At 70.1% G+C, this 52,912-nt stretch carries 40 protein-coding genes and 5 pseudogenes; 16 read left to right on the top strand and 29 right to left on the bottom strand.

All coding sequences use genetic code 11. The features are described 5' to 3' along the window. Both ACZ43N_RS39845 and ACZ43N_RS39850 read right to left on the bottom strand, forming a co-directional pair. Positions 1-242, bottom strand: a pseudogene (locus ACZ43N_RS39845) (ABC transporter ATP-binding protein); the annotation flags it as partial. A gap of 77 nt (positions 243-319) precedes the next feature. Continuing rightward, positions 320-535, bottom strand: a complete 216-nt coding sequence (locus ACZ43N_RS39850; RefSeq protein WP_468104369.1) for a hypothetical protein — start codon at positions 533-535, stop codon at positions 320-322. Positions 536-901: 366 nt separating this feature from the next. Between ACZ43N_RS39850 and ACZ43N_RS39855 the strand changes: the two genes are divergently transcribed. Further along, on the top strand, positions 902-1,138 hold the full coding sequence (locus ACZ43N_RS39855; protein ID WP_468104371.1) for a hypothetical protein: 237 nt from the start codon (positions 902-904) through the stop codon (positions 1,136-1,138). 474 nt (positions 1,139-1,612) lie between these two features. Here ACZ43N_RS39855 and ACZ43N_RS39860 read toward each other — a convergent pair whose 3' ends face one another. Beyond that, entirely contained in the window at positions 1,613-2,317 is a 705-nt protein-coding gene (locus ACZ43N_RS39860) for a response regulator (protein ID WP_468104373.1), read from the bottom strand. Beyond that, complete coding sequence (locus ACZ43N_RS39865; RefSeq protein WP_468104428.1) at positions 2,314-3,597, bottom strand: sensor histidine kinase; 1,284 nt, start codon at positions 3,595-3,597, stop codon at positions 2,314-2,316. The genes ACZ43N_RS39860 and ACZ43N_RS39865 overlap by 4 nt, the downstream gene beginning before the upstream one ends. 228 nt (positions 3,598-3,825) lie before the next feature. Between ACZ43N_RS39865 and ACZ43N_RS39870 the strand changes: the two genes are divergently transcribed. Continuing rightward, positions 3,826-5,112: an alpha/beta hydrolase family protein gene (locus tag ACZ43N_RS39870; RefSeq protein ID WP_468104375.1), complete on the top strand. Its 1,287-nt coding sequence runs from the start codon at positions 3,826-3,828 to the stop codon at positions 5,110-5,112. Between the two features lie 139 nt (positions 5,113-5,251). Here the strand turns inward: ACZ43N_RS39870 and ACZ43N_RS39875 are convergent, their stop codons facing one another. The 9 genes from ACZ43N_RS39875 to ACZ43N_RS39915 all read right to left on the bottom strand — a co-directional run bounded on the left by ACZ43N_RS39875 (position 5,252) and on the right by ACZ43N_RS39915 (position 17,991). Next, positions 5,252-8,209 (bottom strand): aminotransferase, encoded by a 2,958-nt coding sequence (locus ACZ43N_RS39875; protein WP_468104377.1) that lies wholly within the window; start codon positions 8,207-8,209, stop codon positions 5,252-5,254. 78 nt (positions 8,210-8,287) lie between these two features. Next, positions 8,288-8,728: an Lrp/AsnC family transcriptional regulator gene (locus tag ACZ43N_RS39880; RefSeq protein ID WP_468104379.1), complete on the bottom strand. Its 441-nt coding sequence runs from the start codon at positions 8,726-8,728 to the stop codon at positions 8,288-8,290. A gap of 193 nt (positions 8,729-8,921) precedes the next feature. Continuing rightward, positions 8,922-9,746 carry an ABC transporter ATP-binding protein gene (locus tag ACZ43N_RS39885; RefSeq protein ID WP_468104381.1) on the bottom strand — a complete coding sequence of 275 codons (825 nt, stop codon included), beginning with the start codon at positions 9,744-9,746 and terminating at the stop codon, positions 8,922-8,924. After that, positions 9,746-11,647, bottom strand: coding sequence for a dipeptide/oligopeptide/nickel ABC transporter permease/ATP-binding protein (locus ACZ43N_RS39890; protein ID WP_468104382.1), 1,902 nt, complete (start codon positions 11,645-11,647; stop codon positions 9,746-9,748). The genes ACZ43N_RS39885 and ACZ43N_RS39890 overlap by 1 nt, the downstream gene beginning before the upstream one ends. After that, on the bottom strand, positions 11,637-12,668 hold the full coding sequence (locus tag ACZ43N_RS39895; protein WP_468104384.1) for an ABC transporter permease: 1,032 nt from the start codon (positions 12,666-12,668) through the stop codon (positions 11,637-11,639). The genes ACZ43N_RS39890 and ACZ43N_RS39895 overlap by 11 nt, the downstream gene beginning before the upstream one ends. After that, the gene (locus tag ACZ43N_RS39900; RefSeq protein ID WP_468104386.1) at positions 12,665-14,092 is read right to left on the bottom strand and encodes an amidase; all 1,428 of its coding nucleotides are present in this window, start codon (positions 14,090-14,092) and stop codon (positions 12,665-12,667) included. The genes ACZ43N_RS39895 and ACZ43N_RS39900 overlap by 4 nt, the downstream gene beginning before the upstream one ends. A 52-nt stretch (positions 14,093-14,144) precedes the next feature. Next, positions 14,145-15,725: an ABC transporter substrate-binding protein gene (locus ACZ43N_RS39905; RefSeq protein WP_468104388.1), complete on the bottom strand. Its 1,581-nt coding sequence runs from the start codon at positions 15,723-15,725 to the stop codon at positions 14,145-14,147. A gap of 252 nt (positions 15,726-15,977) precedes the next feature. Beyond that, entirely contained in the window at positions 15,978-16,595 is a 618-nt protein-coding gene (locus ACZ43N_RS39910; protein WP_468104390.1) for a TetR/AcrR family transcriptional regulator, read from the bottom strand. 661 nt (positions 16,596-17,256) lie between these two features. Continuing rightward, positions 17,257-17,991, bottom strand: a complete 735-nt coding sequence (locus ACZ43N_RS39915; RefSeq protein WP_468104392.1) for a hypothetical protein — start codon at positions 17,989-17,991, stop codon at positions 17,257-17,259. A gap of 275 nt (positions 17,992-18,266) precedes the next feature. On the opposite strand from ACZ43N_RS39915, the gene ACZ43N_RS39920 reads away from it, so the two are divergent. From ACZ43N_RS39920 to ACZ43N_RS39940, 5 genes are all read left to right on the top strand, one after another. After that, positions 18,267-19,580, top strand: a complete 1,314-nt coding sequence (locus ACZ43N_RS39920; RefSeq protein WP_468104393.1) for an ABC transporter substrate-binding protein — start codon at positions 18,267-18,269, stop codon at positions 19,578-19,580. Between the two features lie 121 nt (positions 19,581-19,701). Continuing rightward, on the top strand, positions 19,702-21,729 hold the full coding sequence (locus tag ACZ43N_RS39925; RefSeq protein WP_468104395.1) for a branched-chain amino acid ABC transporter permease: 2,028 nt from the start codon (positions 19,702-19,704) through the stop codon (positions 21,727-21,729). Then, a complete protein-coding gene (locus ACZ43N_RS39930) occupies positions 21,726-22,541 on the top strand; it encodes an ABC transporter ATP-binding protein (RefSeq protein WP_468104397.1) in 816 nt (271 codons plus the stop codon). The genes ACZ43N_RS39925 and ACZ43N_RS39930 overlap by 4 nt, the downstream gene beginning before the upstream one ends. After that, entirely contained in the window at positions 22,538-23,251 is a 714-nt protein-coding gene (locus ACZ43N_RS39935) for an ABC transporter ATP-binding protein (protein WP_468104399.1), read from the top strand. Before ACZ43N_RS39930 ends, ACZ43N_RS39935 begins: the two co-directional genes overlap by 4 nt. A 124-nt stretch (positions 23,252-23,375) precedes the next feature. Next, positions 23,376-24,230, top strand: coding sequence for an alpha/beta hydrolase (locus tag ACZ43N_RS39940; RefSeq protein ID WP_468104400.1), 855 nt, complete (start codon positions 23,376-23,378; stop codon positions 24,228-24,230). A 571-nt stretch (positions 24,231-24,801) separates the two neighbouring features. Here the strand turns inward: ACZ43N_RS39940 and ACZ43N_RS39945 are convergent. From ACZ43N_RS39945 to ACZ43N_RS39975, 7 genes are all read right to left on the bottom strand, one after another. Next, complete coding sequence (locus tag ACZ43N_RS39945) at positions 24,802-26,229, bottom strand: aspartate ammonia-lyase (protein ID WP_468104402.1); 1,428 nt, start codon at positions 26,227-26,229, stop codon at positions 24,802-24,804. A 165-nt stretch (positions 26,230-26,394) separates the two neighbouring features. Next, entirely contained in the window at positions 26,395-27,285 is an 891-nt protein-coding gene (locus ACZ43N_RS39950) for an amino acid ABC transporter permease (RefSeq protein WP_468104403.1), read from the bottom strand. Beyond that, the gene (locus ACZ43N_RS39955) at positions 27,282-27,950 is read right to left on the bottom strand and encodes an amino acid ABC transporter permease (RefSeq protein WP_468104405.1); all 669 of its coding nucleotides are present in this window, start codon (positions 27,948-27,950) and stop codon (positions 27,282-27,284) included. Before ACZ43N_RS39955 ends, ACZ43N_RS39950 begins: the two co-directional genes overlap by 4 nt. 76 nt (positions 27,951-28,026) lie before the next feature. After that, positions 28,027-28,857, bottom strand: a complete 831-nt coding sequence (locus ACZ43N_RS39960) for a glutamate ABC transporter substrate-binding protein (RefSeq protein ID WP_468104406.1) — start codon at positions 28,855-28,857, stop codon at positions 28,027-28,029. Between the two features lie 82 nt (positions 28,858-28,939). Further along, on the bottom strand, positions 28,940-29,719 hold the full coding sequence (locus ACZ43N_RS39965) for an amino acid ABC transporter ATP-binding protein (RefSeq protein ID WP_468104407.1): 780 nt from the start codon (positions 29,717-29,719) through the stop codon (positions 28,940-28,942). Positions 29,720-29,830: 111 nt separating this feature from the next. Then, entirely contained in the window at positions 29,831-30,706 is an 876-nt protein-coding gene (locus ACZ43N_RS39970; protein WP_468104408.1) for a glutamate ABC transporter substrate-binding protein, read from the bottom strand. Further along, positions 30,703-31,362: a response regulator gene (locus ACZ43N_RS39975; protein WP_468104409.1), complete on the bottom strand. Its 660-nt coding sequence runs from the start codon at positions 31,360-31,362 to the stop codon at positions 30,703-30,705. The genes ACZ43N_RS39970 and ACZ43N_RS39975 overlap by 4 nt, the downstream gene beginning before the upstream one ends. A gap of 219 nt (positions 31,363-31,581) precedes the next feature. Between ACZ43N_RS39975 and ACZ43N_RS39980 the strand changes: the two genes are divergently transcribed. After that, positions 31,582-34,644, top strand: coding sequence for a hybrid sensor histidine kinase/response regulator (locus ACZ43N_RS39980; RefSeq protein ID WP_468104410.1), 3,063 nt, complete (start codon positions 31,582-31,584; stop codon positions 34,642-34,644). A gap of 441 nt (positions 34,645-35,085) precedes the next feature. Here the strand turns inward: ACZ43N_RS39980 and ACZ43N_RS39985 are convergent, their stop codons facing one another. Both ACZ43N_RS39985 and ACZ43N_RS39990 read right to left on the bottom strand, forming a co-directional pair. Then, a complete protein-coding gene (locus ACZ43N_RS39985) occupies positions 35,086-37,353 on the bottom strand; it encodes a family 43 glycosylhydrolase (protein ID WP_468104411.1) in 2,268 nt (755 codons plus the stop codon). Positions 37,354-37,596: 243 nt separating this feature from the next. Beyond that, positions 37,597-39,147 (bottom strand): sigma-70 family RNA polymerase sigma factor, encoded by a 1,551-nt coding sequence (locus ACZ43N_RS39990; protein ID WP_468104412.1) that lies wholly within the window; start codon positions 39,145-39,147, stop codon positions 37,597-37,599. A gap of 750 nt (positions 39,148-39,897) precedes the next feature. Between ACZ43N_RS39990 and ACZ43N_RS39995 the strand changes: the two genes are divergently transcribed. Further along, complete coding sequence (locus ACZ43N_RS39995; RefSeq protein ID WP_468104413.1) at positions 39,898-41,331, top strand: glycoside hydrolase family 43 protein; 1,434 nt, start codon at positions 39,898-39,900, stop codon at positions 41,329-41,331. A gap of 484 nt (positions 41,332-41,815) precedes the next feature. Here ACZ43N_RS39995 and ACZ43N_RS40000 read toward each other — a convergent pair. The 3 genes and pseudogenes from ACZ43N_RS40000 to ACZ43N_RS40010 form a co-directional block, all read right to left on the bottom strand. Continuing rightward, positions 41,816-42,658 (bottom strand): annotated as a pseudogene (locus ACZ43N_RS40000) (aldehyde dehydrogenase family protein); the annotation flags it as partial. Continuing rightward, positions 42,622-42,762 carry a hypothetical protein gene (locus ACZ43N_RS40005; protein ID WP_468104431.1) on the bottom strand — a complete coding sequence of 47 codons (141 nt, stop codon included), beginning with the start codon at positions 42,760-42,762 and terminating at the stop codon, positions 42,622-42,624. The gene ACZ43N_RS40005 and the pseudogene ACZ43N_RS40000, both read right to left, overlap by 37 nt. Next, positions 42,759-43,025 carry an ABC transporter permease subunit gene (locus ACZ43N_RS40010; RefSeq protein ID WP_468104429.1) on the bottom strand — a complete coding sequence of 89 codons (267 nt, stop codon included), beginning with the start codon at positions 43,023-43,025 and terminating at the stop codon, positions 42,759-42,761. Before ACZ43N_RS40010 ends, ACZ43N_RS40005 begins: the two co-directional genes overlap by 4 nt. Positions 43,026-43,027: 2 nt before the next feature. Here ACZ43N_RS40010 and ACZ43N_RS40015 point away from each other — a divergent pair, with 2 nt between their 5' ends. From ACZ43N_RS40015 to ACZ43N_RS40030, 4 genes and pseudogenes are all read left to right on the top strand, one after another. Further along, on the top strand, positions 43,028-43,933 hold the full coding sequence (locus ACZ43N_RS40015) for a branched-chain amino acid ABC transporter permease (RefSeq protein ID WP_468104414.1): 906 nt from the start codon (positions 43,028-43,030) through the stop codon (positions 43,931-43,933). A 271-nt stretch (positions 43,934-44,204) separates the two neighbouring features. Beyond that, positions 44,205-44,423: pseudogene (locus ACZ43N_RS40020) on the top strand (DUF2625 family protein); the annotation flags it as partial. A 62-nt stretch (positions 44,424-44,485) separates the two neighbouring features. After that, a pseudogene (locus ACZ43N_RS40025) lies at positions 44,486-44,731 on the top strand (hypothetical protein); the annotation flags it as partial. A gap of 456 nt (positions 44,732-45,187) precedes the next feature. Next, positions 45,188-46,075: an SCO6745 family protein gene (locus ACZ43N_RS40030; RefSeq protein ID WP_468104416.1), complete on the top strand. Its 888-nt coding sequence runs from the start codon at positions 45,188-45,190 to the stop codon at positions 46,073-46,075. Between the two features lie 333 nt (positions 46,076-46,408). Here the strand turns inward: ACZ43N_RS40030 and ACZ43N_RS40035 are convergent. After that, a pseudogene (locus ACZ43N_RS40035) lies at positions 46,409-46,570 on the bottom strand (hypothetical protein); the annotation flags it as partial. A 312-nt stretch (positions 46,571-46,882) separates the two neighbouring features. Here ACZ43N_RS40035 and ACZ43N_RS40040 point away from each other — a divergent pair. Together ACZ43N_RS40040 and ACZ43N_RS40045 are read left to right on the top strand one after the other, a co-directional pair. Further along, positions 46,883-47,188: a hypothetical protein gene (locus tag ACZ43N_RS40040; RefSeq protein ID WP_468104417.1), complete on the top strand. Its 306-nt coding sequence runs from the start codon at positions 46,883-46,885 to the stop codon at positions 47,186-47,188. A gap of 20 nt (positions 47,189-47,208) precedes the next feature. Next, positions 47,209-47,475, top strand: a complete 267-nt coding sequence (locus tag ACZ43N_RS40045) for a hypothetical protein (protein ID WP_468104419.1) — start codon at positions 47,209-47,211, stop codon at positions 47,473-47,475. 29 nt (positions 47,476-47,504) lie between these two features. Here the strand turns inward: ACZ43N_RS40045 and ACZ43N_RS40050 are convergent, their stop codons facing one another. From ACZ43N_RS40050 to ACZ43N_RS40060, 3 genes are all read right to left on the bottom strand, one after another. Then, on the bottom strand, positions 47,505-48,788 hold the full coding sequence (locus tag ACZ43N_RS40050) for an NAD(P)/FAD-dependent oxidoreductase (RefSeq protein WP_468104420.1): 1,284 nt from the start codon (positions 48,786-48,788) through the stop codon (positions 47,505-47,507). Between the two features lie 56 nt (positions 48,789-48,844). Further along, complete coding sequence (locus ACZ43N_RS40055) at positions 48,845-49,528, bottom strand: haloacid dehalogenase type II (protein ID WP_468104422.1); 684 nt, start codon at positions 49,526-49,528, stop codon at positions 48,845-48,847. A 594-nt stretch (positions 49,529-50,122) separates the two neighbouring features. Further along, a complete protein-coding gene (locus ACZ43N_RS40060) occupies positions 50,123-51,340 on the bottom strand; it encodes a PucR family transcriptional regulator (RefSeq protein ID WP_468104424.1) in 1,218 nt (405 codons plus the stop codon). A 930-nt stretch (positions 51,341-52,270) separates the two neighbouring features. Here ACZ43N_RS40060 and ACZ43N_RS40065 point away from each other — a divergent pair. After that, positions 52,271-52,912 (top strand): phosphotransferase (locus ACZ43N_RS40065; protein WP_468104426.1); only part of this gene is annotated, 642 nt, incomplete at its 3' end.

The raw sequence follows: 52,912 nt of genomic DNA on the forward strand, positions 1-52,912 counted from the left end.
AGCACGGTGAGCCCGATCAGGATCCCGGTGATCGTCCCACCGGACGCCATCCGGTCCACCAGCGCCTTCGTGGCCAACGGCTGCAACAACGCCCCGGCGGCCCCGACCAGGGCACACAACAGACCAAGGGCAACGGCCCAACGGTGCGGCCGGACATACCCGTACAGCGCCCTGACCGTCTCCCGGGCGGACCGGGACGTCTCATGGGACTCATCCCTCGTCGGGGCGGATGCGGTGGTCACGAAAGTCCTTTCGTCTGCGGCCTGCCCGGCACCGTGTGCGGCGGTGCCGGGCAGGCCGGGCGGAAACACGTACCGGCTCAGCGGACGAGACCCGCAGTGCTCGTGGCGAGGGCGTGCACCAGCGCTCCGGGGACCTCGGGGCGGACGGCGAGCAGGAGGAGGACGCCCGCCCCCAGCACCAGGCCGAGGAGCTCCAGGACGTCGCCCCGGCGAGGGACGACGTCAAGGACAGGCCCGTCGGCCGACGTCCCGGGGGAAGCGTCGGGCTGCACGCGCCGCGCATGGTCTGTCATGCCTCCAGCCTGGGAGCCCGCCCTCCCCAGGCCCACCCGGCAACCGTCGGGTCCACCCCCGCCGAGTGGCCGAAGGAGATCGTCGCCCGGTCGCACAGGACGGTTCACCGTCGGCCCGGGCAGCGGACGGCTCACCGGAAACCGCCACCACGCGCCGCTGGACCCATGGGCCCGTCCGGGCACCCACGACATGCCCTGCCCGGCCGCGAACGTCCCCGGCGCACCCGTCGGGCCCCGCCTCGTCGGCGATGAAGCTGCACCGGGATCGAGGACCGGTCGTAGTGCGTGACGAGCGGGGCCGCTCCATGTGCGCGTCATTCGGGTGAGGCGCAGACTGGCCGCAGGGGTCGACGATCTGGAGGCGCCATGCGGCTGAACAAGGAGATCGACTGCACGGTCAGGCTGGGTCTGCACGACGTCAGTGACGACGACGTGGCGAGCCTCGTACGCGACGTCCGGCGACGGGAGCACGAGGTCGCCATGCTCTGGGAGCCAGGGGACGACTGCGCCCTGACCGTGGATTTCGGCGATGACCTGGAGGGCGCCCAGGCACTCGTCGAAGCGGCAAACGGGCTCGAGAAGGGTTCTGGCGACGGGGACTGAACCCCCTCCACGATCGCCTGCCCTGGGGGCGTCAGCGGCCGAGGCGGGGCGGACCGTGTCGCCGCACCCCCTTCTTCCTCGGTCCGTTCAGATGTGGCGCGCTGCCTGCCCGGCCGCATCCGTTCTCGTCGTCGCGTCGCCCACGTCGCACGAAGCGGATCAATCACGCGAGCGAACCGGGCACAGCAATCGGCTCACCTGCTCCACCACGACCGCGCCTGCGAACCCATCGCCCGGACAACAAGGCCACCGTCCGCGCCATCGACCTCAGAAGCAGGGCCCGCGCGCCCGTACGGACCGGCACCCGGTTTCTGGCCGAGCCGTCACCCCAGAACCTGGTGCGGACCGCCACCAGCCTGCCGGGTCAGAGCGGGAACTCCAGCAGCGCATTCGTCAGGGGCCGCGGAACCTCTTCGGCCTGATACAAGCGGATGACCTATCCCCTCCCCATCGCTCGCCCGTACCAGGAGGAGCTCAGGGCAGTGCGTCGGCGGCCGGCGGTGCGGTGTCGTCCCCGGTGGGGCTGACCAGTCCGGTCTGGTAGGCGACGATGACGGCTTGGACGCGGTCGCGGAGTCCGAGTTTGGCGAGGACACGGGCGACGTGGGTTTTGACGGTGGCCTCCGACAGGTGGAGGTGGTCGGCGAGCTCGGCGTTGTTCAGGCCTCGGGCCAGCAGTTGCAGCACCTCGCGTTCGCGTGGGGTCAGCGCGGCCAGGTCGCGGTGGATCACGGTGGTGTGGGACTCGTGCCGGGCGAATCGTTCGACGAGACGGCGGGTGATGGCCGGGGCCAGCAGCGCGTCGCCGGAGCGGACCGTGCGGACGGCGGCGACGAGGTGTTCGGGGGTGGTGTCCTTGAGCAGGAACCCGGCGGCCCCCGCGGACAGGGCCGTGTAGACGTAGCGGTCCAGGTCGAACGTGGTCAGGATGATCACACGTGGTGGTTCGTGGTCCGTACCGGTCAGAATGTGGCGGGTGGCTTCCAGACCGTCCAGCTCCGGCATGCGGATGTCCATGAGGACCACGTCGGGCCGGGTGCGCCGGACCGCGTCGACGGCTTCCGTGCCGTTGGTCGCCTCGGCGACCACGTCGATGCCGTCGGCCGTGAGGATCATCCGGAAGCCGGTGCGGACCAGTGCCTGGTCATCGGCGATCACCACGCGCGGCGGGCAGGTCACGGAGCCTCCAAGGGAATCAGTGCGGTGACGCGGTAGCCGTCCTCGCGGTGTGGCCCGGCGCGCAGGGTTCCCCCGTAGACGGCGAGGCGCTCACGCAGGCCGATCAGCCCGCGTCCGGTTCCGGTGGCGCCGGCGGGACGCCTGGACGTACCCGGTGTGCCGCCGGTGTCGGTGACCTCCACTCGCAGGTGGGTGGCCGCGTGGTCGACGGTGACCGCCGCGCTCGCGCCCGCCGCGTGCTTGACCGTGTTGGTCAGTGCCTCCTGCACCACCCGGTAGGCGGCCAGTTCGATCCCGGACGGCAGCGGACGCCTCTGCCCGGTCACCGTCAGCGCGACCGGCATCCCTGTCTGGCGCACCCGTGCCACCAGCGTCTCCAGTTGGTCCAGCCCCGGCTGCGGCGCCAGATCCACCGGGCCGTCCGGGTCGGCGCCACCCGGATCGGCCGGGGTGTCCGTGGTGAGCAGCCCCATCACGTGGCGCAGTTCGGTCATCGCCGCCCGGCCGCCGGCCTCGACCGCGAGGAGCGCCTCGCGGGCCTGGTCGGGATGGGCGTCCATGACCTTGCGGGCGGCGCCGGCCTGGATGACCATCACGCTGACGTTGTGCGTCACCACGTCGTGCAGTTCGCGGGCGATCCTGGCGCGTTCGTGTTCCACCGCGCGGCGCAGCGCCTCGGCTTGCTCACGTTCCATCGCGGACAGGCGTCTGCGGCCCTCGTCCGTTCTGAGCTTCCAGGTGCGCAGGCCGTTGGCCGCCACGACGATCGGGACCAGGATCAGGTACGGGGCGTACTTGTCGGGGACCGTGGGCAACGCCGAGTCCGTGCTGACCAGGAGCACCGCCACACCCAGGCTTGCCAGGGCGGGAATCCGGTGGGGGCTGTAGGCGGCGGCGCTGTAGGCGGCGACGACGCAGGCGTAGAAGGTCAGCCGCGGTGCGTCGTCCGGCGTCACCATGACCGCGGCCAGCACGATCCACAGCACGGCGAGCGGGTACCGGCGGCGCAGCGTCAGAGGTGCCGAGGCGCTGATCGCCACGATCACCGGGCCGATCCACTCGCCCGGCACGGGCGCGGGCCGGTCTCCTCGGTCGACGATGCCGGTCATGTTGTCGAGTACGTAGGAGACGGAGCCGACGCCGACGGCCAGCGCCATCGCCGCGTCGAAGGCCCGGCCGCGCCGGGTGGGCCGCGGCGGCGGACCGGTCGGACGCGTCAGGAGTGCGAGCCACTCTCCCAGCCGGGCCGGTTCGACCCGCTTCCTCAGTCGGTCCGCCATAGGCACGGTCGTCACCGGCTCATTCTCGCGGACGACCCCGGCGGCGACATCCGTCCATGTGATCACCGTGATCATCCGGGATACATCGATCGACTACATCGTGAGGATGACGCCGTACGGCCTCCTCTCTGCGAGGTACCGGAAACGGCCCCGGCGGCCGACGTGCCGGGACCTGACCCTCTCCTAGCGTCCCTGGAAACGGAGTTGGCGACCGAGGGAGAGACGACCATGACCACGCCATTGACCGAACCGCCCGCCGTGAGCCGCGACGACGGGACCAGGACCCCGGACAGCCCGCCGCGGGCCCCCCGGAACCGGATCCTGCGCCGCGGCCTGGCCGCACTGGCCGGGCTCCTCGTCATAGGGACGTGTGTGCCCGCCTCCGCCGCGGCCGCGTCCACCGCGGCTGATCGTGCCGAATCGCCGGCCGTGTCGAGCGGCACGCTGCGGCTGCCGGGGCCCACCGGCCCGCACCCGGTCGGCAGGACCTTTCTGCACCTGAAGGATGCCTCCCGCCCCGACCCGTGGGTCCCCGGCGTGAACGCGAGGGAACTCATGGTCTCCGTGTGGTACCCGGCGCACCCCTCGGCCGGGCGACGGGCCCCGTACATGACGCCGACGGAGGCGAGGCTCCTCCTCGAGGACGGCGGCATCACCGATGTGCCGCCGGAGGTGTTGAGCACGACACGAACCCACGCCATCAGCGACGCCGCACCGGCGGGACGCCGACACGGTCTGCCCCTGATCGTGCTCTCCCCCGGCTTCACCAAACCCCGCGCCACGCTCACCTCACTGGCCGAGGACCTGGCCAGCCGGGGTTACGTAGTGGCAGGAATCGATCACACGTACGAGAATGTCGCAACCACCTTCCCGGACGGGCGAGTTGCCACCTGCGCCGCCTGCGAGGTCGGTCATGACCAGACGTTCTGGGAAAAGCTGGTGACAGGCCGAGCAGCCGACGTCTCCTTCCTGCTCGACGAACTGACCGGACCACGGCCGAAGTGGCGGGGCGCGAGGCTGATCGACCGGCACCGGATCGCGATGGCGGGCCACTCCGTCGGAGGCGCGAGCACCAGCGCCGCCATGCTCGCCGACCCCCGGATACGCGCCGGGGTCGACATCGACGGCACCACCCAGGTCCCGATCCCGGGCAGCGGCCTGGCGCGCCCGTTCCTGTTCCTGGGCAGGCAGTCCACGTACACCCCGGGAGGTGGAGGCCCAGCCGTCACGTGGGAGCGCGACTGGGAGCACCTGACCGGATGGAAGCGATGGCTCGTGGTCGCCGGCGCCGAGCACGCCTCCTTCACCGACGTCGGCCTCCTCGCGGAACAACTCGGCCTCGACATCGGAGCCACCCTGCCCGCGGCCCGCACCTCACAGATCACCCGCCGCTACGCACGGGCGTTCTTCGACCTGCACCTCCACAACACACCACAATCCCTGCTGGATCAGCAGTCACCCCAGTACCCCGAAGTCGGGTTCTGCTCGGTGGAAGCGCTGAGCTGCGGCAACTGATCCGCTTCCTCGAAAGCGAGGTCCCGCCCCCGTAGTGGTACCGCCGCCGGCCCTCGAAGCGGGCCGACGGCCCGGGCGTCCAGCGGCCCGGACGGATGCCGTGCGCGCCGCCGGACGCCCGGCCTTCGCAGGTGCGGCGTCAGCGGGAGTGGCCGAGTTGGGTGAGGGCCAGGTCGAGCATGTCGGCGAAGAAGTCGGCCGCGGTGGTGTCGATGCACAGCGGTGGCTTGATCTTGAGGATGTTGAGATGGTCACCGGTGGGCTGGACGATCACGCCGAGGTCGAGCATGCGGTCGCAGAGTTCGGCGGTCTCCTCCGTGGCGGGCTCCAGGCCGGCGCGGTCCCGGACGAGTTCCAGGCCGAGGTAGAGGCCCGAGCCGTGGACGGCGCCGATGATGCCGTAGCGGTCGGCCAGTGCCTCCAGCCGGCTCTTCAGATGGCCGCCGACGCGCGCCGCGTTGCCCTGGAGGTCTTCGTCGCGCAGGGTGTCCAGGACGGTGAGGCCCACGATGCTGGAGACGGGGCTGCCGCCGGTGGAGGAGAAGAAGTAGCCCTGGTCGCGGTACCGGTCCGCGACCGCCTTGGACGTGATGACGGCGCCGAGGGGGTGTCCGTTGCCCATGGCCTTGGCGACACAGACGATGTCGGGGACGACCTGCTGCTGCTCGAAGCCCCAGAACCAGTGTCCCAGGCGGCCGTATCCGACCTGGACCTCGTCGGCGACGGCCAGGCCGCCGTGACGCCGTACCGCCGCGTACACCTGGGCGAGATAGCCGTCGGGCAGGGCGACTCCTCCGGCGTTGCCGTAGAAGGTCTCGCCGATGAACGCTCCCGCCGGGCGGCCGGCCGCGGCCAGTTCGTCGATCACCGCGACGGCCTCGGGTCCGTAGCGCACGGCATCGGGCCCGCGGTGCCGGCCGCGGTAGGAGTTGGGCGAGTCCACGGTGTGCACCCAGCTCGGGCGGGTGGCCAGGGCGTTGGGGTTGTCCTGGAGCGAGGTGGAGACCGCGTCGGAGGCGTACGTCCAGCCGTGGTACGCCTCGCGCAGCGCGACGACGTCGTGCCGGCCGGTTGCTCCGATGGCCAGCCGAAGCCCCAGATCCACCGCTTCCGAACCGGAGTTGACGAGGAACACCGTGTCCAGAGGGTCGGGGAGGAGGGAGGCGAGGCGCTCGGTGAACTCCACCACGGAGGCGTAGTGGAAGCGCGAGTTGGTGTTGAGCCGCCGCAACTGCCTGGCGACCGCGTGCTCGACGCGGGGGTGGGCGTGGCCCAACGGGGTGACGTTGTTGACGATGTCGAGGTACGACCGGCCGTCGGTGGACAGCAGATGGTGACGCCAACCCCGTTCGATCCGGGGAGGGTCGCCGTAGTAGTGCTCCTGCACGGTGGCGAACACGGCGTCACGCCGGCCGAGCAGGTCCCTCTCGCGCATACGGTCGGAGTCGGCCGGAAGGCCGAGGAGCGGGGCGGGGTCGGCGGTGAGCGCGAGCCAGCCGGCGGCGTACTCGGGACGGACCAGGCGCGGGACGGCGGGGCTGTCGGCGTCGCGCAGCGCGACGTGGACCGAGGCACCGGAGCCGAGGTGGGCGATGTCCTCGCCCGCCCGCACCGTCGCGCCGGTGGTGACGACGGGCCGGTCCGCGTGCGGGAAGGACAGCGACAGCACCTGTGTGCCGTAGGTGAGTTCGACGTGGCCCGGCACCGCGGTGCGGACCGTCCCCTCGGCGGGCGCCTGCACGACGGCGTCCCGGCCGAGCCGGAGGTCCATGCCCGTGGGCACCGTGGCCGGGGACAGCGCCGACAGAGCCGGTGTCCGGGTGAGGCGCGGACGGGCGTACGGGATGGCGACGGCGGCCGCTCCGTCCGCGAGGGCGGCGGTCGTCAGCCGGTCCTCGGTGCCGGCGTCCGTCCAGGCCCCGTGGTCCATGGAATCGGCGTCGGTGGACAGGTCGAGGAGGGTGATGTCGGCGGCGGCGAGGTCGCGCAGGAGGGGGCGTACGGGGGCGTCGGTGCGCGCGGGTGTGCCGGCGAGGCCAGCCGCGTCCCTGACGAGGCGGCTCATCACCGGCAGGGGCAGGCTGGTGGCCTGTTCGAAGATGCGCCATTCATGGTCGAGCGCGTCCTTGGCGTAGGCGTTGTCCTCGTCGACGGCGGCCTGGTGCCGTCCGCTGACCACGAGGGCGGCGGCGCGCAGCACCACGATCGGCCACACCGCGTCGGCCTCCTCGGCGGAGAGCGGCCGGACGGCGTGGAAGGCGCGGACGGCCGGCAGCACATGGTGAGGCTCGATGCCGTCGTGGTGGAGCATCGAGGACAGGGGTATGGCGAGTTCGCCGACCGCCCAGCTCGTGGTCACGTCACCGAAGTCGATGATCCCGTCGGGCAGGGGCGGACGGCTGTCGGGACGGCGGACCAGGTTGTCGTCGGTGAGGTCCATGTGCACGGCCTGCGAGGGCAGCGCGTCGGCGAGCCCGTGGACCTGGGCCCAGGCCTCTTCGGTCGCGGCCAGGACGGCGGCGCGCCGGTCGGGTTCGGCGATGTGCCCGGCGAGCCTGGCGACAACGCGATCGGCGTGCCGCGGGTCCCACTGCAGCACGCGGTCGAGGCCGGGGTGCCGGAAGTCCCGCAGGGCGGTGCTGACCTTCCCGGCGAGCGCGCCCATGCCCGCGACGGTGCCGGGAGACAGGTGCCGGGGTCCCGAGAGCGTGCCTCCGGGCACGTGGCGCAGCAGGCGCGCGACGGCCGGACCGCTGTCCGTGTCCACCGTCGCGCGGCGCGGAGAGCCGTCGGGGCGGCGCAGGACCGTGGCGATCCGCAGGTCCGGGCAGGCCGAGGCGATCAGGTCGGCGGCCGCGTCGGCGGCGTCGATCTCCACCGCGCCGAACGCGGGGTTGGCGATCTTCAGGATCGCCAGGGGTGTCCCGTCGCCGGTACGCATCAGGAAGTTGGCGTCCTGCTGGCTGCCCAGCGCCTGCGCGCGGGCCGTGACGCCGAGGTGCGCGGCGATGTGCTCGGCCTCGTCCGGCGCCAGGCGGGGCACGGGGAGGGCGTCCTCGGCGAAGAAGTCGATCGTGCGGTGCTCGTCGGGCAGCATGCGGGGTCCTCGGCTGGTGCGGGCGGGGCAGGTCTCGGACGCTCGGGTGCCTGTTGCGGTACCAGGTCGGCGGAGCCGTCAGTCGACGTGCCACAGGAAGCGGTGGGTGTGGATCGCGAAGTAGGGGAAGTTCTCCACGGCCGCGACACCCTCGACGGGCCGTACGACGTCGTTGATGAAGTCCAGGAGATCCCGCGGCTGGGGGCACACCACCTCGGCGAACAGGTCGAAGCCGCCGGACGTCAGGACCGTGTACACGACCTCGTCGTGCCGGGACAGTTCGTCGGCGACCGCGCGGGGGTCACCGTCGACGCGCAGGCCCAGCAGTGCCATCGCCTGCTGGCCCATGGTCATCGGGTCGGTCACCCCGACGACCTGGACCGCCTTGGCGTCGATGAGCCGCTGGAGCCGCAGCCTCGCGGCCGAGGGCGACAGCCCCACCTTGGGGCCCAGATCGGCGTACGGGATCCGGCCGTCGACCTGCAACTCCCGCAGGATGGCCCGGTCGATGTCGTCCATGCGGACCTCTCCCCTGTACGAATCCGGCAAGCGTGATGCTTGTTTCAAGCACCATGCCGCATTCTCGCGCGCGATTCAAGCGTGAGTACGACAGAATCGAGCGCAGACGACGACAGGATCGAGTGACCCAAGAGATCCGGCCCGCCGACGGGGAGGAGTCGGCGGGCCGGGGGCGGGACCACGTCCGGTCGGTTCAGACCGTGGCGGGCTCGTCGTCGAGGCGGAACCTCGGGTCGCCCGGGACGGACGCGAGGAGTTGAGCGGTGTACGGATGGTCCGGCTCGGCGAAGGTGGCCCCGGTCGGGCCGAACTCGACGAGGTCCCCGTGCAGCAGGACCGCGACCGTGTCGCTCACATGCCGGACGACGGCCAGGTCGTGCGAGATGAACAGCATCGTCAGCGAGAGCCGGCGGCGCAGATCGGCGAGCAGGTTGAGGATCTCGGCCTGGGTCGTCAGGTCGAGAGCCGAGGTGATCTCGTCGGCGATGACGAACCGGGGACCCGGTGCGAGCGCCCGTGCGATGGCCAGCCGCTGCCGTTGGCCGCCGGAGAACTCGTGCGGGTAGCGGTCCATGCTGTCCGGGTCGAGGCTCACCTGGCCGAGCAGTTCGGCGATCCGCGCCCGTACCGGTTTGACCCTGGCCCGGATCGGATCGAGTGCCTCGGCGAGCGACTGCGCGACGGTGCGCCGCGGGTCGAACGACGAGTACGGGTCCTGCGGAATCATCTGGACCGTCGCGGCACCCGCCCGTCCGCGTGAGGTGCGCAGCGGGGCGCCGTCCACGAGGATCCGGCCCCCCGACGGCCTGTGGACGCCGACGAGTGTCCGCGCGAGCGTCGTCTTGCCCGACCCGGACTCGCCGACGAGAGCGAGGGTGCTGCCCCGGGGGATGTCGAACGAGACCCCCTTGAGCACCCTGCGGGCCGCGGCGCCGTGGCCGAGGTCGACGGTGAGGTCCTCGACGCGCAGCAGCGGGTCGGCCGTCCCCGCGTCCGGTGCGGTGGCTGTGACGGACATCAGCGGCTCCCTTCGGCGGCCGGCGGGCGGTCCGCGGCTGTGTCGGAAAGGTCGTCCGGCGGCGTCCCGTGCGGCGGTATCCCGTCCAGCGGCACCTTGTCCGGCTGCGTCGCGTCCGGCTGAGCCGGAGCCGTGTCGGCCGTCCACCGGACCGCGCTGAGGCTCGCGCCGGCCTCGACCGCGGCGGGCGTCGCCGCGAGCAACGCGCGGGTGTACGGGTGGGTGACCGTCCCCCGGCGCAGGTCGCGGCCCGTCGTACGGTCGACGACCCGGCCGCCGTGGAGCACCAGGACGGTGTCGCAGAGCACGCCGACCACGCCGATGTCGTGCGAGATGAACAGCATCGCCGTGCCGTGCTCGCGGTTGATGCGGCGGAACTGCCGGAGCACCTCCGCCTGGACGGTGACATCGAGTGCCGTCGTCGGCTCGTCGGCGATGAGGAGCCGCGGGTTCGTCGTCATCGCGGAGGCGATCGAGGCGCGCTGGAGCATGCCGCCGCTCAGCTCGTGCGGGTGCTGGCGCAGCCGCCGCTCGGGCTCGGTGACATGGATGTCGGCGAGGGCGCGGACCATGTCCCGCGCGGCCTGACGCCGGGGCGTCCCCAGATGCACCCTGGCCACCTCGGTGAGCTGGGTACCGAGCCTCAGCGCGGGGTTGAACGTGCCGATCGGGTCCTGGTAGACGATGCCGATCTCGGTGGCGAGGCGCCGCTCCGGCGGTGTTCCCAGCAGGTCGAGGTCGCCGAGGGTGAGGCGCGACGCGTTCGCCCGCACGCCCTCCGGGAGCAGACCCGCGACCGCCATGGCGATGGTGGACTTGCCCGAGCCCGACTCCCCGACGAGGCCGACGATCTGCCCGGCCCCGATGGTGAACGACACGTCGTCGACGAGTGTCCGGTCACCGGCCCGCACGGTCAGCCCGGCGACGTTCAGCAGACCGTCCTGCTCCGCTTCGGCTGCCGCCCCCACGGCCCCCACACCGCCCGACGCCTGACGAGTCTGAGGCACCTGTGCCGGGGTGGCCTTGGCCGGTCCCGTCGCGTCCGCCGTCCCGGTCGGCGCGGGCGCCGTTGCGCGGGTGCGCGGGTCGACGAGTGAGGCCACGCCGTCTCCGAGGAGCATGGCGCCCACACCGGTGACGATGAGCATGATCGACGGAGCGAGGACGACCGACGGCTGGGCGAAGATCGACGGCAGCGCCTCGTTGAGCAGCCGGCCCCAGTCGTACTGCGGGTTCTGCACCCCGAGGCCGACGAAGGACAGACTGCTGATGTCGAGCAGGGACAGGGTGAAGCTCGAGCTGAGGAGCACCAGCAGCGGCCCGCTGATGTTCGGCAGAACGTGCCGGGCCAGGATGCGCGGGCCGGGAACGCCGAGCAGGCGCGCGGTGAGCACGTAGTCCTTGTCCGCGACGGTCGCGGCGAGATTCGCCGTCAGCCGGGCGAATCCCGGGACCCCGGCGACGGCGATCGCGACGATCGCGGACCCCGTGCCCGGTCCGAGCACCGCCGCGATGACGAGGGCGAGGACGAGCGAGGGGAAGGCCACCGCCGAGTCGATGAGCCGCAGACAGGTCTCGCGCAGCCATCCGGGGGCCAGGTGGACCAGCGCGCCGATCGCGACACCGACGGCGAACGAGGCGGCGGTGGCGGCGGCGGCCATGAGCAGGGTGAGCCGGGTCGCGACGAGCGCCCGGGCGAGGACGTCACGGCCGAAGGCGTCGGTGCCGAGGAGATGCTCGGCACCGGGTCCCAGCCGGGCGTCGTCGGTGAGCGTCTCGGCGGAACCGCTCAGCAGCGGCGGGGCCACGAGGGCCACGACGACGAGCAGTCCGAGGATCACGGCGCCGGCCATCAGCGACGGGTTGCGGCGCCACCGGCGCACGGTCGTGTCAGTGGCCACGCCGGCCTCCGTGGAGAGTGCGGGGGTCGACGATCCCGAGGACGACGTCGACGAGGAGGTTGACGAGCAGGGCGAGCATGCCGACGACGAGGATGATGCCCTGGATCACCGGATAGTCCTTGTAGATGATCGCCTGGACGACCTCGGTGCCGAGCCCCGGGTAGGTGAAGACGTTCTCCAGGATGATCGTGCCGCCGAGCAGGGAGGTGAGGACGAGTCCGCTCAGGGTGAGGACGCTCGTCACCAGGTTGGGCAGCGCGTGGCGGAGGTGGAGACGCACCGATCCCAGGCGGTGGCCGCGGGCGGTCCTCATGTAGTCCTGGGCGAGGACGGAGGCCGTCTCCTGCCGGACGACCCGGGCGATGGCGAAGGCCGGGCCGATGCAGAGCGCGGCGATCGGCAGGACGAGCGCGCTCGGTGTGGTGGCGCCGCCGGACGGCAGCAGGCCGAGGCTGATCGAGAACAGGACGATGAGGAGGGTCGCGACGACGTAGACCGGCGCCGACGCGAGGAGTCCGGCGACCGTGCCGAAGGCGACGCCGAGCCGGCGGCGGCGTCCGTCGCGGGTGAGGACGCCGACGGCCATGCCCAGCGGGACGGCGACGAGCAGGGACAGCAGGACGGCCGGGATGACGAGCTGGACGGTGTACGGCAGCCGGGTCGAGACGATGTCCGCGACCGGGGTGTCGAACCGGAACGAGGTGCCGAGGCGCCCGGACGCGATGTCGCCGAGGTAGTGCACGAACCGCGTCGTCATCGGCTCGTCGAGGCCCAGTCGTTCGCGTATCGCCGCGAGCGTGGCCGGGGAGGAGTTGGTGCCGGCGATGGCGCGGGCCGGGTCCCCGGGCAGCAGGGGCACGATGAGGAACGTCACGACGACCAGCAGCAGCATGGACATCAGCAGGCCGCCCGCCCGGCGGACTGCGAACCCGGCCCAGCCACCGCCCAGCCGCAGCCGGGGAACCGGCCGGACGGCCGCGGCGGGCAGCGGCCCCGTCGGGACCGCGGGCCCGGCGCTCACGACGCCCCCGCGAGCGCCGCGTCGTCCGGGCGCCGCTCGTGCCAGCGGAACCGCGGTTCGAGCTGGGCGGACAGCCGCAGCAGCGTCGCCTCGTCGTAGGGCGCGCCGATGAGCTGGGCACCGACCGGCAGGCCGTCCGCGGTCGTGTGGACGGGCAGCGAGATCGCGGGCAGTCCGGCGATGTTGACGAACGCGGTGAACGACACCATCCGGGTCTCGGTGGCCCGCGGACCGTCCGGGTCGGAGTTCGCCTCGTCGTACACGGGGCCGACCGGCGGCGCCACGACCGCGGTGGTCGGGGTGAGGAGAACGTCGAAGTCCCGGCCCCACTGGGCGACGACCTCGCGTGACTCGGCCTGCAGGCGCGCCGCCGTCCGGGCGTAGTCGCCGGCGGTGACCTCCAGGGCGGTTTCCCGGCGGCGCCGGATGTAGGGGTCCACCGCGTCGGGGTCGTCGACGTCGATGGCGTAGGTGGAGGCGCTGATGATCGTCCAGGTGAAGCCCATGATCGCCTCGTAGGAGAACATCTTCGGGCGGGCCTCGACGACGTCGTGCCCGAGGTCGCGCAGGGCCTGCGCGGCGGTCAGCGCCGCCGTACGGCACTCCTCGTCGACGGGCAGCCCGGTCGGCGCGTCGAGGAGCAGGCCGATCCGCAGCCGCCCGGGGTCGGCACCGACCTCGTCGAGGTAGGGGCGCACCGGTTCGGGCGCGCTGTACCAGGAGAGCCGGTCGGAGCGGCCCATGACGTCGAGCAGGAGGGCCGTGTCGCCGACGGTGCGGGTGATGGCGCCCTCGGTCGTCGAGTGTTCCCAGGCCCGGACGAGCGCGGGCACGCGGCCCCGGCTGGGCTTGAGGCCGATGAGGCCGGTGACGGACGCCGGGACCCGGATCGATCCGCCGCCGTCGCCGGCGTGCGCCACCGGGGCGAGCCCCGCCGCGACGGCCGCCGACGCGCCGCCGCTCGAACCGCCGGAGGTGTGCGCCGGGTTCCACGGGTTGCGGGTCTTGCCGTGCCGGGCGTTCTCGGAGACGGTCAGGGCGCCGAACTCCGGCGAGTTGGTCCGGCCGAGGGGGATCGCGCCGGCGTCGAGGAGGAGCTGGACGTCGGGGTCCGTGACCGTCTGCGGGGTGTCCCGGATGGCCAGCGAGGACATGGTGTTGGGCTGTCCGGCGACGGAGCTGAGGTCCTTGATGGGGACGGGGACGCCGTGCAGCGGGCCGAGCGGATCGCCGCGCAGCACCGCCCGCTCGGCCCGGACGGCCGCCGCGCGCACGGCGTCGGTGTCGAGCCAGACGACGGCGTTGACGGCGGGGTTGATCCGCTCGATGCGGTCGAGATAGGTCTCGGCCACCTCCACCGGGCTGACCTCTTTGGTGCGGATGAGGTCGGCGATCTGCTGGGCGGTGCTGTAAGGGTCGATCACCAGGGGGCTCCTGTGTCGGAAACGGTGCGAGGGGGTGCGGAGGGCCGGCGGGTCAGCCGGTGATGCGCAGGATCGGGTCGTCGAGCGAGCCGCCGAGCATGTGTGCGCTGAAGCCCTCGCGCAGCGCGTAGATGAACGGGTCGTTGACCAGCGGCACCGCGTCCACGTTCGAGATCAGGGCCTTGGCTGCCTTCTGGTAGGCGGCGCAGCGGGCGCCTTCGTTGGTCGCCGCGGCGGCCTGGGCGAAGGCCTTGTTCAGGGTGGGGTTCTTCACCGCGCCGAGGTTGCCGCCGCCCTCGGGCACGGTCGGGCCGACGAAGTGGCCGAGCGGGTTGGCGAGGGTACCGAGGAAGTTGAGGTCGGCGAAGACCGTGAGGTCCCAGGCGTCGGGCTTGCCGAACACGGTCCCGACCCAGGCACCGACGTCGACGTTGGCGAGGGTGACGTCCGCGCCCGCGGCACGCAGCGCCTCCTGGACGTACTGGTTTCCGGCGCCGGCGGGCCCGACGACCTGGGGGCCGACGAGGCGGATCTTCTTGCCCTTGAGCACGCCGGCCGCCGCGGCCTTGTCCTTCGGTACGAGGGGCGAGGAGTCGGGGTCGTTGCAGGGGATGTTCTTCTGCACGAACATCGTCGACGGCTCACCCGTGTCCTTGGAGACGACCTTGGTGAAGGCGGCGCGGTCGACGGCCTGGGCGACCGCCCGGCGGGTGGCGACGTCCTCGAAGACGGTGCCGGGGCGTTCGTTGAACAGCAGGTAGAAGTCGGAGAACCGGCTGATGCTGACGCTGTGGCCGTTCACGCCGTCGAAGCGCGGGATGCCCGAGGCGTCGATCTTGCCGATGTCGAGCTGACCACTCGTCACGAGGTTGCCGGTCGCGGTCGGGTCGGGCGAGACCAGGTACTCCATGGTCGTGGCGACCTTGCCGGGGATCTTCGTGCGCCAGGCCGGCCATGCCTTGTACTCCGGGCGGAGCGTGTAGGAGTACGAGACGCCGGACTGGGACTTCTCAAGGAGGTAGGGGCCGGACTGCGAGCCCTTGGCCTTTCCGGCGGCGAGGGCCTTGAGGTCCTTGAGTCCCGCCGGGCAGACGATGCCCGTGCTCGCGATCGACAGGCCGGTGACCATGTCGCCCCATGGCCTGGTCAGCGCGATCTCCACCTTGTTCGCCGCGTCGTCGGCGGTCACCTTCACCTTGTTGCCGGGGCCGAAGACCGTGGGGAGGTCGGGCGCCGCCGTCTTGGGGTCGGCGAAACGGTCGAGGGACGCCTTGACGATCTTCGGCGTGATCGGTGTCCCGTCGGCGCACGTGGCGTCGGTGCGCAGGGTGAAGGTCGCCGAGGTCGGCGTGGCTTTCCAGTCGGTGGCCAGACCGCCGACGAGCCCGCCGTCGTCCTTGCGCACGAGGGTGTCGTAACTGTTCCGGGCCAGCACGTAGTCGGGCAGGGACAGCGCCTTGACCGGGTCGAAGCCGGCCGGCACGTCGATCGTCGTCCGGATCTTCGTCGCGCCGGCGGCGTCGCCGCCGGCCGGGTCTGAGGACGTCGCTCCTGTGGTGGTGCAGCCGGCGAGGACGGCCGTCATGGCTACGGCGGCGGTCACGGGGACCGCGCGGGAACGGGTGTGGCGCATGGGTGCTCCTGGAGAGGGGTGTCGCGCTCTGCGCGGGTCGCACGGGATGGGCGGGACGAGCGCGAGCAGGTTCGGGGCGGAGGCGGTGCGCGTGGCGCTCGGCGGACGCTGCGGGGGAGCGGTCCGTGGAGCTCTCGGTGGGGAGAGAATGCCGCTTAGTTAACGGCGTAGTCAATAGCGTTAACTATCTTTGGCCGGGGAGTGGCGGACCCCCGCCGGTCGGCGGGGGTGAAGTCCTGCGGGTGGCGCGTGTCAGTCGCGCGGGAGCGTCGCCGCCTCCGCCTGGAGGGCGGTGAGAAGGATGTCCATCTGCCGGTGGAAGACGTCCGTCATGTCGAGGCTGCGCAGGTGTTCCTTGGCCGCCTCGGCGTAGGGGTATGCGGCGGGGTCGGCCGGCTGGTACTCCTGCACCCAGCTGACCTCGGCGCCGAACCGCTGGTTGACGAGCCGCCAGGCGTTGTTGCTCGCCATGGAGAGGGCGAAGTTCGAGAACGCCTGGTAGTGCAGGACGGCCGCCCGGCCGCGCCAGCCGCCGCGGTGGAACGCCTCCAGGACGGCGTCGACGGCACGCAACTCATGAAGGCCGCGGGTGACCCGCCCCATGCAGAGCGCGGCGGCCGCCGGGTGCTCCATGGCGACGTTCCAGGCACGGATCGCCAGGTCCCGCAGCGACTCGGTCCACGACTCGTGGGGCTGGTACCCCTCCAGGCAGAGCCTGTCGATCTCCTCCGCCACGGCGACCATGATGTGGTCGCGACTCGCGAAGTGCCGGTAGACCGCGGTCGCGGAGGAGGACAGTTCCTTGCCCAGCCGCTGGAAGGTCAGCGCGTCCGGCCCGTCCTCGTCGAGGATGCGCAGCGCGGTTGCCACGATGAGCCCCTGGGAGAGAGTTCCCCGTTGGAGCCGCTTCGTCGACCGGCTCCCAGCCGCTGCCACTCGAACGCCTCCCTAGGACGGACGGCGACCGCATACTGCCGCGGCCTGCGCCTCTTCACCGGCGACAATGGGACCAGCCTATGCGACTGGTTTCGAGCGGGTCATCCTGGGCCCGGTCGCCGGGAGGGCCGTCCCCGCGACCATCCCTCCGGTCATGGCCCCTCGCAGGGGTGTGCCACGAGGCAGGCGAGCGGACGACAGCCCGACCCGGAACTGAACGCAAACCAGAGCAGGGCCGGATGGAACGACGGATCGGCGCCGGCCTCCTCGCGTTCCGCGACCTCACCCAGCTGGAAGGCCCGACGGGGCGCCGGCCCAGTGTCGATCACCCTCATGTCCGTCAGCCGGGGCGGGCGACGTGGGCCCCCACGGATCCGCCGGGCGGTGTCCGGGCACGGCCGGGGCCGTACGGCCGGGACGTCAGCGGGCGGCGTGGTCCGCGGTGAGCCGGTCGAGGAAAAGGAGGGTGGTGTCGAGACGGTCAGGGGTGACAGCAACCGTGCCGGTGTTGCCATCGCGCCCCAGCAGGACCCCGGCGTTCCGCGCGGAGTTGCCCTGGTTGCCATGCCATCCGGTGTGCGTACCGGGCGTGAACCTACGCCGGTTCGGTGAACTGGTCGAACACCGTCACGGCGGCGCGGGTGGCGAGGGACCAGCGGTCGTCTCCTTCCGGGTCCTCCAGGTTGGGGTGTCCGGCGATCCAGCGCATATGGAAGCCGTCGAGCAGGGCGGCGATGGTGGTGGCGAGGTGTTCGACCGTGTAGGGCGCGCGCATGCGTAGCCCGTAGGCGTCCAGCAGCGCCTGGTACGCCTCGCAGGCGACCTCGGTGAACGACTCGCCGTAGTGCCCCAGGGCGTCACGGACGCGCGGGTTGGCGGCACTGGCGTAGAAACCGAGCAGCACGCGGTAGACCGGGTCCACACGGTGGTTCTCGTGGTTGTCCGTCAGGACGTCGTTGAGAGCCTCCTGCCAGGTGATGCCGCTGTCGACCGCCTCCTTGAAACGGCGGATGCTCTCCGGCAGCCCCGGGACCAGTTCGGCCTGTCGGCTGGTGAGGTGGAAGAGGAGATCCGCCTGGAAGTCGGCCTGGGCGGGCCAGATCTGGTAGATGGATCCGGTCGTGATCGCCGGTGCCGTGTCGTCGCCCAGCCTCTCCCGCATGATGCGGGTGGCTTCCTCGGTGACCCGCTTGACGCGGATGTGGGCAAGGGCCGCGGAGACAGCCTCCTCGCTCGTGTCGGAGGCGCCGGCGCAGACGAGCTGGGTGGCCGCTTCCAGCATGAGGGCCCGGGTCTCTTCGGGTGAGCGCCGAGGGAGCCTGCGTCTCACGGCGTGCTCCGTCATGTCCTTCCCTCCCATTGCATGATCGTTAACTCCGTGTGAACCGGGGCGTTGACAGGGCGCCAGCGTACACCTAGATTCCCGATCCGTAAGAAAGTTACGAAACTCGAAAGCGCCGATCACCTGGCCTTTCGAAGGTCCTCGGGCTGGTCCGAGGCACCGGTCATCCCGGTGCGCCCTCCTGCCCTCCTCTGCCTTCCACGCTCTCCCCGCATGCCGTGCCGGGCACCGCCCTGCCGTTTTCCGATCCTGGAGGATCCCGCATGCCCGCAATCTCACGCCCCCTCAGACTCGGCCTCGTCTCCGCCGCCATGGCGCCCCTGCTGGGCGTCGCCTCATGCAGCGGATCGGGCACCAACGCACCCTCGTCGTCCGGCGCCTCCGGGGGCGGCTCCTCCACGGCTGCGGACTCCCGCTCGGCGAGTGACGTCGTGACCGACTACCTCGGCTACGTCGGCGGAAAGGCGGGCAAGGCCGACGCCGGCCTCGACCCGGTCACCCTGGGCTGGGTGAACGTCGAGGGCGGCCCCGGCGGCAACCCCGAAGCCACCCTGGGTGCCCGTGCCGCGGTGAAGTACGTCAACGACAGGCTGGGCGGCATCGGCGGGCACCCGCTGAAGCTGAACGTCTGCACGGTGGTGTCCGCCGAGGAGGAGGGACAGAAGTGCGGCCAGCAACTGCTCGGCGACGAAGAGGTCTCCGCCATCGGCGTGGGCAACCTCTACCTCGGAGATGCCTCCTTCAACTCCGTGATCGCGGGGAAGAAGCCCGTGCTGGTCGGGGTGGCGACGGGCCCGACCATGCCCACCGCGAAGAACACCTTCAGCACGTTCGGCGACCTGCCGCACATCTTCGGCACCTGGGGGACGTACGCCCGTGACGTGCTGAAGGCGAAGACCGCGGCGGTGATCCACACGAGCACACCCGGCGACAAGATCGCCTCCGGGGCAGCGGTGAAGGGCCTGAAAGCCGCCGGTCTGAAGGTGAAGTCCGTCGGATTCGACGCGCAGTCGACCGACCTGATCGGCCCGGTCACCGCGGCCGGGGCGAACACCGCGGATGTCGTGGTCCCCATCTCCGTCGGCGGCGGATGCGTCGGGATCGCCAAGGCACTGAAGCAGCTCAATGTCACCAAGCCGGTGGTCTCCACGCCGCTGTGCATGTCCCCCGATGTCGCCCAGGGGCTCGGAGGGGACCTGCCCACCTGGACGTACGGCGTCGCCCAGACGCTGCCGACGGACTCCTCGGCCGCCGACTCCAAGGCGTTCCTGAAGGCCTCGGCGCAGGCGGGGCTGGGCAAGGGCGACCAGTCCAAGGTCTTCGCGCCGCTGGGCTGGAGCACGATCCTGACGTACGCGAAGGTGCTCAACGCCATCGGCCCGGACAAGATCACCCCCGGGTCGGTGGCCGAGCAGCTCAAGAAGTTCCCCGGGCCGGTCATCATGGGCGCCGCCGAGGTCAAGTGCGGCAAGTACCCGGACGCCCCCGCCGTCTGCAACGACCAGGCCAGGTTCTACCAGTACGAAGGCAAGGGCCGGTTCAAGCCCCTGACCGACTGGATCCGCCCGCCCCAGTGAACCCCCGCTCGCCCCAGTGAGCCCCCGCCCGACGCGCCGCCGCTGAGGTTGCGGCCCTCGCAGGACGCAGCCTCAGCAGCGCGGACTCGCGGATGTGCGGACTCATGACAGGAGTCATGCATTGGAACAGATCCTGCTCTTCGCCGTGCTCGGCCTCGGCCAGGGGGCACTGATCGCCGGCATCGCGCTCGGCGTGGTGGTCACCTACCGGGGCTCGGGCATCATCAACCTGTCCACCGGCGCGGTCGCCATGGCCTCGGCCTACGCCTTCTGGGCCCTGACCACCGGTTTCTTCGGGCTCACGCTGCCCGTGGGACCCGCTCTCGCCGGAGCCCTCGCCGTCGCGCTCGCCGTCGGAGTCCTGACAGAGGTGGCGGTCTTCAAGCCGCTGCGCACCGTCTCACCCCTGGCCAAACTCGCGGCCTCCCTCGGCATCCTGCTCACCCTGCAGGCCACCGTCCTTTTGGTCTTCGGGGTCCAGCCGCAGCAGGCACCGAGCATCCTTCCGGCCGGCACCGTCACCATGCTGGGCGTCACCACACCCTCCGACCGCTTCGTCCTGGCCGGACTGGTCGTCGTGATCGCCCTGGTCCTCGGGGCCCTGTACCGGTGGAGCCGCTTCGGCCTGGCCACCCGCGCGGCCTCGGAGAACGAACAGGCCGCTCTGCTGGCAGGCCTGTCGCCCAACAGCGTCTCGATGGCCAACACACTCCTGGCCGCCCTGGTCGCCGGGCTCCTCGGTGTCCTGGCCGCGCCCATCGTCCAGGTCGACTCCATGACGCTCCCCCTGCAGGTGGTCCCGGCCCTGGCCGCCGCACTCTTCGCCGGGTTCACCTCGCTGTGGATCGCCTGCACCGCGGGCATCCTCATCGGAGTGCTCCAGTCGATCGTGTACTACCTGTCCACGCAGAGCTGGTTCCCGACCGACAACGGCAACGCCATGCCCGGCCTCCAGCAGCTCCTCGTGTTCGCCCTGATGGTCGTCGCCCTGTACGTGCGGGGCGCCGGTCTGCCGCGCCGCGGTGAACTCGTCGAACAGCGGCTGCCTGCCGTACCCCTGCCCGAGCGGCTGCTCCGTCCCGCCCTGATGGCCACCGCGGTCGCCGCCGCCGCACTGATCGTGCTCCCGTTCGACTTCCGCCAGGCGCTCACGAACTCGTTGATCGGCATGATCATCGTGCTGTCCTACGTCGTCATCACCGGCTACGTCGGACAGATCTCCGTGATGCAGCTCGCGCTCTCCGGAACCGCGGGCTTCGTCCTCTCCCATCTCTCGGTCCGGCTGGGGATCCCGTTCCCGTTCTCCGCCCTCGGCGCGATGGTGCTGGCCACCCTGCTGGGAGTGGCCGCGGGCGTCTCCGCCCTGCGGGTGCGGGGCGTGAGCCTGGCCGTCGTCACCCTGGCCGCGGCCCTGGCCATGGAACAGGCGCTGTTCAACAACACCTCGTTCGGCGGAACGGCCGGAGTGTCCGTACCCCCGCCGAGCCTGTTCGGGATCGACCTCGGACCGAAAGCGGACTTCCGCGGCCTGGACGGCAACGAACCCAGCCCCATGTTCGGCTTCCTCGTCCTGGCCGTCACCGTCGCCCTCGGACTGTACGTCGCCCATCTCAGGCGCACCGGACTCGGCCGGCGAATGCTCGCCGTCCGCTCCAACGAGCGCGCCGCCGCGGCAGCCGGTGTCGACGTGCGGTCCGTGAAGATCGCCGCGTTCACGATCAGTTCCTTCATCGCCAGCGCCGCCGGCACCCTCTACGGCTACAACTTCGGCTCGGTCAGCGCCGCCCGGTTCACCGCGCTGGCCGCCCTCGGCCTGATCGGTTTCGCCTACATCGGCGGCATCACCATGGTGTCCGGAGCCGTGATCGCGGGGCTGATGTCCACCGAGGCGCTGCTGCCCCACGCACTGGACAAGTGGTTCGGGATCAAGGGGACTTGGGCCCTGCTCTTCGGCGGCGTCTCCCTGATCGTGACGCTGATCGCCAACCCCGACGGCATCGCGGGCGCCGCCCACCGCCGGAGGACGGCGAAGAGGGCGAGACGCGCGGCGGCCACGACGGGACCACCGGCCGACAACGCATCCGCCGCCGGCTCCCCGCAGATCCACCTCGGCCGCACCACTGCCGACGCCAAGGAGGTCGCACCGTGAACGTGCTCTCTGTCCAGCAGTTGGGCGTCAGCTACGGCGGCGTCCACGCGCTCAGCGATGTCTCCCTGGAGGTCGGCGAGGGCCAACTCGTGGGGCTCATCGGCCCGAACGGGGCCGGCAAGACCACCTTCGTGGACGCGGTCACCGGTCTCGTCGCCGCCCGGGGAAGGGTGGAACTTGACGGCAAGGACCTGACCGGACGGCCGCCCCATGTGCGGGCCCGCCGAGGGCTCGCCCGCACCTTCCAGAGCAGCGAACTCTTCGAGGACCTCACGGTCGCGGAGAACCTCCAGGTCACGGCGGACCCTTCGACGTGGTGGACCACGCTCGGCGAGACCTTCGGCCGCCGCCCGTCCCCGAACCCGGCTGTCCCTCAGGCCCTCGCGGCCCTGGGACTCGAGGACCTGGCCGACGCCTCGGCACACGAACTGTCCCAGGGCAGACGCAAACTCGTCGGTGTGGCACGGGCCCTGGCAGCCCGCCCCCGCATCATCTGTCTCGACGAACCCGCGGCCGGCCTGGACACGACGGAGAGCGCCGAACTCGGACGCAGACTGCGCGCGGTCGCTGAGGCCGGCACCGCGCTGCTCCTCATCGACCACGACATGAGCCTCGTGATGGGCATCTGCGACCACGTCGTCGTCCTGGAGTTCGGCAAGGTGATCGCCTCCGGGACACCCGCACAGGTCCGAACCGACCCCGCCGTCGTGACCGCCTACCTCGGGGCATCCGCCGTCCAGCCCGCCACCGCGTCCGGCGCTTCGGCCGGTGGCTCCGCCAAGGCCCTCACCAGCACACCGGAGACACCATGAGCACCCCAGTCCTGAAGGTGGCCGGACTCACCGCCGGATACGACGGAGCCGCTGTCATCCGCGGGATCGACCTCGAAGTGGGCGCGGGAGAGGTCGTCGCCCTCCTCGGGGCCAACGGAGCGGGGAAGACCACCACCCTCAAGGCCGTCTCCGCGCTGCTGCGCCCCCTTGCCGGCACGATCACTTTCAACGGAACGGACCTCGGCAGGATCCCGGCGGCGACCCGCGCCCGCCGCGGCATCGCCCACGTCCCGGAAGGACGAGGCATCTTCTCCGGCCTCACGGTGGCGGAACACCTGCGCCTCGGTCACCGGGGCGAGCGCCTCGACCAGGCGGCCGCCCAGCGTTACTTCCCCGCCCTGTCCCGCCTCCAGGACCGCAGGGCAGGACTGCTCTCCGGCGGCGAGCAGCAGATGCTCGCCATGGGACGAGCCCTGGCCCGCAGCCCCAAGCTGCTCCTGCTCGACGAGCTCAGCCTCGGCCTGGCACCCATCATCGTCGAGGAGTTGCTGCCCATAGTCAGGCGCTATGCCGACGACACCGGCTGCGGGGTGCTGCTCGTCGAACAGCACGTCGGCCTCGCCCTCGACATCGCCGACCGCGGCTACGTCCTCTCCCACGGCGAGATCACCGCGCACGCCACCGCCCGGGAACTCCGGGCCGACCAGTCCCGGATCATCGCCGGCTACCTCGGCGCGCAGCACACCTGACCCGGCCGGGCGGCGGCAGCCGCCGTACACACAACCACCGTGAGCCTGACCGCTCGGGCCGGCCCACCCCGTACACCTCGGCCGGACCCTCAGGGCTGCCCGCGTACCCAAGACAAGGAACCCGATGTTCACCTTCGACAGCGAAGACGGCGTCCAGATCCACGTGCACGAATGGAAGCCGGACACGCCCCCGCGAGCCGTCGTCCAGATCGCCCACGGCATGGGAGAGCACGCCGGCCGTTACGCCCCACTCGCGGCAGCACTGACCGCTCAGGGCTACGCCGTCTATGCCAACGATCACCGCGGACACGGGCTGAGCAGGCACGCCGAGCCCGGTCATCTCGGGGACGACGGCTGGAACCGACTCGTCGGTGACATGGTCACCCTCACGGAGACCATCCGCGAGCAGCACCCCGGCCTGCCATTGGTGCTGCTCGGACACAGCCTCGGTTCCTTCGCCTCGCAGCAGTACGTCCTGGACCACGCCCACCTGATCGACGCACTCGCCCTCGCCGGTACCACTGCGGTCGACGTCATGCTCGCGGCACAGGCGCAGGAGGCCGCGGAGGGAGGCGACCCGTTCCTCGCGCTCAACGAGGCGTTCCAGCCCAGCCGCACGCCGTTCGACTGGCTCAGCCGGGACGAACCGGCCGTCGACGCCTACCTCGCCGACCCCATGTGCGGCTTCAGCCTCGACGCCCGGGGCATGGCCGACATCACCATCGCCTCGGCGTCACTTGCCCAGCCCAAGGGCATCCCGGCGGATCTGCCCCTGTGCGTCCTGGTCGGGGATCACGACCCGCTGAACGCCGATCTCTCACGCAGCAACCTGCTTGTCGAACGCTACGGCGAGGCCGGCCTCATCGACGTGACCTATCTCGTCTATCCCGAAGCCCGGCACGAGCTGTTCCACGAGACCAACAAACAGGAGATCGTCAGCGACCTGCTGGCCTGGCTGAACCGCGTCCTCGCCCCCTGACCCCGGCGGTGGAGACAGCGTCCCCAGGACCGCGAACGGTGATGGGGCGGGCGGCTGCCAGGCAGCAGACCGCCTCAGGCAGGTTGACCGCCCGGGGCCGCGGCGCTCGCGGCGATGGGAACGAGGTGGCATCGGTGGTGATCAGCTCGGGCGCGGACCGCGGCAGCCGGTGGGTGTCAGGAACCCACCGGCGCCCGGTACCCGACGCGGTGGCGGTCATGGCAGGCGTGGTTGCCTGATCAGCCGGCGTGCGTGGGAGTGGGCGGGTGCGGCCGAGGTTGCCGAGCCAGGCGGCGGACGGCTTGGGGTGTGCGCTCGAAGGTGAGCGGATCGACCGCGATGAGGCCGGAAGTGGGCTTGGAGGAGCCCCACTTCCCCACTCGAACCCACGCCTCGCTTGACGAAAGACATGGAGGCACCCCCCGCCGGGTGGCCAGACAGTAGAGCCTGCGCGTCGCACGGACGGGCACCAGGTCACCCGCCGACCGCGACGTCGAGGCTGCGCACCGTCGAACCCTCGGCCGGCGACGTTCACGGTGCGCGGCGGGCCGCGTCCGTGGAGGGTGGCAGGTCAGTCCGACGTGCGTGCGTGCGACTCCCGGTCATTGCTTCTGGCGAGCGTCTCGGGACGCAGAGCGCGCCGGAGTTCGTCGGCGGTGAGCAGTTCCCGTGCCAGGACCACGTCGGCCACGGGCAGGCTTCTGGCCAGTGCCTCCTGTGCGGCGGCACTGGCCTGCGCGTAGCCGATGACGGGGGTGAGGGCGGTGACGATCCCGATGGTGTTGTGCACGACCGCGCGCAGGTGCTCCCGGTTGGCGGTGATGCCGTTCACGCAGCGGTCGGCCAGCGTCAGGCATCCGGCCTCCAGCTGACCGAGGCTTTCGAACAGGCAGTGGGCGATGACCGGTTCGAAGGCGTTGAGCTGGAGCTGGCCCGCTTCGGCGGCCATGGTGATGGTGATGTCGTTGCCGATGGCCTTGAAGGCGATCTGGTTGACGACCTCGGGGATCACCGGGTTCACCTTGCCGGGCATGATGCTGGAGCCGGCCTGTACGGCGGGGAGGTTGATCTCGCCGAGACCTGCGCGCGGCCCGGAGGACAGCAGACGCAGGTCGTTGCAGGTCTTGGAGAGCTTGACGGCGATGCGCTTGAGCACCCCGGAGAGCTGGACGAACGCTCCGGCGTCCTGGGTGGCCTCCACCAGGTCGGCGGCGGTGGACAGGGGCACACCGGTGATGGTGCTGAGGTGTGCGCAGGCCAGAGCCGCGTAGCGGGGGTGGGAGTTGAGGCCGGTACCGATGGCCGTACCGCCGAGGTTGATCTCCCGGATCAGGGTGGTCGCCTCGGCCAGGCGCTGTTCGTCCTCGGCCAGCATCACCGCGTACGCGCCGAACTCCTGGCCGAGGGTCATGGGTACCGCGTCCTGGAGTTGCGTGCGGCCGGTCTTGACGACGTCGGCGAACTCGTCGGCCTTGGCCCGGAAGGCTTGCCGCAGGGTGGCCATGGCCTGTTGGAGACGGTGAGTGCCTGCCTGCAGGGCCACCTTGACCGCCGTCGGGTATGCGTCGTTGGTGCTCTGCCCGGCGTTCACGTCGTCGAGGGGGTGCAGGTGGTGGTAGTCGCCGCGGTGGTGACCGAGAAGTTCCAGGGCCCTGTTGGCTATGACCTCGTTCGCGTTCATGTTGGTGGAGGTGCCCGCGCCGCCCTGGATGACGTCCACGACGAACTGGTCGTGGAGCTCGCCGGAGCGGATCTCCTCGCAGGCGGCGACGATGGCCTCCGCCTTGTCGGCGTCCAGGAGCCCCAGGTCGCGGTTGGCCAGCGCCGCGGCCTGCTTGACGGCAGCCAACCCGTTGACCAGGTCGCCGTGGGTGGAGATACGGGTGCCGGTGATGGGGAAGTTGTTCATCGCCCGGAGGGTGTGGATGCCGAAGTAGGCGTACCGGGGCACCGGAAGGTCGCCGAGGAGGTCGTGTTCGTACCGGAACTGCTCGTCCATGAAGGGTTGTACTCCTGATCTGGGCGGATCGCCGCTGGTCCTGCCGCCGGCTGCGGGACAGGCCGGCTCAGGGACATGCCTGCGGCGTGGCGGCTGAGTCGGGATCCCCGTCCCCGTGGTCCGATGGGCTGCGGTGGGTCCCGGGGTTCCGCGCCCGCGCCGGTGTCAGAACTGTTTGGCGAGCGCGCTGTCCTCGGCGGCGGACGGCGGTGCGGGCGTGCCCTTGCCGGGCTCGCGCGTCACCTTTCTGCCCTTGCTGACCCGCCGCTGCAGCCAGTGCGCGAACGCGTCGAGCGCCGTGTTGATCGCGATGAATATCGTCGCGACGAGCAGGGCAGCCGGGATCACGTTGGAGAAGTTGGCGGCGATGCCGTTCAGGCCACGGTCGACGAGTTCGTCGTAGCCGACGATGAATCCCAGGGCGGAGTCCTTCAGCAGGACGACGAACTGGCTGACGATGGCCGGCATCATGGCCACGATCGCCTGGGGCATCAGGACGAGCACCATCGTCTGCCCCTTGCGCATGCCAAGCGCCCGTGCGGCCTCCGCCTGGCCCTTGGGAAGGCTGTTCACTCCGGCCCGGAGCGTCTCCGCGATGACCGAACCGTTGTAGAGAGTGAGGCCGAGGACCACGGCGGCGAACGGGGAGACGGTCGTTCCGGTGATCGCGAAGGAGCCGAAGAACGCGCAGAAGATGAGCAGCAGGAGGGGAACGGCCCGGAAGAACTCGACGACAGCTGCGGCGGGCACACGGATCCAAGCGTGTTCGGACATCCGAGCCGTCGCGAAGACCACCCCGAAAGCGCCCGCGAGCACGATCCCCAGCCCTGCGGCCCTGAGAGTGCCTTCCAGGCCCGGCAGGATGAACGTCGCCCAGACGTCGGCGCGCAGCAGGGGCTGCCATTTCTCCGCCGCCCACTGGTCACGCTCGTCGAACAGCGCGTACACCACGTATCCGAGCCAGCCGAAGAAGACGGTGATCACCACCGCCAGCACCCGGTTGCGGATGATTCCCCGGCGGCCGGGGACCTCGTACAGATTCGAGTAGCCGCTCATCGGGCCACCGCCAGGCGACGCGAGAGCCGGCCGAACAGCAGGCCGGTCGGCAGGCACAGCACCACGAAGCCCGCCGCGAAGCCGAGGAAGATCTGGATCACTTGGTCGCCGTAGATCTCGATCATCTCCCGCATCCGGACGGAGGCTTCCGCCACCCCTGCCACGAGGGCGACGGTGGTGTTCTTGGTCAGCGCGATCAGAATGCTTCCGAGCGGCGGGATCACCGCCCGGAACGCCTGGGGCAGAACGACGGAGCCCAGGATCTGACCGAATCCGAGCCCCACCGCCCGGGCCGCCTCCGCCTGCCCGACGGGGACGGTGTTGATGCCCGACCGCAGGGCCTCGCACACGAACGCCGACGTGTACGCGGTCAGGCCGAGGACGGCGAGCCAGTAGTTGTTGACGCTGATCTGTGCGGAGAACTCCACACCGAGATTGGCGCCCACGCCCAGGCTGGTGAACAGCAGGACCAGGGTGAGCGGGGTGTTGCGGGCCACCGTCACGTAGACCTGCGAGGCGGTGCGCAGCACCGGGAGAGGCGAGACGCGCATCCCCGTCAGTACGGTGCCCAGTACGAGTGAGCCGAGCGCGCTGACGGCGGTGAGCCGCAGGGTCATCCAGAACGCGGCGAGGATCGTTGCTCGCTCGGTGAACAGTGCGTCCATCAGTACCTTCAATCGGGGCGGGGCCGGGCGGTGCGGGTGAACGTGCTGCCCGGCGGCCCGCAGTTCGGCGTCGTCGTCAGTACCGCTCGAGGCTCGGGACGGGGAATCCGGAGGCGGAGAGGTTGGCCTTCAGCGCGACGTTCCAGGAGCCGTCGGAAACCATCTCGGCCAGCGCGTCGTTGACGGCCTCCCGGCCCTTCTTGTCGTCCTTCTTCAGCCCGATGCCGTAGTACTCCTTGCTGAAGGGCGAGTCGACCACCCTCAACTTGCCGGGGTGCTGGGCCGCGTAGCCGTGGAGAATGGCGTTGTCGGTGGTGACCGCGTCCAGCTGGCCGCCGAGCACCCGGTCCACGCATGCGGAGTAGGTCCGTTCCTCCTGGAGCTGTACGTCCTCGGCGTACTTGTCCTTGATCAGTTGAGCGGAGGTCGAGCCCGCGACCGAGCACAGCTTCTTGCCGTTGAGCGACTGCGGACCCCTGATGTCCTTGTTGTCCTTGCGGACCAGCAGGTCCTGGCCGACGACCATGTAGGGCCCGGCGAAGGAGACCTTCTGCTTGCGGGCGTCGTTGATGGAATAGGTGGCGACGACCATGTCGACCTGGCCCTGCTGGAGGAACGCCTCCCTGTTGGCCGACACGGCCTCCTTGAAGGTGATGTCCTTCTCGTCGACTCCCAGCTCCTTGGCGACGTACTTGGCGACGTCGATGTCGAAGCCGGTGAAGGTGCCGTCAGGGCTGCGCAGGCCGAGCCCGGGCTGATCGGCCTTCACACCGATGACGAGCTTCTTGTCCTTCGCGGCCCGGTCGACGACGGACGATCCGGTGTCGTCGCCGCCGTTTCCGCAGGCGCCGACGCTCAGTACGACGATCACGGAGGTGAGAGCGACGCTGATCAGTCTCTTGGACATGCTGAATCCTTCATTGGCAGACGGGAAGAGGGTCTGGATGTGCGGGTGCGCCCGGCCCTTGAACGGCCGGCGGGTCCAGGTGTCAGTGGGTGAGGATCTTGGCGAGGAACGATTGGGCTCGTTCGCTGCGCGGGTGGTCGAAGAACTCGTGGGGGGTGTTCTCCTCGACGATCTGGCCGTCGGCCATGAACACGACGCGATCGGCGGCCCGGCGGGCGAAGCCCATCTCGTGCGTCACCACGACCATCGTCATGCCGTCCCGGGCGAGGGCCGTCATCACGTCCAGTACCTCGTTGACCATCTCGGGGTCGAGGGCGGAGGTCGGCTCGTCGAAGAGGATCACCTTCGGGTCCATGGCCAGGGCCCGGGCGATGGCCACCCGCTGCTGCTGTCCTCCGGACAGCTGAGCCGGGTACTTGTGGGCCTGGGCCCCGATACCGACCCGGTCGAGGAGTTCGTGGGCGCGCTGCTCGGCGGCCCTCCTGTTCTGCTTCAGCACCTTGACCGGGGCGAGGGTGACGTTGTCCAGGACGGTCTTGTGGGCGAAGAGGTTGAAGCTCTGGAAGACCATGCCGACTTCGGCGCGCAGTCGTGCCAACTGCCTGCCTTCGGAGGGCAACGGCGTCCCGTCGACGGTGATGGTGCCGGAGTCGATCGTCTCCAGCCGGTTGATGGTGCGGCAGAGCGTGGACTTGCCGGACCCGGAGGGACCGATCAGCACGACGACCTCACCGCCGCTCACGGCCAGGTCGATGTCCTTCAGCACATGCAGGTGCCCGTAGTGCTTGTTGACCTTGTCGAGCACCACCAGGTGGGTGCCCGGCACCGCCCGCCGATGCGGCGCGGACATAACCTCGGTCATGGGAACACGTCCCTCCCTTCCTCGGATTCGCCGGCCGCAGTGCCGTTCTCGGCGGCGATGGCGTCACCGTAGGAGGAGCGCACTGCCGCGAAGGGCTTGTGCGCTTTGTGCTCAGCGGGACGGTGAGGAAGTGGAGGGTGAGGAGGGGGCCAGGGACGGCTTGGCCGTCTTCGCGGACACGCTCATCACGCCGATGGTGTCCCGGAATGCCTCGTCCCAACGGCCGTCGCTCACGTACTGCTGGATCAGCCCGTTGAGATAGTCGCGGAAGTGGGTGTCGCCCTGGCGCACACCGATGCCGTACGGCTCCCTGCCGAACGGCCTGCCGACGAGTCGGACCGTGTCCGGATACTGGCTCATCAGGCCCAGCAGGATGGACTCGTCCGTGCTGATCGCGTCGATCCGCCCGTCGACCAGCGCCGACATGCACTCACTGTAGGTGTCGACGATCACCAGCCGGGCGCGCGAGACCTCGCCCCGCAACCGCTGCGCGGACGTGGAGCCCGCTGCCGTGCACACCTCCCGGCCGGAGAGGTCGGCGAGGTCACGGATGCCCCGTTCATCGCTGCGGACCAGCACGTCCTGCCTGGAGTAGTAGTACGGGTCGGTGAAGTCCACCAGCCGGCGGCGCTCCTTGCTGATCGAGTACGTCGCCACCACGATGTCCACGACACCACGGCGGAGGAAGTCCTCGCGGTTGCGCGGCATGGTCTCGATGAACCGGATGTTGCCCTCGCTGCCGGTGAGGTCCTTCGCCACCATGCGGGCGATCTCCGCGTCGAATCCGGTGATCCGCCCGGTCGAGGGATCCTTGAACCCGAAGAGCGGATGGTCGAACTTGATGCCGACGGTGAACACGCCCCGGTCCTCGATGCGGGCCATGGTCGAGCCCTCGGGGAACCGTGCCCCGGAGTCCGCCCCCGGTAGCCCGCAGGCGCCGAGCACCAGACAGGTCAGCGCGGCCAGTGTCGAGCGGCGGGAGATCATGAATCGCAGAAGCGGTAGCGGTGCTGCGGCCGCCCCGACGACCCGTAGCGCAGGTTCGCCACGACGTCCCCCCGGTCGGCGAGGTACTCGAGATACCGCCTGGCGGTGGCCCTGCTGATACCGACCGCCTCGGCGGTCTCGTGCGCCGACAGGTCCCGTCCCGCGGCGGCCAGCGCGTCGAGCACCACCTGCTCGGTGGCGGGCGAGATGCCGGTGGGACGGACCACAGCGTCGAGGTGCAGGGAACGGAAGACGCGGTCGATCGCGCGCTGCTCCACCAGCTGGCCGCCGGCCGACAGCTGGGCCGACGCTGCCGCGTATCTGAGGAGGGTCTGCTCCACGGTGCCTGTCCGGGCGGGCTTGATCAGGTAGTAGAGGGCGCCGCGCTGCATCGCCGCCTGTACGGCGGCGGACTCCCTCCTGCCCGAGATCACGATGACGTCCGTCGGCGGGTAGTCGGGACGCCGAAGCTGGTGAGCCACGTCCAGGCCGGGTATGTCGGGCAGATGCAGATCAAGGAGCACCAGGCGCGGTGCGAACCGGCGCGTGGCGGCCAGCGCCTCGCGCCCGGTGTGGGCGACGGCCACGACCCGGAACCCGGAGATCCGGTTGACCTGCGCCCGCAGGGCAGTGGTGACGACAGGGTCGTCGTCCACAATGAGAAGGGTTATCTCCTTCGACGCCATCGCCACGCTCCTCGTTTCGGCGACCGTCCAGACGACCCCATAGATTCCCAATCAACGCGGTGTCCCTCGGCATTTTGTGCATTGTGCTCACCGCATATGTCTCTTTCAACCGCTTGACCTACTATTTTCCCTTCCGGCAACCACTCTGTACTACGGCGGCATCTCGATGACTCGTCCGATCACCTGGAGGTGAGCGCACTGGGAGGGCGACTCTCCAGGACCGGGCGGCGTTTCCGGTCGTCCCCGCGCCGCGGTGACAGCGACCGGGGATGGTTGTTCGCGGTCGCCGCGCTGTGGGCCCTGCTCGGCTTGCTGCCGCTCGGGCTGCTGACCTCGACGAGTGTGACGCTGTCCGACCAGGCTGTCCGCAGCGAGGTGCGGGACCGGGTGGAGACGACCGCCGCGGTGAGCCGGGTGGTCGTGGAGCAGCAGATGGGCACGCTGAAGCAGCTCGTCAGCGCCTACGCCCAGCGGCCCGAGATACGCTCCTTGGTCACCTCGGGCAACCGAGCCGCCGCGTCCGGTCTGCCCGACGCGCTGGCGGAGCTGGCCCGGATGCGGCCCGGGATCAGCGGAGTGATCATGGCCGCGCCCGACGGCCGGCTGATCGACGCCCAGCCCTCGCTCAAGCTGTTCCAGGACGTCAGCGGAACCGACTGGTACCGCGCGGTGCGCAACGACATGCAGCCGTACGTGTCGCAGGCGTACACCCCCACCATGCAGGGCGTCTCCCGGGCCGTGGCCGTCGCGGCGCCGATCCCGGGCGAGGACGGCCATGAGCTGCTGGGCATCCTGACCGCCGTCTACAGCCTGGACGCGATCCAGGCGTACGCTTCGGAGGCCGCCGAGGCGCAGGGGATCCGGTTGCTGATCACGGACCGGGCCGGGGTTCTGGTGGCGGACCCGGCGGGTCGGCTGTTCGCGCTCACCTCCCTGCGGGAGGACGCGCGGGTGGACGCGGCACTTGCCGGCCGCAGGGTTTTCACCAACTGGCGCGGTTACGAGGGGCCGGTGCTCTCGGCCTCCGAGCCCATCCCGGGCATCGGCTGGACGGTCACCGCCGAGGTGCCCGCCGCCGAGGCACTGGCCTCCGCGGCGCATCTGCGCAACCGGGTGCTGTTCATGGCCGCCCTGCTCACCGCCTTGATCCTGGCCGGGCTCGGCTTCCAGATCCACACCAGCCGTAGCCGTCGACGGGCGCAACGGACCCTGGCGCGGTACGCGGACGCGCTCGCCACGGCGCGGGACGAGGCGGTGCGGGCCTCGGCCGCCAAGTCCGAGTTCTTGGCCAAGGTCAGCCATGAGATCCGCACGCCGATCAACGGCGTACTGGGCATGAACACCCTCCTTCTCAACACCCGCATGGACGACGAGCAGCGGCACTACGCGAGCACCGTGCAGGAATCGGCACAGAACCTGCTCCGCCTGCTGGACGACTTCCTCGATCTGTCGAAAGTCGAGGCGGGCCACCTGAGGATCGAGAAGGTGGCCTTCGACCTGCCCCGGCTGTGCGACGAGGTCGTGGCCCTGTTCGCTCCGCACGCCTACCGGCAGGGCCTGTGGCTGGCGCTCCACCTGGCCGAGGACCTCCCTCAGCACGTGGTCGGCGATCCCGTCCGGCTCCGGCAGGTGCTGACCAACATCCTCGGCAACGCCATGAAGTTCACCGTCCAGGGCGGGATCGACCTGGAGGTCACCATGGAACCCGACCGTGATCAAGGTGGTCCGTCCACCGTTGACCGGGCGACCTTGCGGTTCACCGTCCGCGACACCGGCATCGGCGTCGGCCCCGAGGACCGGGACCGGGTCTTCGAGACCTTCCGTCGGCTCGACTCCCCCATCACTCGCCGCACCGGCGGCAGCGGGCTGGGGCTTGCCATCAGCCGGCAGCTGGTCGAGCTCATGGGCGGCAGGATCGGGCTGGACAGCGTGAAGGGAGTCGGCAGCCGTTTCTGGGTGACCCTGCCCATGGACGTCCTCGCCCGGACCGCCCCCGCCCACGAGGAACTGAACGGTCGCCGTGTCCTCATCGCCGACGCGGACGAGGAGAACCGGGAGCTGGCGCGCCGCATTCTGTCCGGAGCCGGTCTGGTGGTGGAAGAGACGGCGGACGCTGCCGCAGCCACAGCCGCACTACGGGCCGCGGCAGCCGACCAGTCGCCGTTCGACCTGGCCGTCATCGATCTCCACATGTCACTCGCCGGAAACGGTACGCGTCCGGCCCGGCCCGATGACGACGAGAACGGGTCACTCGCCGACGCCGTCCTCGCCGATCCCGAGCTCCGGGCGACCAACGTCATCGTGCTGATCACTCCGGGACGCACCGGTGCCGCATGGCCTGCCGCTTCCCGGGACAAGGACCGGATCGTCCAGTCGGTGACCCTGCCACTGAGTCGGCGCCGTCTGCTGGCGGCGGCGCAGAACGCGCTCGGCACGGCGGGAGCCCCTGAGCCCCCGGCGCTGCTCCCCCACCAGTACGACGGCGGAGCACCAGATCAGGCCGGCGTCGCGGCACGCCCGGTCCGTGTCCTCGTCGTCGAGGACGACGACGTCAGTTCCCAGGTCGCACGGCTCGTCCTGCAGAAGGCGGGCCACCATGTCGACGTGGTCGACGACGGGCAACGTGCGGTTCGAGCCGTGCTCCGCGACCGGTACGACCTCGTCCTCATGGACTGCCAGCTGCCGGGTCTCGACGGCCTCGCCGCGACGGCCGAGATCAGGCGGTGCCAGGCCGGATCCCAGCGCGTCCCGATCATCGCCATGACGGCGGCGGCCATGCCGGACGACCGGATCCGGTGCATCGAGGCGGGCATGGACGACCACCTCACCAAACCGGTGGACTGGACGCAGGTGCTCACCCGCATCGCCGTCTGGACGGCGGCGGAACCGCCCACCGAATCCGCCGCACCGAACACCTCGGACATACCGGCGGAGCTCGACGGCCTGCCCGCCGACGACATCGCGGACATCGCGGACGCGTTCGCGGCCTCGACCCCCGAGGTCCTCAACCGGCTGCGGGAGGCGCTGAAGACCGGGGACTTCGATGCGGCGCGCCTGTTGGCGCACCGTCTCAAAGGCAGTTGCGCGACCGTGGGAGCCACCCGCGCGGCGGAGCTCTGCCAGGACCTCGAGGCCGCTGCCGAGGCGCGGCGGCCGTGGACGGCTCGTGACGACGCTCCGCTCCCCGCGGTCCTGACGCGGTTGGCGGACGAGATGTACCGGGCCACGCAGGAGTTGCGCAGCCGCTGCTGAGGATGGGTGCACCAACGGCGACTTCGAGGAGTACTGGAAGCATCACCACCAGCGCGACCCGACGGAATCCGGAGCAACGGCGACAGCCCGGCTCGCGTCCTGAATCCGCTGCCCCGATGACACGTATCCGCAGTTCAGAGACGTTGATCGATGGTCAGCCATGTACCGTCTTCATCGACGCGTTCCTTTCCTTGTGGCCCCTGTTCGGCCCTGAGCGTCCTACCGACGGCCGCCCGGACCGCAAGGGCGGGGCTCCTGGCCGTCTGTGCGTCCGCCGCCCGCTAGGGCGCCCCCCGGCCGGCTACTTCGCCTGATCTCTCCTGGACAACTTGAAGGGCCTAGGGCTACGACAAACGCTTCGGGCTGGTCCACGACGACTACAAGGCACAGGTGGCCCGCAGGGCTTCGCGGTGCGGGCCACCGGGCGAGACCAGACCGCGGTCAGGCCCAGGGGCTGACCGGCGTGAAGGAACTGTCGGCGCGGAAGGTGGCGTTGTCCTGGTAGGTGTCGATGCGCAGTTCGTAGTCGTAGTGGCGGAGGTGGCGGCCGGGGTAGTTGTACGACTCCAGGCTGACCGATCCGGTGGCCGAACCGGGCCGGGCGCAGAAGGTGGCGTCCTTGTGGAAGAGCGTCGTGCCGTTGCTCGCGTCGGCGCGGATCCGGAGGTCCTTGTGGCGCAGGTAGCGGCCGGAGGGGTCGCGGAAGGAGTAGCAGCTGCCGTCGGCCAGGCCGGGGACCACGGTGAAGGTGGCGCTCTGCTTGACCGCCGTGGTGCTGGAGGACGTCACCGGGTCGAGGTGACCGAGGCTGTCCGACCGCACGACGGCGTAGCGGCCGGGGTAGTTGACCGACCGGAGCGAGCGCGTGGTGTTCACCGGCAGGGTGACGCCACCGGTGACCGGGGTGATGCTGCTCAGGGTGGGGACGACCTTCTTGATCAGGCCACTGGAATCGAACTCCATCCTGTCGATGGTGGTTTCGCGGTGGGTGCCGTCACCGCCGGGGATGGCGAAGCGGTGGTAGGCGATGTACCAGTCGTCGGTGCCCGGCACCTGCACCACCGAGTGGTGGCCGGGTCCCTTGATGCCGAGGGAGAGGTCCTTCTCCAGGATCACGCCCCGCTTGGTCCAGGGACCGGTGGGCGAGGGGCCGGTGGCGTAGGCGACCCGGTAGTTCTCGTCCCGTGTGTCGTTCTCCGACCACATGAAGTAGTAGGTGCCCTTGCGCTTGACCACGAAGGTGCCCTCGTTGTAGCCGCTGGGGGTGATGTCGGTGACCTTGGAGGCGTCGAAGGAGATCATGTCGTCGTTCAGGGGGACGACGTACGCTCTGCCGTTGCCCCAGTAGAGATACGACTGGCCGTTGTCGTCGGTGAAGGCCGCCGGGTCGATCATCTGGCCGGCATAGGCGCCACGGGCGATCAGCGGTTTGCCCAGGGGGTCCGTGAACGGGCCGGTGGGCGAGTCGGAGACCGCGACACCGATGTTCGTGTCGGCGGAGTAGTAGAAGTAGTACTTCCCGTTCTTCGCGGTCATCGTCGGGGCCCAGGCCCGGCTGTTGGTCCAGCTGATGTCAGGACCGAGATCGAGGATGACGCCGTGGTCCGTCCAGTGGACCAGGTCCTTGGACGAGTACGCCTTGAACTGGGTGCCGCTCCAGTTCGCGAAGCCGTCGGTGGTCGGGTAGATGTAGTAGGTGTCGCCGAAGCGGACGATGTTCGGGTCGGCGGTGAGCCCCGGCAGGACCGGGCTCCTCATGATCTGTGCGGAAACCGTCCAGGTGCGCTTCGCACCGTCGGACCCGGTCACCTGGTACGTCACGGGGTTGGTGAAGTCGCGCGGGGTGCCGGAGGCCGGGCTGATGGAAGCGCCCTGGGCGAGGGTGAACTGCGGGGCGAGCGCGGTGAGATCCGTGCCCTCCTTCATCGGCAGCGTGATCCGGCTGTTGGTGTCGTCGATGAGGGCGGCGGTCTTCAGCGCAGGGTGGGTGGCCGCGGTGACGCCCGTGGTGTTCCCGCTGAGTTCGAGGACCTCGCCGGGCGCCAGCGCACGGTTGTAGACCCGGAAGTCGCGCATCTTGCCCTTGAAGAGCTTGTCGGCGCTGTAGAGCGACTTGCCGATGGTGTTGGCCGTGGTGATGCCCGACCCGATGGAACCGGGGGTGACGGTGACCGAGGTGTTGCGAGCCACCTCCACGCCGTCCTGGTAGAGGACGCCCGTGGTGCCGGTCTGGGTGTAGGTGACGTGCTTCCAGACCGAGCGCGGCAGCGCGGTGGAGGTCCGGGTGTTCTGCTCGGTGGAGAAGCCCCCGGAGGCGATGGCCGTGCGGAACGAGTCTCCGGTGGTGAACAGGTACCCGTTGCCGGAGCCGTTGCTGGTGTTGCCGAAGCCGTAGAGGAAGTACGGCGTGGCCTGGGCGGCGTCGATCTGCACGTCCAACGAGACGGTGATCGCGTTCATGCCGCTCATGATGTTGTCCGGCACCTTGATGGAGGTGTCGGAGCCGTTGAACGTCAGCCCTTCCCCGGAACCCGACCAGCCCGCGGCTCCGTTGACGGTTCCGTTCCGGCCATTGCCCGAGGCGTCCACCGCCACGGTGCCCGAAGTGGCGTCGAGTTTGTACCAAAGAGCCAGACCGTCGGTGATCTCCGCCGCCTGAGCGGGAGCTGACAGACCGACGACACCAGCCAGGAGCGCGGCGGCGGTCACGGTTGCAGCGGCGCCCGGCCACCATCGTCGGCGGCGCTGGGGTCTCACGTAGTGCATGGGTTCACATCCCGTGACGAAGACATGCCTGAGGAGAGGGCTCACGACCTTGGCCGAGATGCTGACGTGCCGCCCGTATGACATCGCGCTGCGTGAGTGTGGAGGGAGCCGCGTGTCAACGTCAACACATTGCGAACAATGTCCGGCAGGTCGAACAACTTCCTTCAGTGCAAGGCACGTTCAGCATCAGGTCCAGGGCGCCACGATGACGAAGGAGCGGCCGGCCCGGTACGCGGCCGTGTTCTCCGAACGGTCGAGCCACAGCTGGAGGTTGTTCCGGTGCCGGAGGTAGCGGCCGGGGTAGTTGTACGACTCCAGGGAGACCGAACCGGCCGTGGAACCGGAACGGGGGCAGAAGGTGGCGTCCTTCCGGAAGATGACGGATCCGTCGTCGGTGTCCAGTCGGATACGGAAGGCGTAGTGCCGCAGATACCTGCCCGTGGCATCCCTGAGTGAGTAGCAGCGGGGGTCGGCCAGGCCGGGAACGAAGGTGAAGGTGGCCGCCTGCCGGGTGGCTGCGGAGCTGGTGGCGCCGACCGGTCCCAGGATGCCGAGTCGGCCGGACTGGCTCACGTAGTCGCCGGGCTTGTCGACCGACCGTAGGGCATGCCGCCCCGAGAACCGCGTCTCAGCCGTCGCCGGGGCGTCTGTCGGCGTCGGTGTCGGTGTCGGTGAGGCGGACGTTCTCGGGGACGGCGGCACGGACGAGGCGGCGGTCGACAGCGGGGCCGCGACGGCGGGCCGGGGGGCCGGCTCGTGTGATCCCGTGGCGGTGTACCAGGCCACTGCGGCAGCCGCGAGCGTGACGGCACCTGCGGCTGCCGTCGCCGCGGGCTTGGCTGCCAGCCTGCCGATCGTCCGCCCCGTACGGCTTGCGCCGGTCACCGTGGGCGTACCCGCGCCGACGGTCGCCCCGGCCGAGTCCGCCCCCAGCGCCCTGGCCAGTACCAGGCCGGCCAGGCCGACCGGGACCGGCACCAGCGCGAGGCCGGCCAGCAGCCCCTCCGCCGGTATCAGGTCTGACGAGTTCGACAGGCACCGCGGACAGTCGCGGACATGGCGTGCCAGCCGCTTGCGCCACAGCGCGGACGGCTTCCCGTCCCACGAGGCGAGCACGGCGGCCAGGTCCGGGCAGCGCGGCGAGGCCGTCACGGCTCGTACGACGGTGCGCGCCGTCTCCAGCCGTTCCTTGACCCGCTGGATGCGGACCGCGGCATGCTGCGGCGTGAGGCCGCAGGCCGCCGAGAGCTCGCCGCGGGTCAGTTCACCGGCGCTCTCCATCCACCACAGCGCGAGTACCTCGCGTTCCTCGTCCTCCAGCCAGCGGGTGGCCTCCACCGCTTCACGCCGCTGGCCCGACAGCGCGAGCCGAAGAATGGCCAGGTCGGAGAAGTCGCCCTGCGGGTCCGTTTCGTGGACCTTCTCCTCCAGGGGTTCCGCAGTGAGCCAGGTGCGACTTCTGCGCCACCGGTCACGGATCTGTCGCACGGTGATGACGACGAGCCAGGACCGGAACCGATCCGGTCGCTCCAGTCCGGGCAGCCCGTCCAGGACCCGCATCATCGTCTCCTGGACCACGTCGTCGGTGTCGCTGTGCCCGTCCAGCGCCCGCCCGACGATGTTGTAGACCAGCGGCAGACAGTCCCGTATCAGCTGTTCCGAGGCCTGCCGGTCCCCCGCCCGCGCCGCCATGACGACGGCGACGTCCGGCCGTTCCCGCCTGTCCTGCGAGCGCACCCCGCCCCACCCGTCCCGTCGCCGTGCCGATGTGTCGAGGGCGACAGTGTGTCAGGAGCGAATCGGGAGGATGTGCGGGGGCCGCTTCTCAGGTGCCGCCCCAGGCCTTCATCCGTTCCGCGTTTTCCGTTATGCGCGACGCGCCGATGCGTCTCCTGTGTGTACGACCCACCCCAAGGACAGACGGAGGCCAGGCTGTTTCCGCTGTCGTCATCCCTCTTGACACCTGCTTTTACCTCCCTCTAGCTTTTGGCCGAATCCACGAACAATGTCCGATATATCGAACAATGTGACTGCCAGTCAGCCCCTTCCGGCCCGCTTCCCCTTCCGCTCCGCGACGTGAATCAAGGACGTCTCTGTCATGAGCGTTGCTCCCCCATCCGCCGGTGTGGAACAGATCGCCCTCCGGCCGTCCTCCACGGCGGCGGCTCTCGCCGGCCCCGTCGCGCAGGCGTTGCCCCCACGACGTTCCCGAACCCGTTCGGCAGTTGCGCCGACGGCACAGGCGTCACTCCGGTACCCCTGCCCCTTCGGCACGACCAGCAGTTCGCGTGGGTCGCGACCGACGGCTGTCACCGGCTCAGGGCCCGCCACTGCGGGAAGTGTGTCGAGGTCGTCGGCGCCTCGACCGCGGGCCTGCCCCTGCTCGGACCACGCGCCTGCGGCACAGCCGGCGGCTTCCAGCGGTCACGTGTCCGGCCCCCCGCTTCCACCCCGGCCCCGGCTCCCGTAGAAACACAGGACACGCACATGTCAAGGCTGTTCACTCGGCTCGCGGCGATATTGGTCGCCGTGGGGCTCTTCTTCACCTCCCAATCCCTGGCCACACCTCAGCGGGCGGCCGCTGCCGACCCGGGCTATCTGATGCTGCACTTCACCGGGGAGGGGTCGACCGGTCAGCAGATGTACCTCGCGCACAGCACGGATGGCCTGCACTGGAACGACCTCAACGACGGAGCGTCGATCCTGCGCTCCACGGTCGGCACGAAGGGGGTGCGTGACCCCGCACTGGTGAGATCCCCGAACGGTGACAAGTACTGGATCATCGCCACCGACCTGTGCTGGGGCTGCGGGTCGACCGTGGACGGCTCCATCAACAACGGCAGCCGCAGCATCGTGGTGTGGGAGTCGACGGACCTGATCAACTGGTCGGAGCCGTGGCTGCTCAACGTCGCCGGCGCGATCCCCGACGGACGCAACGCCTGGGCGCCGGAAGCGATCTGGAACCCGGCCACCAACGACTACGTCCTGTACTGGGCGACGAACGTGCCCCTCGACGGCAAGACCAAGCACCGCATCTTCTACGCCCGCACCAGCGACTTCCGCACCATCACCACCCCGCAGATCTACATCGACCGCCCCGGCACCCAGGAACTCATCGACACCCAGATCGTCGAAATGCCGTCCGGAGTGGGCAACTACCGCTACGTGCGGGCCTCCGGCGACGGCCAGATCACCCTCGAAGGCAGCAACTCGATCCTCGGGACGTGGACGAACCTCGGCAACCTCTCCGGCATCGGCCTCACCGGATCCCAGGTCGAAGGCCCGATGTGGATGAAGTTCCGCGACCGCAACGAGTGGGCCCTGTACCTCGACCAGTACGCCTCCCGCGGCGGGTACATGCCGGTCACGACGACCAACCCCTCCGCGCCCGGCACCTACCAGATCCCGGCGTCGGGAAGCTACAACATGGGCGTCAACAAGAAGCGCCACGGCTCGATCCTGAACCTGACGGCCGCCGAGGAGAGCCGGGTGCTCGCCCGCTGGCCCAGCACCCCGGCCAAGCGGCTCCAGTCGTTCAATTTCCAGGACCGGTACGTGCGGCACGCCAACTTCGACTTGCGCATCGACCAGAACGTCAGTACCAGCCCGGACTCCCAGTTCCGGATCAGGCCCGGCCTGGCGGGCTCCGGCACCGTCTCCTTCGAGTCGGTGAACTACCCCGGCTACTTCCTGCGGCACTCCAACTACGACTTCCAACTGGTCCGCAACGACGGCACCACACAGTTCGCCGCCGACGCCACCTTCAACCAGGTCGCCGGCCTCGCCGACTCAACCTGGTCCTCCTTCCAGTCCTACAACCACCCCGACCGCTACATCCGCCACTACGCCTACTACCTGAAGCTCGACCCGATCACCACCGCGACAGCACGTGGTGACGCGACCTTCCGCGTGACGAACTGACCCGACACCGAAAGGGACGCCGGCGCCTCCGGACACTGCAGGCGTCCCCTTCCTTTCGCCCCCCTGGGCTCCCCATGCCCATGCAGGCAAGGGGCACCGCCACCGCGTCGCACCCGACGGGGGCTGTCGGCGTTTGCGCACGGGTCCCTGCTCACCCTGCTCGAACGACATTCGGCACAGCGAACGTCGGGAAAGGAAGCGCCCCGCTCACTCCGGTGCCGCCGCGGCGACACCACATGCTTGCCGTCATTGACCGAGTACTGCCCTCGATCTGATCTCGCTCCACCCCGCCGCGGACAGCGCCGGCATCACGAGGGCCCGGCACGTCTTCTCGGCACGACGCTCCAGCACCCCTCCACGCAGGAATTCACCGCCGGACAGGTCGTTCGTGAAAGTCCCCGGCTTGTCCCTGGATCGGCGATGACTCCCAAGGCGCGGGGGCGGCGCGTTCCCTGGCCTGTCGCGGAGTGTCCGACAGGTCGGTTCAGAAGGGGTAGTGCGCTTGCTGCGTGGCGATGGTCACCCAGCGGGTCTTGGAGAACGCTTCCACCCCCCAACGGCCGCCGAAGCGCCCGTACCCGGAGGCCTTCGCTCCACCGAACGGGGCCTGCGGCTCGTCGGCCACCGACTGGTCGTTGATGTGCACGATGCCCGTACGGATCCGGCGCGCCACCGTCAGTCCGTGGGTGGCGTTCTCCGTGATGATGCCGCAGGTCAAGCCGTTCTCGGTGTCGTTGGCTAGGGCCACCGCGGTGTCGTCGTCGGTGAAGGTCTCGATGACGCAGACCGGGCCGAACGCCTCCGCGTGGTACAGGTCCGCGTCCCTCGGGACATCGGTGAGGACGGTCGCCGGGTGGACCGCGCCGTCCGGTTCACCGCCGCCGACCAGGACCTTCGCGCCCTTGGCCACGGCGTCCGCGACCAGGTCGGCCACCCGCCGGGCGGCCTGTGCGCTCACCAGCGGACCCACGACCGTGTACGACTCCCCGGGGCAGCCGGCCGGCAGCGAACCCGCCTTCGCGGTGAACTTCCGGGTGAACTCCTCGGCCAGGGCCTCGTGGACGAGGATCCGGTCGCCCGACATGCAGATCTGCCCGGCGTTCATGAACACGCTGAACGTCACGGCGTCCACGGCGTAGTCCACGTCCGCGTCGTCAAGGACGAGCACCGCGTTCTTGCCACCCAACTCCAGTACAGCGGGCTTGAGGTGACGGGCCGCCAGCTCACCGACGATCCGTCCGACAGCGGTGGAGCCGGTGAAGTTCACCGCCCGCACCCGCTCGTCGGCGATCAGCGTCTCGGCGATCTCGGCCGCGTCCTCGCCAGCAGGACGACGGCTGTGCCCGTGAGGCCGAGGACCGTGGCGCGGCCGCCCCGGTGAACGGGCGGCAGTGCGGTCGCCTCGGCGGCGGGGGCTGTCTGGACGGTCATGCGAGGACACTCCTGCCGAACAGGCCCTGCGGACGGAACACCAGGGCCAGGAGGAAGACCACGTGCCCCGCGAGCAGGGGGAGGTCCGGGGAGATCTGGGCGCCGACGGACTGGGCCACACCGAGCACCACACCCCCGGCGAGCGTGCCCCACAGCGAGCCGAGACCGCCGATGATGACCGTCTCGAAGGCGAACAGGACGGTGAGCTGCCCCTCGTACGGAGTGACCCCGCCCTGCCGCATCGTGTAGAGGACACCGGCCAGGGATGGCGGCCCTCCCCTACCTCGTCGAGTCGGGCATCACAGCCCACCTGGTCAAGCTCTGCTACCTGGTGGCCCTCGCCTCCATCTGGAACCTGCTCGCGGGGTACGCGGGCATGATGTCGATGGGCCAGCAGGCGTTCATCGGCCTGGGCGCCTACCTCCTGTTCGTCGTCAACGACCACGGCGTGAACGTCTACGCGGGCACGCTGGTCGTCTCCGCTCTGGTGGCGCTGCTCGCCTGGCCGGTGTCGTACCTCGCCTTCCGGCTGCGCGGCGGCTACTTCGCCGTCGGCACCTGGGTGATCGCCGAGGTCGTCCGCCTGATCGTGGTCCGCTTCGGCTCCCTGGGAGCGGCGAGCGGACGCACCCTCTCGGACGTCACCGCCGATCCGGTGCTGCGGCGCGCCTTCACCTACTGGCTGGCGCTCGCCGTCATGGCAGCGGCCGTGCTCGGCACCTACGCCGTCCTGCGCAGCCGCCTCGGCCTGAGCCTCCAGGCCATCCGCGACGACGACACCGCCGCCGGTTCCCTCGGCGTGAACGTCACGCGCGGCAAGCGGATCATCTACGTCACCGCGGCTGCCGGATGTGCCGCCGCCGGTGCGGTGATCTGCATCAACAGCCTGGGGGTGGCGTCGCCGACGCAGATCTTCGGGGTGCAGTACTCGGCCCTGATGGTCTTCATGGTGATCATCGGCGGCATCGGCACGATCGAGGGCCCGGTCATCGGCGCGATCGCGTACTTCCTCCTCGACAAGTACTTCGCGCAGAGCGGTGTCTGGTACCTGATCGTGGTGGGCGCGGCGGCCATCGTGGTTTCGCTGTACCTGCCGCGGGGGCTGTGGGGAACGCTGGCGAACCGCACGGGATTCGCCGTCTTTCCGGTGCGCCATACGGTCCGGTTGTAGGCCCGGCATCAGGAAGGGCGGCCCGGTCGGAGGCTCGTCCGCCGCCCCTCGTCATGTGCGGGGTTGTGAGTCCGGGTCCGGAAGGCCGAGGTCGGATCAGGGCGGGGCCCGGATGTCCGGGGCTCCCTGGGACCGAGACGGCGAGGTAGGCCGGTGAGACGCCGAGCCGGATGCCGAACAGGTAGTCCGCCGGGGTCCAGTCGCCACACAGTGCCGGCAGTTGCGTCTGCCAGGCGTGCCGGTGGGTGTCGATCATGCCGGGCGCCACGATGTGTCCCGTGACGTCCACCGTCTCCGTTTCCTCGGCGGAGAGAGCCGGTGCCACCGCGATCACACCGTCCTCGATCAGCACGTCACGGTCGGCGGCTTCTTCGCGCTCAGCGGCGGCGCGTTCGACAGCGACCCTGGCGACGTGCACTACCTGGCTCCGGACACGCTGCGGTGGGACGAACTGGAGCTGCCGTACTCGGAGTTCCTGTTCTGGGCGCTCACCGGTGACCTGACGCCTACTACGCCGACAACCGCTGGCCGGCCTGGCGGGAGCAGGTCGCCCCCCTGTCCGGGGACCAGGGGATCCTGGTGTACCCGCCGTTGTGGGCGGCCGAGGGGGGGCGAGCGGGCACAGCGTTCGAAGAACGTGGCGCCCGTCGCCGAACTGTGGGCGCTCACTCACGAATGGCGGAGCCAGCTGGGACTGACCTACGAGTAGCCCTCGGTTCCGATTGCCGGAATCGCAGGGGCAACCACGGCCGACTCGCCGACTTCCGGAACCAACCGGCCGGGACACGCCTCTGTTGAGTCAGACCGCGGACGGACGCTGAACCGGCGGCACACCCCGGGAGAGCCAGCCCCGAGGAGCGGCAGACGGTTCACGAGTCACCCGGCCCGGCGTCCTACGGCACGCTACGGGCGGCCAACGCGACCGCGTCCCGCTACCCCGTACAAGTCTGCGGTTCAACAGTCCTGGTGCGATGAGCCGTTGGGGTCCTCGCGCAGCTCATCACAGTGATCATTTGCGGGGAGACCATCGGTCACCCGAGCCACCTGGCGGTGTGTCCGTCAGGGCCCGCACCAACACGCGTGCCGCGGAGGCATGCGCACCTTGGTCAGGAGAGAACGGGTTGCAGGGCGGTAGTCGCCGGAGCCGCCCTCCGATAACATACCGACCAGATGGTACGACTGGGCGTGCCCCGCGTGCCCTCGTGTGCTTGATGAACCGCAACGTTTCATCCGCCACAGGACAGAGAGCCCCTCATGACGCAGAACACGGACCGCGACAGCCTGGCCCTCGCGCGCCAGACCTGGAGAACTCTCGAGCCTTACCACGGGGCTGTCTACTTCTCGCCCGAAGCCGCAGGCCAGTACGCCGAGTTGGGCGTGGACGCCAAGACAGGGTACTTCGCGTCCCGCTCCGCCGCGCTCGGCGCCGCTCCGGCGGATCTGGTCATCGCCACGTTCTACAACTTCAATCCCCAACTGGTGCGCCGAGCCATACCCGCGGCGTGGGAAGCCGCCACGCCGCAGCGGTTCGCAGCCGCCCGGCTCACCGGGATCGATACCACACTCCGCCGCGTCCTCGGCACGGACGTCTCCTCACCGGCCCTGGCCCGCGCGGCGGAATTGGCCCGTACCGCGGCTGAGGTGACCGTGCGCCATCCACAAGGCCGTCCCCTCTTCGCCGCGCACGCCGCACTGCCGTGGCCGAGCGCACCCCACCTCGTGCTCTGGCACGCGCAGACCCTGCTGCGGGAGTTCCGTGGCGATGGTCACGTCGCGGCACTACTGACTGCCGGACTGAGCGGGCTCGAGTCTCTCGTCACGCACGCCGCCACAGGCGACATCGACGCGAGGGTACTGCGTGACTCGCGGGCGTGGGCGCCGGAGCAGTGGGAACAAGCCGTGCAGAACCTGCGTGAGCGCGGATGGCTCGACGACGGTCCCCACCTGGCCTTGACCGAGGACGGTATGCGGCGCAGGGCGGAGATCGAGCACACCACCGACAGACTGGCCGCCCTCCCCTACCTTACGCTCGGCCCTGCCGCCTGCGCCGAACTTCGATCGCTGGTGAGGCCGTTCAGCCTTGCGTTGGCCAAGGAACTCATGCCGTGGGCAGTCGACCGCCTGAGCGAAGAGAGCACCTGAGAGAAAGAGCGAGGTCGGGAATTCTCGGCGGCGGGTCCGCACACCCGCGGCGCCCTCGCGGCCCGTCGGGGACAGCTCGCGCCGCCGAAACGCCCTCAGCATCTCGTCGGCCGACAGATTGTTCAGGTCCATCCTTCGCTCCTCTTGGCGATGGGCAGCACGGGAGAACCAGGCAGGACGAGTGGGCTGACGGGCTACTGCGCGAACAGCGCCAGGGGACCGCCTGCCGGGCTCGACCCGCGCTCCTCTGGACGGAGTTGCCGCCGTCCACCACAAACAGCTGCCCGTGACGTGGGACGACTCCGGCAAGGCCGGGAACGCCACCAGTGCGGCCACCTCATCGGGACGCCCGGCACGACCGACCGGCGTTGCCACCCCGAGCGCGTCGACGTGCTCGTCGAGCCCCCCGGTCGCGATCCAGCCAGGCGCGGCGGAGTTGACCGTGATGCCCCGCGAGGCCCTGGGGCCGTGTGGCCGCACTGGGGCCCCTGGCACAGAAGTCCCACCGCTGCCTTCTGCCCGGCCACGGCGCCCTCGACGTTCAAAACGGCCACCTCTTCACGCAGGCCCGCCCCCTGACGAGGCCCACGCGGCCGGCAGCCCGGTCCGGGCCTGCTCCGACCGGCGCCGGGCCTGCGATGAGCCCGGTACGGCGGCATCGCCGCCAGCCTCTCCCGCTCGACCGCAGACCGTGCGGACCCCCGGCGGGGCTTCGTCGCGGCAGCGTCACAACACGGCTACAGAGGCGACATGGTGCCCGCCCGAGCGGCATGATGCCCTTTCAACATCATCGCTCTGGGGGGAACCATGCGCACCCGTACAGCTCTGCCCGTAGCCTTGCTCGCCCTCGCCGCACTCGCGGTCGGTTGTGGTGGCGACGCCGAAGCTGACCCGGCCGCCTGCAAGGCCGCCATGGAGAAGCAGTTCGAGGACGCCAAGGACGGCAGGGAAGGCAGCCGCCCCGACGCGTGCGTCGGCGTCGACGACAAGACGGTGCAGAAGTACGCCGCGGAGATCGTCGCCGACCGGACCAAGGAAGTCGAAGACTCGCTCAAGGATGTCGAGAAGGACCTCGACGACACCCTCGAAGAGCTGGAGACCTCCACACCCTGACCGCCTGGAGGTGGGAGTCCGTGGTCGGCAACCCGCGCAACGGGCTCCCCTACCGCCGCCTCGTCGACTGGCTCGTCCGCGCCCAGCAACTCCCCCAGGATCCGCGGCCACGACATCGGCTACCAGTTCGGCGCCTCGTCATCACCGGCCCGCCGGCCGCAGGCAAGTCCACATGGATCGACGACGTCATCGAAGTGGCCGCGAAATACATGCTGCCGAACGCAGCCAAGAGCGTGGCGTTCCGCAACATCGCGACGGGGATCACGGGAGAATCAAACGCTCACTAACGCACTTGACGAACGCCTCTTGCTGAGGATCAGCGCAGCCGGTCCTTGGCCTTGTAGTACGCCCCGGCGAAGGGCAGGAACCAGGCGGTGCCGTTGTAGAAGGGCACCGGAACCTTGGGGAAGCCGAAGCCGCGCATGGGGTTGGCCTCCGGGTGGCCGTCCATGACCTCGGCCATGGCGCGGCCCATGTAGGTGGCCATCTGGACGCCGTGGCCGCAGTAACCCATGGAGTAGTAGAGGCCGTTGTCCTCGCCCGCGTGCGGAACGCGGTCGTAGGAGAAGCCGACCATGCCGCCCCATACATAGTCGATCTTCACCCCGGCCATCTGCGGGAAGATCTCGGTCATCTCCCGCTTCAGGACGTCACCGCTCTTGACGTCCGAGGCGGGGTCCGAGGGGGCGAAGCGGGCCCGTCCGCCGAAGGCCAGGCGGTTGTCCGGGGTGATGCGAATGTAGTGGCCGATGTTCTTGGAGGACACGACCACGCGGTTGTTGGGGATGAGCTGCCGGGCCCGCTTCTCGCCCAGTGGCTCGGTGACGATGACGAAGCTGCCGACGTTGATCAGCCGCTTGCGGAACCAGGGCATGGCCTTGTCGGTGTAGGCGTCGGTGGCCGCCATGACCTGCGTGGCGCGGATGGTGCCGTGCAGGGTCTCGACGAGGAAACCGCCCTCGGGGAGGCGGTGCAGCGCGGTCGCGGCGTTGCGTTCGTGGATCTGAGCCCCGGCGCGTTCGGCGGCCTCGGCCAGGCCATAGACGTATTTGCCGACGTGAAGGTGCGCGCTGAGCGGGTCGAGCAGGGCTCCGTGGTAGTAGTCGGAGCCCAGCTCGGCACGTAGATCGCTCTTGCTCAGCAGTGTGGTGTCGTGGCCGAAGTTCTCGGCCAGGTCGCGCTGCTTGGCCCGCATGCTCTCGAAGTGCTGCGGCTTGAACGCGACGCCCAGACGCCCTACGCGGTGGAAGTCGCAGTCGATCTGCTCCTTGACCGTCAGTTCCTCCACCAGGTCCACCGCCTCGCGGAAGGCGTCGTACAGTTCCCGGGCCCGCGGCTGCCCGTAGCGCTTGCGCGCCTCGGCGGGGCTGATGGTGATGCCCTGGGTGCACATGCTGCCGTTGCGCCCGGAGGCGCCGGAGCCGACCTTGTCCTTCTCCACGAGGACGACGTGGGCGCCCTTGCGTGCCGCGTGGTAGGCGGTGGACAGGCCGGTGAGGCCGCCGCCGATGACCACCAGGTCCGCCTGCTCGGGCAGGGGCTTGCCGGTCCGGTCGGGGAAGGCAGGAGCTGTGTCGAGCCAGTAGGGGATCTGCTTCATGACGTACGTCCTCGGGTCTTCCTGGTGGTCCAGGGGTGTTTGTCTGGGGCCCGGCTTCAGCAGCCGAGCAGGGCCGGCAGGCCGGACAGGTCGGGCAGCTCGTCGAAGGGCTGGTAGTCGGCGCTGCCGCGGGCGCCGAGGGAGCCGTTGTGGCCGTAGCGGTTGATCCACACGCGGCGAGCCAGGCCGAGGTCGCGGGTGGGGATGAGGTCGTACTCCCAGCCCTGGGCGACGTGGATGACCTGGGCGGGGTCGATGTCCATGGCCTGGAAGGCGTACTCGAAGGCCTGCCGGGACGGCTTGTAGGCCTTGGCCTGCTGGGCGGTGATGACATGGTCGAACTCGACGCCCATGTTGGCCAGGTTCTGGGCGATGAGGTCGTCGTCCGTGTTGGAGATGATGGCGATCTCGTACCGGGACTTCAGCGCCCGCAGGGCGGACGGGACCTCGGGGTGGGGGCCGAAGGTGGGCACGGCCGCGACCAGGGCCTCGCCGTCGGACTGCCGGTATTCCAGGCCGTGCAGACGCATCGCTGTCTCCAGGCTGGCGGGCAGCAGCTCGCGGAAGGGGCGGTATGCCTCCAGGACGGCGTGGAACCGCATGATGCGGAAGTCGTCGAGGAACTCGTCGACGTTCAGACGGTCCAGGTCCAGCCGGTCGGCCAGGACTTTCAGGGTGGTGGGGCCGAGCTGGAAGTCGACCAGGGTGCCGTAGGCATCGAAGGTGACGATCTGACGCATGGCGTTCAACCTCTTTCCGGGCATATAGGACATTTCATTTACCGGGAGTCACGATCTCGTCGAGTCGGCCAGGTCGGCCGCATCGGAAGTTCAGGAGGCTGCCGAGACGTTGGGGCGACGACCTGCCTGGGGGGCATGAGAGCTGAGGGGGTGCTCGAAGGGCCGCCGCTGGAGGACGAGCCCCCGGACAGGCCGGGGACGGCGAATGCTGATCAGGTGGTCGGCGGCAGCATCATCACTGCTCCGATGCGATGAGCCTTTCTCCGGCTCGAGGTGTTGCGTCAGTGAAGCACCGTGGAGAATCCGGCGACAAGGGACGTGAGGCCGCGAGATCGACCGCGTATTTTGTGCCTGTGCACAATTTCTGTCAGGGGTCCCATGCAGTTCCGCTCGACCCGCATGGTCTCTGCGAGGCACCGCGAGCGGCTCCGGACTACGGCCGCTCGGCGCCGCTGCCCGGCGGCGCGGCCGGCCTGTCGGCCGCCGAGGCTGCCGTCCGCATGAAGGACATGCGGCCTGTGACCGACACGCTTTGGCTCCAGCTCTCGGTCGCGGCCCCGGCCGGTTGCCTCGCCCCGTCCAGCGATCGGTGGATCAGGACATCGTCGCCCGGAAGCGGGCGCCGGCGTCCGTCTCCAGCCAAGCCAGGGCGAGGACCAGCCGGGCGGCGTCGTTCGGTCGGGACAGCTTCAGCCCGGTCGCCTCTTCCGCAGCCTGCAGGCGATTGCCCACCGTGTTCCGGTGGCGGTAGGTGCGTGCGGCCACCTCGGCGACCGAGCCCAGGTCGAAGTACCAGCGCAGGGTCTCGACGATGCTGTCGCGGTCGCGCAGCTCGAGCAGTGGGCGCAGCACGCCGGTGGCCATCGCACCGGTGAACTCCTCCTGCGCCGACATGATCGCCCCGATCCAGTGGCCCTCCACATGCCGCACTCCGGGCTGCGCGGAGCTGCGGATCGCGGCACGTGCGAACCGGATGCCCCGCGCCGTCAGCGCCAGCCCGGGTACTTCCGCGACGCCGCAGCGCCACGGGGCGAACGGCCGGAGCATGGCAAGCATGGCCTCTTCATCGGTCCGTCCGTGACCGATGATGCCGAGGAGCTCGTCACCCATCCATCCGAAGTGACGTACCAGGCCGCCCCGACGCAGCGCATCGTCGACCTGGGACACAGCCGGGTCCCCGGTAGGAACGGATTCGACCACGACCACGGTCAGGGCGACGTTCTCGGAGAAGCCCAGCAACGTGGAGGCCTCGGCGACGGTGGAGGGATCCTGCTCCCCTTCCAGGACCAGGCGGCTGAAGGCGCGGTTGCGCACCTCCGTACGACGGCTCGCCAGGTCGCGTTCGGTACGGCGGTAGGCGTCGACGACCTCGACGCTGTTGGCGTCCGTCGCCTCCCAGACGCGGATCAGCCCGTCGAGGAAGTCGGGATCGGCGCTGATGCCACGTGCTCGCCCCTCTGCGAGCACGGCTTCCCACAGGGTCCTGAGGTCGAGCTGGAAGGAGTGCATCAGAGCGGTCAGGGGGAACGCCTGCTCCGCTCGCTCGCGTCCCACGTCCTCGGTGGCGCGCGAGACCGTCCGGGGGACGGGACCGCCGGCCAGCCGGGTCAGGGCGAGTTCGAGGGTTCGTCGCATCCCCTCCCGTTTCTGGACCGGGTTCCAGTCCGCCGACGCGTAGGCGGGCTCCTCGGCTTCCAGTTGTTCGAGAGCACGAGAGGTCAGCTCGTCGAGTCGTTCCTCGAGGAGCCGGCGGGCGATCGCCTGCACGGCGTCGTGGCGGGCCCCGCCCTGTCGGCGTCCCGGGCCGCTCATGAGGACCGCCTCTCCCGACGACAGCCGTCACCGGACGGATCCGGGGCCGTCTCCGGGTGTTGCCGCTGACATGCCGGTGGGGCTCCCTGGCAGTAATTGTGCACAGGCACAAAATACGAGGTCGATGTCGCGGCCTCACGTCCCTTGTTGCCGCATTCTCCGCGGTGTTTCATCTGACGCATCACCTCGGGCTGGAGAGAGCTCGTGACATGACCACGCACCTGGAGCACAGCTATGGCACTTCCGTAGGCACCTGATCCCCGGTCCGTCACCTTGAGCAGGCGCTGCTGAGGGGCGCCGCGTTCCTCGGCTCAGTGTCGGCCCTCCGCTACGGAGCCCACCAGGAGGCGATGACCAAGGCGGTCCGAGCCAACCGGTTCGCCAGGCGGAGCGGGGTCGAGATCACCCAGGACTCCCCCAGAGACTACGCCGAGCTCAAGGCGAGGGTCGAGAACCATGAGGACACCGGTGGACCCCTCCGAGGCGCTGCGCGGGGGGCTCGCCGCCAACGTCACCTGGGACGCCGTGACCGCCGCCGCGGGAGCTGATGACCGGCCGCGTGAGCGCTCCGCCTTCGACGGACGACCCGCCTCGGAGCTGATCCGACCAGGTGTTGGAGAGCGTCCTGACCCGGGTCCCTCCGGCCGTCGGAGTGGGGCATCGAGGGGAAGTACCGAACGGGGGGAGTTCGCCCAGGACCTGTCGCTCGTCGACTTGGTCGAGGTCTGCGCAGCCCGTGAAGCGATCGAGACACAGCCGCGGCAGCCCGCCCCCGGGACCGCAATCGATCGGACCGTCCGGGAGCTGGCTGACAGCGTCGGGCCGAGGTCCGACACGAGTGGGGGCGGGGGACTGACCACGACCTGAGCGTCGTGGCGCAGGCCCACGGTGAGTGATGAGCGACCTGACGACGAGAGAGAGAACGCACCGATGACCTCAGCGACCACCACCGGTCAGGACGGAACGACCGTCCCCGGTCACACCGGCCAACTGCCGGCCCCGCTCCTCGATCACGTGCTGCGGCAGTCCTTCGGACTCGAGGGATACGTCCAGCACCCCCTGGGAGGGGAGGTCGACCAGAACATCAGGATCACCGGCGACGACGGCATGCGCTACTTCGTACGGGTCACCCGCGCGGAGCCGGACTCGGCCGACGTCCTCTGGCAGAACGCGCTCCTCCAGCATCTGGCCGCCACCGTCCCCGACCTTCCGGTGCCACGACTGGTCCCGACACGCGAGGGGAAGTTCCTTGCCGCCGTCGTCCACGAGGGCCGAACGCACGTGGTTCGCGTGATGAGCTGGCTGGAGGGCCGGGTCCTGGCGGATCTCGACGACCATCCCGCGGCGCTGCTGCGTCAGCTGGGAGAGGCCGCCGGGCGGCTGAGCCTCGGACTCTCCGGCATGGAGCCACCAGTGGGCCTGGCACCGCACGACTGGGACATGCGCCGGGCCGCTGAGATCGTCGAGGCGTCGCTGCACGCCGTCCGGGAGGCGGACCGGCGGGAGTCGGTGCGCACGATCATGGGCTGGTACGACGAGCTCCTGCCGGCATGGGACCGACTGCCGCACAGC

It is taken from the genome of Streptomyces sp. NPDC030814 (assembly GCF_055572155.1).

Excerpts from the sequence above, each read along its gene's own strand:
- ACZ43N_RS39850 (WP_468104369.1), bottom strand. The coding sequence starts at position 535 with ATGACAGACCATGCGCGGCGCGTGCAGCCCGACGCTTCCCCCGGGACG.
- ACZ43N_RS39855 (WP_468104371.1), top strand. The coding sequence starts at position 902 with ATGCGGCTGAACAAGGAGATCGACTGCACGGTCAGGCTGGGTCTGCAC.
- ACZ43N_RS39865 (WP_468104428.1), bottom strand. The coding sequence starts at position 3,597 with ATGGCGGACCGACTGAGGAAGCGGGTCGAACCGGCCCGGCTGGGAGAG.
- ACZ43N_RS39870 (WP_468104375.1), top strand. The coding sequence starts at position 3,826 with ATGACCACGCCATTGACCGAACCGCCCGCCGTGAGCCGCGACGACGGG.
- ACZ43N_RS39875 (WP_468104377.1), bottom strand. The coding sequence starts at position 8,209 with ATGCTGCCCGACGAGCACCGCACGATCGACTTCTTCGCCGAGGACGCC.
- ACZ43N_RS39880 (WP_468104379.1), bottom strand. The coding sequence starts at position 8,728 with ATGGACGACATCGACCGGGCCATCCTGCGGGAGTTGCAGGTCGACGGC.
- ACZ43N_RS39885 (WP_468104381.1), bottom strand. The coding sequence starts at position 9,746 with ATGTCCGTCACAGCCACCGCACCGGACGCGGGGACGGCCGACCCGCTG.
- ACZ43N_RS39905 (WP_468104388.1), bottom strand. The coding sequence starts at position 15,725 with ATGCGCCACACCCGTTCCCGCGCGGTCCCCGTGACCGCCGCCGTAGCC.
- ACZ43N_RS39920 (WP_468104393.1), top strand. The coding sequence starts at position 18,267 with ATGCCCGCAATCTCACGCCCCCTCAGACTCGGCCTCGTCTCCGCCGCC.
- ACZ43N_RS39935 (WP_468104399.1), top strand. The coding sequence starts at position 22,538 with ATGAGCACCCCAGTCCTGAAGGTGGCCGGACTCACCGCCGGATACGAC.
- ACZ43N_RS39940 (WP_468104400.1), top strand. The coding sequence starts at position 23,376 with ATGTTCACCTTCGACAGCGAAGACGGCGTCCAGATCCACGTGCACGAA.
- ACZ43N_RS39945 (WP_468104402.1), bottom strand. The coding sequence starts at position 26,229 with ATGGACGAGCAGTTCCGGTACGAACACGACCTCCTCGGCGACCTTCCG.
- ACZ43N_RS39950 (WP_468104403.1), bottom strand. The coding sequence starts at position 27,285 with ATGAGCGGCTACTCGAATCTGTACGAGGTCCCCGGCCGCCGGGGAATC.
- ACZ43N_RS39955 (WP_468104405.1), bottom strand. The coding sequence starts at position 27,950 with ATGGACGCACTGTTCACCGAGCGAGCAACGATCCTCGCCGCGTTCTGG.
- ACZ43N_RS39960 (WP_468104406.1), bottom strand. The coding sequence starts at position 28,857 with ATGTCCAAGAGACTGATCAGCGTCGCTCTCACCTCCGTGATCGTCGTA.
- ACZ43N_RS39965 (WP_468104407.1), bottom strand. The coding sequence starts at position 29,719 with ATGACCGAGGTTATGTCCGCGCCGCATCGGCGGGCGGTGCCGGGCACC.
- ACZ43N_RS39970 (WP_468104408.1), bottom strand. The coding sequence starts at position 30,706 with ATGATCTCCCGCCGCTCGACACTGGCCGCGCTGACCTGTCTGGTGCTC.
- ACZ43N_RS39995 (WP_468104413.1), top strand. The coding sequence starts at position 39,898 with ATGTCAAGGCTGTTCACTCGGCTCGCGGCGATATTGGTCGCCGTGGGG.
- ACZ43N_RS40005 (WP_468104431.1), bottom strand. The coding sequence starts at position 42,762 with ATGACCGTCCAGACAGCCCCCGCCGCCGAGGCGACCGCACTGCCGCCC.
- ACZ43N_RS40015 (WP_468104414.1), top strand. The coding sequence starts at position 43,028 with ATGGCGGCCCTCCCCTACCTCGTCGAGTCGGGCATCACAGCCCACCTG.
- ACZ43N_RS40030 (WP_468104416.1), top strand. The coding sequence starts at position 45,188 with ATGACGCAGAACACGGACCGCGACAGCCTGGCCCTCGCGCGCCAGACC.
- ACZ43N_RS40040 (WP_468104417.1), top strand. The coding sequence starts at position 46,883 with ATGCGCACCCGTACAGCTCTGCCCGTAGCCTTGCTCGCCCTCGCCGCA.
- ACZ43N_RS40050 (WP_468104420.1), bottom strand. The coding sequence starts at position 48,788 with ATGAAGCAGATCCCCTACTGGCTCGACACAGCTCCTGCCTTCCCCGAC.
- ACZ43N_RS40055 (WP_468104422.1), bottom strand. The coding sequence starts at position 49,528 with ATGCGTCAGATCGTCACCTTCGATGCCTACGGCACCCTGGTCGACTTC.
- ACZ43N_RS40060 (WP_468104424.1), bottom strand. The coding sequence starts at position 51,340 with ATGAGCGGCCCGGGACGCCGACAGGGCGGGGCCCGCCACGACGCCGTG.